This is a genomic window from Cupriavidus sp. USMAHM13 (assembly GCF_001854285.1).
Classification (GTDB): domain Bacteria; phylum Pseudomonadota; class Gammaproteobacteria; order Burkholderiales; family Burkholderiaceae; genus Cupriavidus; species Cupriavidus malaysiensis.
In genome coordinates, this window is record NZ_CP017751.1 from 396,208 (window position 1) to 453,878 (window position 57,671).

At 67.8% G+C, this 57,671-nt stretch carries 48 protein-coding genes (1 of these 48 running past the window's edge); 17 read left to right on the forward strand and 31 right to left on the reverse strand.

From position 1 onward, the window contains the following. Positions 1-827, reverse strand: partial view of a MerR family transcriptional regulator gene (locus tag BKK81_RS01820; protein ID WP_071010505.1) — the 5' portion only. 40 nt of this gene lie to the left of the window's left edge; only the first 827 of its 867 coding nucleotides appear in the window; it begins with the start codon at positions 825-827; the stop codon falls past the left edge of the window. Between the two features lie 102 nt (positions 828-929). On the opposite strand from BKK81_RS01820, the gene BKK81_RS01825 reads away from it, so the two are divergent. The 3 genes from BKK81_RS01825 (at position 930) to BKK81_RS01835 (ending at position 4,441) form a co-directional block, all read left to right on the forward strand. After that, positions 930-1,859 (forward strand): LysR family transcriptional regulator, encoded by a 930-nt coding sequence (locus BKK81_RS01825; protein WP_071010506.1) that lies wholly within the window; start codon positions 930-932, stop codon positions 1,857-1,859. A 130-nt stretch (positions 1,860-1,989) separates the two neighbouring features. Then, positions 1,990-2,970 carry a Bug family tripartite tricarboxylate transporter substrate binding protein gene (locus BKK81_RS01830; protein ID WP_071010507.1) on the forward strand — a complete coding sequence of 327 codons (981 nt, stop codon included), beginning with the start codon at positions 1,990-1,992 and terminating at the stop codon, positions 2,968-2,970. Positions 2,971-3,460: 490 nt separating this feature from the next. Beyond that, complete coding sequence (locus BKK81_RS01835; protein ID WP_071010508.1) at positions 3,461-4,441, forward strand: M14 family metallopeptidase; 981 nt, start codon at positions 3,461-3,463, stop codon at positions 4,439-4,441. A gap of 43 nt (positions 4,442-4,484) precedes the next feature. Here BKK81_RS01835 and BKK81_RS01840 read toward each other — a convergent pair whose 3' ends face one another. The 3 genes from BKK81_RS01840 to BKK81_RS01850 all read right to left on the reverse strand — a co-directional run bounded on the left by BKK81_RS01840 (position 4,485) and on the right by BKK81_RS01850 (position 8,601). After that, positions 4,485-5,009, reverse strand: coding sequence for an Sbal_3080 family lipoprotein (locus tag BKK81_RS01840; RefSeq protein WP_071010509.1), 525 nt, complete (start codon positions 5,007-5,009; stop codon positions 4,485-4,487). A gap of 207 nt (positions 5,010-5,216) precedes the next feature. Next, complete coding sequence (locus BKK81_RS01845) at positions 5,217-5,786, reverse strand: OB-fold putative lipoprotein (protein WP_071010510.1); 570 nt, start codon at positions 5,784-5,786, stop codon at positions 5,217-5,219. A 493-nt stretch (positions 5,787-6,279) separates the two neighbouring features. Then, a complete protein-coding gene (locus BKK81_RS01850) occupies positions 6,280-8,601 on the reverse strand; it encodes an NADP-dependent malic enzyme (protein ID WP_071010511.1) in 2,322 nt (773 codons plus the stop codon). Positions 8,602-8,813: 212 nt separating this feature from the next. Between BKK81_RS01850 and BKK81_RS01855 the strand changes: the two genes are divergently transcribed. Next, the gene (locus BKK81_RS01855; RefSeq protein WP_071010512.1) at positions 8,814-9,833 is read left to right on the forward strand and encodes a LysR substrate-binding domain-containing protein; all 1,020 of its coding nucleotides are present in this window, start codon (positions 8,814-8,816) and stop codon (positions 9,831-9,833) included. Positions 9,834-9,876: 43 nt separating this feature from the next. Here BKK81_RS01855 and BKK81_RS01860 read toward each other — a convergent pair whose 3' ends face one another. From BKK81_RS01860 to BKK81_RS01885, 6 genes are all read right to left on the reverse strand, one after another. After that, on the reverse strand, positions 9,877-10,536 hold the full coding sequence (locus BKK81_RS01860) for a methyltransferase family protein (RefSeq protein WP_197523958.1): 660 nt from the start codon (positions 10,534-10,536) through the stop codon (positions 9,877-9,879). A gap of 190 nt (positions 10,537-10,726) precedes the next feature. Next, positions 10,727-11,719 carry a tripartite tricarboxylate transporter substrate binding protein gene (locus tag BKK81_RS01865; RefSeq protein ID WP_083383868.1) on the reverse strand — a complete coding sequence of 331 codons (993 nt, stop codon included), beginning with the start codon at positions 11,717-11,719 and terminating at the stop codon, positions 10,727-10,729. Positions 11,720-11,745: 26 nt separating this feature from the next. After that, positions 11,746-14,142, reverse strand: a complete 2,397-nt coding sequence (locus BKK81_RS01870; RefSeq protein WP_071010514.1) for an acyl-CoA dehydrogenase family protein — start codon at positions 14,140-14,142, stop codon at positions 11,746-11,748. Positions 14,143-14,318: 176 nt separating this feature from the next. Next, a complete protein-coding gene (locus BKK81_RS01875; RefSeq protein WP_071010515.1) occupies positions 14,319-15,089 on the reverse strand; it encodes an enoyl-CoA hydratase/isomerase family protein in 771 nt (256 codons plus the stop codon). A 15-nt stretch (positions 15,090-15,104) separates the two neighbouring features. Continuing rightward, positions 15,105-16,427 (reverse strand): CaiB/BaiF CoA transferase family protein, encoded by a 1,323-nt coding sequence (locus BKK81_RS01880; protein WP_083383869.1) that lies wholly within the window; start codon positions 16,425-16,427, stop codon positions 15,105-15,107. Between the two features lie 47 nt (positions 16,428-16,474). Continuing rightward, a complete protein-coding gene (locus BKK81_RS01885) occupies positions 16,475-17,449 on the reverse strand; it encodes a Bug family tripartite tricarboxylate transporter substrate binding protein (RefSeq protein WP_071010516.1) in 975 nt (324 codons plus the stop codon). 211 nt (positions 17,450-17,660) lie between these two features. Between BKK81_RS01885 and BKK81_RS01890 the strand changes: the two genes are divergently transcribed. Continuing rightward, a complete protein-coding gene (locus tag BKK81_RS01890; RefSeq protein ID WP_071010517.1) occupies positions 17,661-18,659 on the forward strand; it encodes a LysR family transcriptional regulator in 999 nt (332 codons plus the stop codon). A 69-nt stretch (positions 18,660-18,728) separates the two neighbouring features. On the opposite strand, the gene BKK81_RS01895 is transcribed toward BKK81_RS01890, so the two are convergent. The 13 genes from BKK81_RS01895 to gspG all read right to left on the reverse strand — a co-directional run bounded on the left by BKK81_RS01895 (position 18,729) and on the right by gspG (position 31,980). Beyond that, positions 18,729-20,798 carry an esterase/lipase family protein gene (locus BKK81_RS01895; protein ID WP_157903133.1) on the reverse strand — a complete coding sequence of 690 codons (2,070 nt, stop codon included), beginning with the start codon at positions 20,796-20,798 and terminating at the stop codon, positions 18,729-18,731. Between the two features lie 11 nt (positions 20,799-20,809). Further along, on the reverse strand, positions 20,810-21,814 hold the full coding sequence (locus tag BKK81_RS01900) for an Lnb N-terminal periplasmic domain-containing protein (RefSeq protein WP_442873395.1): 1,005 nt from the start codon (positions 21,812-21,814) through the stop codon (positions 20,810-20,812). Positions 21,815-22,039: 225 nt separating this feature from the next. Beyond that, positions 22,040-22,495: a hypothetical protein gene (locus BKK81_RS01905; protein ID WP_083383870.1), complete on the reverse strand. Its 456-nt coding sequence runs from the start codon at positions 22,493-22,495 to the stop codon at positions 22,040-22,042. A 32-nt stretch (positions 22,496-22,527) separates the two neighbouring features. Next, entirely contained in the window at positions 22,528-22,908 is a 381-nt protein-coding gene (locus BKK81_RS01910; protein WP_335582953.1) for a type II secretion system protein, read from the reverse strand. A gap of 50 nt (positions 22,909-22,958) precedes the next feature. After that, positions 22,959-23,438 carry a type II secretion system protein gene (locus BKK81_RS01915; RefSeq protein WP_071010519.1) on the reverse strand — a complete coding sequence of 160 codons (480 nt, stop codon included), beginning with the start codon at positions 23,436-23,438 and terminating at the stop codon, positions 22,959-22,961. 3 nt (positions 23,439-23,441) lie between these two features. After that, a complete protein-coding gene (locus BKK81_RS01920; protein WP_071010520.1) occupies positions 23,442-25,766 on the reverse strand; it encodes a tetratricopeptide repeat protein in 2,325 nt (774 codons plus the stop codon). A gap of 92 nt (positions 25,767-25,858) precedes the next feature. Next, the gene (locus tag BKK81_RS01925) at positions 25,859-26,494 is read right to left on the reverse strand and encodes a hypothetical protein (protein WP_071010521.1); all 636 of its coding nucleotides are present in this window, start codon (positions 26,492-26,494) and stop codon (positions 25,859-25,861) included. 10 nt (positions 26,495-26,504) lie between these two features. Beyond that, positions 26,505-27,077 carry a hypothetical protein gene (locus tag BKK81_RS01930; protein WP_156811076.1) on the reverse strand — a complete coding sequence of 191 codons (573 nt, stop codon included), beginning with the start codon at positions 27,075-27,077 and terminating at the stop codon, positions 26,505-26,507. Next, positions 27,074-27,643, reverse strand: a complete 570-nt coding sequence (locus BKK81_RS01935) for a PilN domain-containing protein (protein WP_071068467.1) — start codon at positions 27,641-27,643, stop codon at positions 27,074-27,076. The genes BKK81_RS01930 and BKK81_RS01935 overlap by 4 nt, the downstream gene beginning before the upstream one ends. Next, positions 27,644-28,516, reverse strand: a complete 873-nt coding sequence (locus tag BKK81_RS01940) for a hypothetical protein (protein ID WP_156811078.1) — start codon at positions 28,514-28,516, stop codon at positions 27,644-27,646. Then, positions 28,497-30,245, reverse strand: coding sequence for a GspE/PulE family protein (locus BKK81_RS01945; protein WP_231907959.1), 1,749 nt, complete (start codon positions 30,243-30,245; stop codon positions 28,497-28,499). The genes BKK81_RS01940 and BKK81_RS01945 overlap by 20 nt, the downstream gene beginning before the upstream one ends. Further along, positions 30,242-31,456, reverse strand: a complete 1,215-nt coding sequence (locus tag BKK81_RS01950; RefSeq protein WP_156811080.1) for a type II secretion system F family protein — start codon at positions 31,454-31,456, stop codon at positions 30,242-30,244. The genes BKK81_RS01945 and BKK81_RS01950 overlap by 4 nt, the downstream gene beginning before the upstream one ends. Positions 31,457-31,545: 89 nt before the next feature. Beyond that, complete coding sequence (gene gspG / locus BKK81_RS01955) at positions 31,546-31,980, reverse strand: type II secretion system major pseudopilin GspG (protein WP_231908012.1); 435 nt, start codon at positions 31,978-31,980, stop codon at positions 31,546-31,548. A gap of 414 nt (positions 31,981-32,394) precedes the next feature. Between gspG and BKK81_RS01960 the strand changes: the two genes are divergently transcribed. From BKK81_RS01960 to BKK81_RS35075, 5 genes are all read left to right on the forward strand, one after another. Next, the gene (locus tag BKK81_RS01960; RefSeq protein WP_197523941.1) at positions 32,395-32,691 is read left to right on the forward strand and encodes an RHS repeat domain-containing protein; all 297 of its coding nucleotides are present in this window, start codon (positions 32,395-32,397) and stop codon (positions 32,689-32,691) included. A 207-nt stretch (positions 32,692-32,898) separates the two neighbouring features. Next, positions 32,899-39,156 carry an RHS repeat-associated core domain-containing protein gene (locus BKK81_RS01965; RefSeq protein ID WP_083383873.1) on the forward strand — a complete coding sequence of 2,086 codons (6,258 nt, stop codon included), beginning with the start codon at positions 32,899-32,901 and terminating at the stop codon, positions 39,154-39,156. Continuing rightward, complete coding sequence (locus tag BKK81_RS35070) at positions 39,153-39,500, forward strand: hypothetical protein (protein ID WP_156811082.1); 348 nt, start codon at positions 39,153-39,155, stop codon at positions 39,498-39,500. Before BKK81_RS01965 ends, BKK81_RS35070 begins: the two co-directional genes overlap by 4 nt. A 42-nt stretch (positions 39,501-39,542) precedes the next feature. After that, the gene (locus BKK81_RS33995) at positions 39,543-40,196 is read left to right on the forward strand and encodes an RHS repeat-associated core domain-containing protein (RefSeq protein WP_156811084.1); all 654 of its coding nucleotides are present in this window, start codon (positions 39,543-39,545) and stop codon (positions 40,194-40,196) included. Positions 40,197-40,299: 103 nt separating this feature from the next. Further along, positions 40,300-40,593: a hypothetical protein gene (locus BKK81_RS35075; RefSeq protein ID WP_156811086.1), complete on the forward strand. Its 294-nt coding sequence runs from the start codon at positions 40,300-40,302 to the stop codon at positions 40,591-40,593. A gap of 66 nt (positions 40,594-40,659) precedes the next feature. On the opposite strand, the gene BKK81_RS01975 is transcribed toward BKK81_RS35075, so the two are convergent. The 3 genes from BKK81_RS01975 to BKK81_RS01985 all read right to left on the reverse strand — a co-directional run bounded on the left by BKK81_RS01975 (position 40,660) and on the right by BKK81_RS01985 (position 43,610). Then, the gene (locus tag BKK81_RS01975; RefSeq protein ID WP_071010531.1) at positions 40,660-41,061 is read right to left on the reverse strand and encodes a hypothetical protein; all 402 of its coding nucleotides are present in this window, start codon (positions 41,059-41,061) and stop codon (positions 40,660-40,662) included. 264 nt (positions 41,062-41,325) lie between these two features. Beyond that, entirely contained in the window at positions 41,326-42,756 is a 1,431-nt protein-coding gene (gene mnmE / locus BKK81_RS01980) for a tRNA uridine-5-carboxymethylaminomethyl(34) synthesis GTPase MnmE (protein ID WP_071010532.1), read from the reverse strand. Positions 42,757-42,851: 95 nt separating this feature from the next. After that, the gene (locus BKK81_RS01985) at positions 42,852-43,610 is read right to left on the reverse strand and encodes a CHAD domain-containing protein (RefSeq protein WP_231907960.1); all 759 of its coding nucleotides are present in this window, start codon (positions 43,608-43,610) and stop codon (positions 42,852-42,854) included. 287 nt (positions 43,611-43,897) lie between these two features. Between BKK81_RS01985 and BKK81_RS01990 the strand changes: the two genes are divergently transcribed. Further along, the gene (locus BKK81_RS01990) at positions 43,898-44,284 is read left to right on the forward strand and encodes a VOC family protein (RefSeq protein ID WP_071015911.1); all 387 of its coding nucleotides are present in this window, start codon (positions 43,898-43,900) and stop codon (positions 44,282-44,284) included. Positions 44,285-44,357: 73 nt separating this feature from the next. Here the strand turns inward: BKK81_RS01990 and tam are convergent, their stop codons facing one another. Further along, entirely contained in the window at positions 44,358-45,128 is a 771-nt protein-coding gene (gene tam / locus BKK81_RS01995; RefSeq protein WP_071010534.1) for a trans-aconitate 2-methyltransferase, read from the reverse strand. 228 nt (positions 45,129-45,356) lie between these two features. Between tam and BKK81_RS02000 the strand changes: the two genes are divergently transcribed. The 3 genes from BKK81_RS02000 to BKK81_RS02010 all read left to right on the forward strand — a co-directional run bounded on the left by BKK81_RS02000 (position 45,357) and on the right by BKK81_RS02010 (position 47,497). Further along, entirely contained in the window at positions 45,357-46,292 is a 936-nt protein-coding gene (locus tag BKK81_RS02000) for a LysR family transcriptional regulator (RefSeq protein ID WP_071010535.1), read from the forward strand. A gap of 76 nt (positions 46,293-46,368) precedes the next feature. After that, positions 46,369-46,842, forward strand: a complete 474-nt coding sequence (locus BKK81_RS02005; RefSeq protein WP_071010536.1) for a MarR family winged helix-turn-helix transcriptional regulator — start codon at positions 46,369-46,371, stop codon at positions 46,840-46,842. A gap of 229 nt (positions 46,843-47,071) precedes the next feature. Continuing rightward, a complete protein-coding gene (locus BKK81_RS02010; RefSeq protein WP_071010537.1) occupies positions 47,072-47,497 on the forward strand; it encodes an organic hydroperoxide resistance protein in 426 nt (141 codons plus the stop codon). A gap of 147 nt (positions 47,498-47,644) precedes the next feature. Here BKK81_RS02010 and yidC read toward each other — a convergent pair whose 3' ends face one another. The 4 genes from yidC to rpmH form a co-directional block, all read right to left on the reverse strand. Beyond that, on the reverse strand, positions 47,645-49,309 hold the full coding sequence (yidC, locus tag BKK81_RS02015) for a membrane protein insertase YidC (protein WP_071010538.1): 1,665 nt from the start codon (positions 49,307-49,309) through the stop codon (positions 47,645-47,647). A gap of 22 nt (positions 49,310-49,331) precedes the next feature. After that, the gene (gene yidD, locus BKK81_RS02020; RefSeq protein ID WP_071010539.1) at positions 49,332-49,607 is read right to left on the reverse strand and encodes a membrane protein insertion efficiency factor YidD; all 276 of its coding nucleotides are present in this window, start codon (positions 49,605-49,607) and stop codon (positions 49,332-49,334) included. A 24-nt stretch (positions 49,608-49,631) separates the two neighbouring features. Beyond that, on the reverse strand, positions 49,632-50,063 hold the full coding sequence (gene rnpA, locus BKK81_RS02025; protein WP_156811334.1) for a ribonuclease P protein component: 432 nt from the start codon (positions 50,061-50,063) through the stop codon (positions 49,632-49,634). A 115-nt stretch (positions 50,064-50,178) separates the two neighbouring features. Continuing rightward, complete coding sequence (gene rpmH, locus BKK81_RS34000) at positions 50,179-50,313, reverse strand: 50S ribosomal protein L34 (protein WP_006578231.1); 135 nt, start codon at positions 50,311-50,313, stop codon at positions 50,179-50,181. 891 nt (positions 50,314-51,204) lie between these two features. On the opposite strand from rpmH, the gene dnaA reads away from it, so the two are divergent. The 3 genes from dnaA (at position 51,205) to gyrB (ending at position 57,346) form a co-directional block, all read left to right on the forward strand. Further along, entirely contained in the window at positions 51,205-52,956 is a 1,752-nt protein-coding gene (gene dnaA / locus BKK81_RS02030) for a chromosomal replication initiator protein DnaA (RefSeq protein ID WP_071010541.1), read from the forward strand. Between the two features lie 503 nt (positions 52,957-53,459). Next, a complete protein-coding gene (gene dnaN, locus BKK81_RS02035) occupies positions 53,460-54,575 on the forward strand; it encodes a DNA polymerase III subunit beta (protein ID WP_071010542.1) in 1,116 nt (371 codons plus the stop codon). Positions 54,576-54,820: 245 nt separating this feature from the next. Then, positions 54,821-57,346, forward strand: a complete 2,526-nt coding sequence (gene gyrB, locus BKK81_RS02040; RefSeq protein ID WP_071010543.1) for a DNA topoisomerase (ATP-hydrolyzing) subunit B — start codon at positions 54,821-54,823, stop codon at positions 57,344-57,346. The last annotated feature ends 325 nt before the right edge of the window (positions 57,347-57,671 follow it).

Below are 57,671 nucleotides of genomic sequence, written 5' to 3' on the forward strand. Positions count from 1 at the left end.
CCCCCCTCCCCATCATGCAAATGCTCAATAATCGCCGCCACCCGATCCCCCAGGTACTTATTGGCCGACTGCTCCAGCGCCCGCATCATCTCCGCCTCCACCGCTGCCATCGCCAGCGGCCGGATGCGCCATAGGATGTCGACCAGCCGCGGCACATCCTGCGGCGGCGGCAGCTTGCCTTCGCCGAAGCGGTCGAGTTCGCCTACCACCATGGCGACGAGGCGGTCCGATACCGCTTCGAAGTGGCTGCGTGCGTGTTCGATGATGCCCAGCACTTCTTCCAGCGGGAAGCCCGCGCGCGCGATCTCGGCGCCGGCCTGCAGCACGCGCGGGCTGCGCGCGAGGTAGCCGAGGCCGTCGGGTTCGAGCAGGCCGAGGGCGATGGCCTTGGCCAGCGCCGGGCGCGAGACCGAGCGGCCGAACAGCCGCGCCAGCGCCAGGGGCGAGTAGTGCCGTGGCGTTTCGTTGGACCAGGGACTGGCGATGGCCGATTCGAGGCCGAGGATGGAGCGCAGGTCGTGGCCTTCGACGATGGCCTTGAGCAGCTCCATGATGTTGGCCAGCGTGTAGCCGCGTGCCAGCAGATGGTTGATCAGCTTGAGCCGGCCCAGGTGGGCCTGGGTGTAGATGCCGACGCGGCCGCGCCGTTCGGGCGGGTCGATCAGGCCGCGGTCCTGGTAGGAGCGCACATTGCGCACGGTGGTGCCGGCGGCGCGCGCCAGTTCGTCGATGGTGTACTCGGCTGCCGGCGGGCCGCCGGCCTTGCCGTCTTGCGCGGCGGCCGGGCTGGCGGGCGGTTGCGGGGAGCTGCGCTTGAAGAGGGCCATGTGGAAAATTCTACCGCGAGCGCCGTGGCGGCGCCGCTACAATGGACCGGCCCGTTCTCCCATGCCAGCCCACAACCCGCGCCGCGGCGCGGGGCGCGTCTCATGCACATCCATTGGCTCGAAGACTTCGTCTGCCTCGCCCAGGCCGGCAGCCTCGCGCGCGCCGCCGAGCTGCGCAACGTCACGCCGCCGGCCTTCGGCCGCCGCATCCAGGCGCTGGAGGTGTGGGCGGGCGCGCCGTTGATCGACCGCGGCGCCTTCCCGGTGCGGCTCACCGCCGAGGGGCGGCAGTTCCTCGAAGCGGCGCAGGAGGCCCTGGCCACGCTGGAGCAGGCGCGCGTGGCGCTGCGCGCCAGCCACCATGCCGATGCCGCCACGCTGACCATCGCCACCGGCAAGACGCTGGCGCGTTCGCTGGTGCCGGGCTGGCTGGCGGGCTTGCGCCAGGTCCTGCGGCAGGACCCGGAGGCGGCCGGGTTCCGCACGCGGCTGTCGACGTTCCCGATGCATGACGCGCTGGCCATGTTCGTCGAGGGCGATGCCGACTTCCTGCTGTGCTACAGCCCGCCCGACCTGCCCGTGACGCTGGACGATGCGCGCTACCGCTTCCACGCGGTCGGCGTCGAGCGGCTGGTGTGCGTGAGCGCGGCGGATGCCGGCGGCGGGCCCTTGTTCCGGCTGCAGGCGCGCGGCAAGGGCGCGGCGGTGCCGATGATCGCCTATGCCGAGACCTTGACGCTGGGCCGCATCGTCAACCAGGAGATCGCGCGGCGCAAGCTGGCGCCGCGCCTGGAGGTGATCGCCGTCAGCGATTTCGCCGAATCGGTGCACGAGATGGTGCGCCAGCGCATGGGCCTGGCCTGGCTGCCCGCCCGCCTGATCGCCGACGACCTGCACGCGGGCCGGCTGGTGCGCGCGGGTGCCGAGGCCGGCGGCGAGGCCGACCTGGCGCTCGACATCCGCCTCTACCGTCCGCGCGCGCCGATGCGCCCGCTTGCCGAGGCCTTCTGGCGCGCCGCCTCGGCCGGCTGAGCCGCGCATCACACCTTTGCGCGGGCCATTGCCGGATCGGCAAGGCGGCTTGCCAAAGCGGCATGGCCGGCTGCCCCGTGCTCACTAAGATCGGCGCTGAGCCAATTCCAAGAGCCGAGGAGCATCCCACATGAGCCGACTGCTGCGCGCCACCGGCGCCGCCACCCTGACCGTCCTTGCCATTGCCGCCAGCGCCAGCGCCCAGGCCGGCACCTGGCCGTCCAAGCCGATCAACCTGGTGGTGGGCTACACCGCCGGCGGCAGCGTCGACCTGGTCGCGCGCACCATCGCGCCAGAGCTGGGCAAGCGCCTCGGCCAGAGCGTGGTGATCGAGAACCTGGGCGGCGCCGGCGGCACCATCGGCGCGGCCCGCGTGATCAAGGCCGAGCCCGACGGCTATACCCTGCTGATGGGCTCGGGCAGCGAGGTGTCGATCGCCCGCCTGACCAATCCCGCGGTGCGCTACGACGGCGAGAAGGACCTCGCGCCGATCACCTTCGTCGGCACGCAGCCGATGGTGCTGGTGGGCAAGAACGGGCTGCCGGCCAGGAATGCCGACGAGCTGATCGCGCTGGCCAGGTCCCAGCCCGGCAAGCTGTCCTATGCCTCCTCCGGCGTGGGCACGCCGCTGAACCTGGCCGGCGAACTGATCAAGCAGCAGGGCAAGGTCAACATCACGCACGTGCCGTACAAGGGCGCCTCGGCCATGGCGACCGACCTGCTCGGCGGCCAGATCGACCTGGCGGTGATGGTGCTGTCCTCGGCGCTGCCGCATATCCAGGCGGGGCGCGTCCACGCCTACGGCGTGACCGAGGCCAAGCGCTCGACGGCCGCGCCCAACGTGCCGGCACTGGCCGAGAGCCAGGCGCTCAAGGGCGTGAACATGGGCGTCTGGTTCGGCCTGATGGCGCCGGCCGGCACGCCGCGTCCGGTGATCGACCGGCTCAACGGCGAGATGCAGGCCGTGCTGGCCCTGCCCGAGGTGAAGAAGAAGCTGGCCGAAGCCGGCGTCGAAGTGGCGCCGCGCGCGCCCGCCCAGTTCGCCGCCTTCGTCAAGAGCGAGACGGCGCGCTACCGCACCATCGTGCAGGCAGCGGGGATCCACGAGTAAGGTAAGTGGCGGGTGGCTTCGTCCAGTGCCATGAGCATCGCACTGCGCCGGTGTGCTCCCCTCTCCCGCCTGCGGGAGAGGGGCCGGGGGTGAGGGCCGGCGCTGGCCGGCCGCAGTGGTTTGGATCACACTGTCGGCTTCGCCCTAGTGCTCGCGTGCTGGACAACGCTGTCGGCTTCGTCCTGAGGCTCGCGTGCTGGACCACACCGGCGGCTTCGTCATGCGTGGCGCCTTGCTAGACCACCCCTCTCCCCCACCCTCTCCCCATGCGGGGAGAGGGAGCCAAGACCTTGTGCTTGGCGCGCGGTGTTGGTGCATCTCGCCGGCTTCGTCCAGCGTGATGGGATCCCCGCCCGCGATGGAACGCGCTATAGCTCGCTATAACCCGCTATAACCCGCTATAACCCTCTACACACCGCAGCAATCCGCATCCAGGCCGCCAGCGAGCGGCCGGTAACCCCTCCCGGCACTTCCGAACCCGATTCCTACCATGAGCCAAGACCAGGTCCGTCCCGCCTTCGATGCCTATCCCGTCGAGGTCGAGTTCCCCGATATCCAGCCCTATGCCGCGGGCAACACCGGCATCCCTTTCGTCTATACCTTCGACAGCGGCGTGGCCGGCCCGCATGTAATGGTCAACGCGCTCACGCACGGCAATGAAGTGTGCGGCGCCATCGCCGTCAAGGGCCTGCTCGATGCCGGCCTGCGCCCGCGCCGCGGCCGCCTGACGCTGTCATTCGCCAACGTCGAGGCCTACGGCCGATTCGATCCGGCCAGGCCGGATGCCTCGCGCTTCGTCGACCAGGACTTCAACCGCGTCTGGAGCGCGGCCATCCTCGATGACGCCGGCCGCGACTCGTCCGAGCTGCGCCGCGCGCGCGCCATGCGCCCGGTGGTCGACACGGCCGACCTGCTGCTGGACCTGCATTCGATGCACGAGAAGAGCCGCCCGCTGATCGTCTCGGGGCCGCTCGACAAGGGTGTGGCGCTGGCGCGCGCGCTGGGCACGCCGGCCGATGTCATCGTCGACGAGGGCCATCCCGAGGGCCGGCGCATGCGTGACTATGCCGATTTCGGCGATGCCGCCAGCGCGCGCAACGCCCTGCTGATCGAGTGCGGCCAGCACTGGGAAACGGCGGCGGTGGAGGTGGCGCGCGACAGCACGGCGCGCTTCCTGCTGCTGGCCGGCGTGGTCGACGAGGCCGACCTGCCGGCCGGCTGGCTGCGCCCGCTGCCGGCCGCGCAGCGCGTGGTGCGCGTGACCGAGCCGGTGGTCGCCACCAGCATGGATTTCCGTTTCGCCGGTCCCTACACCGGCCTGGAGACCTTCGCCGAGGCCGGGACCGTGATCGGCTGGAGCAACGGCGAACCGGTGCGCACGCCCTACCCCAACTGCGTGCTGGTGATGCCTTCGCTGCGCCAGCTGCGTCCCGGCGTGACCGTGGTGCGGCTGGGCCGGCTGGAGGCCTGAGCGGCCATGCCCGGCAGCCGCCGGGCATCGGGCCGCCGCGGAATCAGGACGGCTGCGCGGCCGCGGCCGAGGCGCCGGCCGGGTTCTGCTGCACGCGTGGCGAGTCGGGAAACAGCTGGCCGACCAGGTCGTCGATCTTGGACCCCGGCGGCACCAGGTTGCTGAGGTTGGTGCCGCCCGCGCTGCGGTTGGCGTTGTAGATGGCCTTGCCCGCCCGCAGGCCGTCGCGGTAGATCGTGATGTCGGCCGAGTCGAGGAAGTTGGTCCAGTAGTTCTGGCCGCTGGCCAGGTAGACCGCCGTCATCTGGCAGGATTCCAGCGGTGCGCCAGGCGACAGCATGCGCACGTCGAAGCCGCGCGCCTTCAGCGCGTCGCGGAACTCGGGCAGGTAGGCATTGCGGGCCGACGAGCCGCTGATGACGCAGATCAGGGTATTGTCGGCGGCCGGCTGCTGCATCGCCGCGATGGGATCGATGCGTGCCAGGCCTTCCACCGGGGTGACGGCCTGGTAGGTCGAGCAGCCGGCGAAGATCAGGCCGAGGCCGGCGGCAAGCAGTGCTTTTTGCATGGGATGTCCTGGGGTCGGTCGGCGGGCGTCCAGCCGGGCCCGGCCTCCTGCCGGGACGCCGCACGGTCGCCTCCAGCCTGCACTGTATGTCCGCGCCGGCGGCGCCAATGGGCGGAACAGAGGGCAAAAGCCGACGCAATCGCCAGGGTGGCCGCGGCATGTCCGCGGCATGTCCACTGCAAGCAGCGCCCGGCCCGCGCCCGGCCGTCAGTTGGCCCCGCCGCGCACCAGGCAATCGACCAGCAGCGGCGCCGCGTCCACCAGGCCGGCGCCATTGCACTCCACCGCCACCTTCTGTCCGCGCCGCACCATCGAGGCGCGCTGCTCCACCACGCAGGAGCGGGTGCCGGGGCCGCAGATCTGCCGCTCGCGCAGGCGCGCGCGCACCACCTGGTTGGGATCGCTGCTGCGGATCTCCAGGTAGACGGCGTCGTTCTCGTCGCGCCGCACGCCGCTGGCGACTCCCTCGACGATGAAGTAGCTGCCGCGGTAGCGGTCGTCGGCCGCGCCGCCATTGTCGCGGTAGTCGTTCAGGATGGTGTCGGCCTGGTACTCCGGCAAGCGGTCGGCGGGCCGCGCCGGGTCGATGCTGACCGGATCCAGCACGCCGTTGCGCGGCACGCCGCGCGGCTGGCTGGCCGGGGTCTGCTCGCTCGCCGCTTCGTCATTGAGCGGGTCGGTGGTGCCCTGGTCCTTGCCGTTGCCGGCAAACCACAACATGGCCAGCACCGCCGCGCCGACGGCGAGAATGAGGCGCTGCTGCGTACGATTCAACATCTGCGATTCCTGTCTCGTCTCGATTCCCGGCGTGCTTCATGCGGCGCGCCTTCTCCTTGTCTTCACGCGGCCGCTGCCGGCCGCCGTGCCACTGCCCGGGTCTCCCGCCTGCCCTGTTCCACCCGGTGCCGCCTGCAGGTCGCCGGCATGGCGCCGGCCGGTGCCGCGGCGGGTCAGCCCCGATACTAAAGCGCGCTGGCTTCAAATTCCTTTCGATGCGCGCCGGCTTGGCCACCGCCGGCATGTTCCGTGGCCGCAAGTGCTGCACGGGACGCACCTTGCGGACGCCGGAACGATGGCAAGTGTACAGAACGGCATAAGACAGGGGCCGGATGGCCTGCGCCGGCATGTTGCCGGTGGCCGCCGGCGGTCTGAAGCGCCGGCAACGGCGAAGAGAGGCGGAAAGCGGAGAGCCGGAACAAGCGAAAAAAGGCTGCGTCGCCGCAGCCCCCGGAACGCGTCGGCGGGTGCGGCCGAGGCCGCACCGCCCGTCTCAGCGCGCCTGTGCCGGCACGCCGCCGCGGTTGGCCTTGATCACCGTCAGCGCCGCCATATTGACGATGCGGCGCACCGTGGCGCTGTTGGTCAGGATGTTGACCGGCGCGTTGGCGCCCAGCAGGAAGGGGCCGACGGCGACATTGTTGCCGGCGGCGGTCTTCAGCAGGTTGTAGGCGATGTTGCCGGCGTCCACGTTGGGGCAGACCAGCAGGTTGGCCGCGCCCTTGAGCGAGGACATCGGCAGCACGCGCGCGCGCAGCGCCTCGTCGAGCGCGCAGTCGCCGTGCATCTCGCCGTCCACTTCCAGCTCCGGCGCCTGCGCCCGGATCAGCTCCAGCGCCTGCTGCATCTTCGAGCCGGAAGCCGAGCTGCCCGAACCGAAGTTGGAGCGCGACAGCAGCGCCGCCTTGGGCGCCAGGTTCATGCGCGCCATCTCCTGCGCGGCGGCGACCGTGAACTCGGCGATCTGCTCCGCGTTCGGGTCGTCGTTGACGTGGGTGTCGACCAGCGCCAGCGTGCGGTCGTCCAGCAGCAGGATGTTCATCGCCGCGTAGGTGCGCGCGCCCGGCTGGTGGCCGATGACCTGGTCGATGAAGCGCAGGTGGTCGTGGTAGGCGCCCACGGTGCCGCAGATCATGCCGTCGGCGTCGCCCAGGTGCACCATCATCGCGCCGATCAGCGTCAGCCGGCGGCGCATTTCCACGCGCGCCATCTCCTTGGTCACGCCCTTGCGGCACATCAGTTCCCAGTAGGTGGTCCAGTACTGGTGGAAGCGCTCGTCGTACTCGGGGTTGGTGACTTCCACGTCCTGGCCCAGGCGCAGGCGCAGGCCGTACTTCTCGATGCGCGACAGCAGCACCTCGGGGCGGCCCACCAGGATGGGGCGCGCCAGCTTTTCGTCCACCAGCACCTGCACCGCGCGCAGCACGCGCTCGTCCTCGCCTTCGGTGAAGACGATGCGGGCGCGGCCGCCCTCGCGCACGATCTGCTTGGCGGCGGCGAACAGCGGCTTCATGAAGGCGCCGGAACGGTAGACGAACTGCTGCAGCTGCTCGGTGTAGGCGTCCAGGTCGGCGATCGGGCGCGTGGCCACGCCGCTCTCCATGGCCGCCTTGGCCACCGCCGGCGCGATGCGCACGATCAGGCGCGGATCGAACGGCTTCGGGATCAGGTACTCGGGGCCGAAGGCCACGCCGTAGCCGCCGTAGGCCGCGGCCACCACCTCGTTCTGCTCTTCCTCGGCCAGCGCGGCGATGGCGTACACCGCGGCGTGTTCCATCTCCGGCGTGATGCTGGTCGCGCCCACGTCGAGCGCGCCGCGGAAGATGTAGGGGAAGCACAGCACGTTGTTGACCTGGTTGGGGAAGTCCGAACGCCCCGTGGCCACCACCGCGTCGTCGCGCACCGCGTGCACCTCGGCGGGCAGGATCTCGGGATTCGGGTTGGCCAGCGCCAGGATCAGCGGGCGCGCCGCCATCTTCACCACCATGTCCTGCTTGAGCACGCCGCCGGCCGACAGGCCGAGGAAGACGTCGGCGCCTTCGATCACTTCGGACAGCCGGCGTGCCTCGGTCTTCTGCGCGTAGCGGGCCTTGTGCGGGTCCATCAGCTCGGTGCGGCCCTCGTAGACCACGCCGGCCAGGTCGGTCACCCAGATGTTCTCGCGCGGCAGGCCCAGGTCCACCATCAGGTCCAGGCAGGCCAGCGCCGCCGCGCCCGCGCCCGAGGTGACCACCTTGATCTCGCGGATGTCCTTGCCCACCACCTTCAGGCCGTTGATGAAGGCGGCCGAGACGGTGATGGCGGTGCCGTGCTGGTCATCGTGGAAGACGGGGATCTTCATGCGCTCGCGCAGCTTCTGCTCGACGTAGAAGCACTCGGGCGCCTTGATGTCTTCCAGGTTGATGCCGCCGAAGGTGGCTTCCAGGCCGGCGATGATGTCGACCAGCTTGTCCGGGTCGGTCTCGTTGATCTCGATGTCGAAGACGTCGATGCCGGCGAATTTCTTGAACAGCACCGCCTTGCCTTCCATCACCGGCTTGGAGGCCAGCGCGCCGATATTGCCCAGGCCCAGCACCGCGGTGCCGTTGCTGATCACGCCCACCAGGTTGCCGCGCCCGGTGTAGCGGAAGGCGTTCATCGGATCGGCGACGATTTCCTCGCAGGGTGCGGCCACGCCAGGCGAATAGGCCAGGGCCAGGTCGGTCTGGGTCACCAGCGGCTTGCTGGCGACCACCGTGGTCTTGCCCGGCACGGGGTACTGGTGATAGTCGAGCGCGGCCTGGCGGAAAGTGGTCTGGCGATCCGTATCGGACATGGTCTGGTCTCCTGTCGGGGGGGCGCCGGGGTGGCGGCGCGGGTCGGTCCCGCCGGCGCGGCGCAGGCGGAAAAGTGGTGCAGCCGGCTTTTCTTGGGATTTTCCGTGGGGTCGGCTGCACGGATTGCCATCATTCTAGGCAGCAGGCATAAGAACAACATTTTGATTTGCTATGCTTCCATCATCTTTACCTGATGGCTGGGTGGCGGGCGATGGAAGTTTTGGAGCATTTCGATGCGGATGAGGTGGGCAGGCGCCTGGGCGGGCGCCTCAAGATGCGCCATCTCAAGCTGCTGTTGGCCATCGAGCGGCACGGCTCGCTGACGCGCGCGGCCGAGGCCATGGCCAGCAGCCAGCCGGCGGTGACCAATGCCCTGGCCGAGCTGGAGTCCATGTTCGGCGCGCCGCTGTTCGCGCGTGGCGCGCGCGGCATGTCGCCCACCGAGCTGGGCCGCGTGGTGCTGGACCGGGCCCGCGCCATGACGCAGGACCTGGACCACCTGGTGCGCGACATGCAGGCGGTGGTGGCCGGCCATGCCGCCCACCTGCACATCGGCGTGATTCCCTTCGTCTCCGGGCAGATGCTGTCGGCCGCCATCCGCCGCACCCGCCCCGAGGGCGGGCGCCGCCTCACCGTGACCCTGCACGAAGGCACCAGCGACCAGCTGCTGCCCATGCTGCGCGACCACGTGCTCGACATCGTGGTGGCGCGCGCGTCCTCGGCGGTGCCGCGCGACGAGGCCAGTTTCGAAGTGCTGTACCACCAGCAGCCGCGCCTGATCGCCAACCGGCGGCTGGCGGCGCGGCTGGCGCGCACGGCGCTGGACTGGGGCAGGCTGGCCGAGCTGGACTGGATCCTGGGCGCGCCCAATACCCCCATGCGCGAGCAGGTCGCCGACCTGTTCCTCGGCGCCGGCGTGGCGCCGCCCACGCCCATCGTCGAGAGCTACTCGTCCAAGCTGATCGCCGAGATGATCGCCGCCAGCGAGACGGCGGTGACCATCGTGCCGGCCGATATCGCCGAGGAACTGGTGCGCATTGCCGGCGTCGCCATCGTGCCCTACTCCTTCGGCTGGACCCTGCCGCCGGTGGCCATGTTCGTGCGCGCCGACCGGCCCGGGCGCCCGGTCGACCTGCTGTTCGCCGAGTCGCTGCGGCAGGTGTGCCGCGAGGGGCCGCTGCGCGTGGCGGCGCCGCCACTGACGCCGACGCCGGCGGGCGGCCCGCTATGAGCGCGGCCAGCGCGCGGGCGCCCGTGCCGCCCTGCCGCGCCCGTCAGTACACCCAGGGAATCAGGCGCCAGGTGCGCGCCCGGTAGACGGCGTATTCGTCGCCGAAGTGCGTGCCCAGCAGGGCTTCCTCCGCATGCATGCGCGCCACCAGCGGCGGCACCATCAGCAGCGCCAGCGCCACGCCGGCCAGCGAGCGGAACACCAGCGCCCAGCCCAGCGCATTGACCAGCAGGCCGAGATAGCTGGGATTGCGGATGGTGCCGTAGAGGCCCTCGGTCACCAGCGTGTGGCCGGGCTGGATCGCCACCAGCCCGCTGAAGCGCCGGCCCAGCACGAACACCGGCCACAAGCGCAGCACACCGCCGGCGACGAACAGCGCCAGGCCGAGCCAGCGCACGCCGTCGCCGCCGAAGACCCAGCGCTCGTGGTGGTCGCACCAGGCAGGCAGCCAGGCGGACAGCAGGCCGAGCACGCCGAACACCGGCAGCACCCAGCGGTTGGCGCGGTCCTCGCGCTCGCCCGCGCTGACATTGCCCTCGCTGAACAGCGCGGTGACGGCGAGCGCCAGCAGGAAGGCCGCCGCGCCCACCACCGCGGGATGCGACAGGAAGGCCGCGAGTCCGCCGGCGCCCAGCACGGCCAGGCCGAGATAGGCCAGCGTGCCGGCCGCGTTGAACAGGGCGAGCCTGGGGGTGGTGTGCAGGGCGAGATGCATGGTCGTCAGCGCGAAACCGGCAGGATCCAGGCGCTGCGGCGCCGCCGGCCGCGCGCAGCGGCCTGAGACACCTGAGGCACCTGAAGCACCTGAAGCACCTGAAGCACCGGCCGCACCCTTCATCGTAGTACGCGCGCCCACCCGCGGCGAGGGCCGGGCGCGACCGCCGCTCCCGCCGTCAATCCAGGCTCAGGTGCGCATTGCGGATGACCGCGGCCCAGCGTTCGCGCTCGGCGGCAACGAAGGCGGCGAAGTTCTCGGGCGACTGGCCGCCGGGAAGTCCCCCCAGCTTGCGGATCTGTGCCTGCAGATCGGGATCCTGCATCGTCCCGGTCAGCAGCGTCTTCCATTGCGAGACGATGGCCGGCGGCGTATTGGCGGCGACGAAGATCCCGACCCAGGCGGTCGACAGGAAATCGTCGAAGCCGGCCTGCGCCATGGTGGGTACCTCAGGCAAGGCGGGCACGCGCTGCGCGGCCGTGACGGCCAGCGCGCGCAGCTTGCCGGCGCGGATATGCGGCAGCGCCTGCGTCAGGTTGTCGAACTGGAAGGTGGTCTCTCCTGCCAGCAAGGCCGTGGTGGCCGGCGTCGAACCCTTGTAGGGCACGTGGATGGGATCGGTGCCCGTGCGCATCTTGAGCAGCTCGCCCGCCAGGTGGCTGGTCTGGCCGATGCCGGCCGAGCCGAAGGAGAGCCGCCCGGGCTGCTGCTTCAGCTGCGCGACCAGCTCGGCGACGCTGCGCACGGGCGATTGCGCATTGACCACCAGCACATTGGGAAAGGCGATCACGTCGGTGATCGGCAGCAGGTCGGACGGACGGTAGGCGAGGCGTTGGTAGGCGCTGTAGTTGATGGCCTGCGGACCGACATTGCCGGCCAGCAGCGTATAGCCGTCGGCCGGAGCGTGCAGGAAGACCTGCGTGCCGATGATGCCGCCGCTGCCGGGACGGTTGTCGATGACGACGGGTTGGCCGATGCGCGCGCCGAGCTTCTGCGCCAGCATGCGGATGGGGATATCGATGGTGCCGCCAGCCGCACCGGGAACGATGATGGTGACCGGCCGCGCCGGCCAGGCGGGTTCGGCGGCACCGGTGGCGGCCAGCGGGGCCAGCGGGGCGAGGGCGCACCACAGCGCCAGGGTGGCGCGCTTCGCGCGATGGACTGTCTGCATGTTGCTGTCTCCTCCAGGGGGCTCGTTCAACGCGTGCCGGCTCGGTCCGGCTTGCCGTGGACGGTGTCCGTGGCCGCCACGAAGCGGCCCAGGTGGGTCGACGCGTTGCCCAGCAGCAGGTCGTTGCCGACCAGCCGCTTGCTGTAGTGGCTGATCGGCGTTTCGTCCTGCAGCCCGATGGCGCCGTGCAATTGCAGGACATCGAGCGCGATCGCGCGGCCGGCCGTGCCGCACAGATGCTTGGCGGCACTGACGCCGCGCGCGCGTTCGGCGCCGCAGGCGGTGTGCCAGCCGGACAGCACGTGCCCCAGCAGATGGCGCGCGCCGTTCCATGCGCGATAGTGGTCGACCACGCGGTGCCGCAGGACCTGCTGCTCGGCCAGGGCGCGATCGAACTGCCGGCGTGTGCGCAGGTAGTCGACCGTGATGCCGAGCGCGCGGCGGGCGGCGCCGATGCTGTCCGCGCACAGGGCCAGGGTGGCGATGGCCAGGGCCTCCTCGAGGATGGCGGTGGCGTATTCCGGGCCGCACAGCAGGGCGGAGGCGGGCAGGCGGACGTCATCGAGGCGGATCTCGGCGGCGCTGCGTCCATCGTGGAGCGGATAGGCGCGCGTGACGACACCCGCGCAAGCGGCCGGCACGGCGAACAGGCCGAGGCCGCCGTGTTCGAGCCCGGCCGCGACCAGCAGGTGGTCGGCCTGGGCGCCGCCCATCACCAGCGGGCACGCGCCGTCGAGCCGCCACGCCTCGCCGGCACGCCGCGCGGTGTAGGCCGGGCGAGGCGAACGCGCGAAGTCGGTGCCGGCGTCGCAGGCAAGCGCGCAGCGTGCTTCGCCGCTCGCCAGCGCGGCCAGCAGCGCGTCGCGCGCGGCTCCCTGCGGTACCGCAAGGAGGGCGTGGGTCGCCAGCGCCGCGCTCCAGACCAGGGGTTCCAGGACCAGCGCTTCGCCCGCCGTTTCGAGCAGCGGCAGCAGGTCTGCCACCGCGTGGCCCAGGCCGCCTGCCGCCTCCGGCACCAGCAGGCCGGTGAGGCCGAGCGCCGCGAAGCCGGCCCAGACCGAGGGGTCGAAGCCGCCGCGCGCGCCGAGGATTTCCTGCCGGCGCTCGAAGCGGTAGTGCTTGTCCAGCCAGCGGCGCATGGCATCGACCATCATGGCCTGCTGCGCGCCGAGGTGGCCGTGGCGCGCAACCTCCAGTTCCGTCCTGCCGCCGAAGATGGCCTTGGCGATGATCTCGCGCTGGATCTCCGTCGAGCCGCCGGCCAGCGAGCTGCCGCGATAGCGCCACAGATGGAGGGCATGGTTGCCGGCCGCGCCGTCGGCGCCGGAGGGCCCGTCGGGCCGGCCCTCCACCGCGGCGGCATCGAAGGGCAGGGCGGCGGCCCCGTGCGCGTCCATGCGGAACAGGTGCAGGTCCTGCAACAGCTGGATGCCCTCGATCTTCAGCAGGGAGGCTTCCAGTTCCGGGTTGCCGCCCTCGGCGGCCTGCCGCACGGCCGGCCACCAGGCGGCTTCGAGCGCGCGCATGCGGATGTCCAGTTCGCCGTGCCGGCGCGCCAGCACGTCGGCCTCGGCGCGGCTGTCCGGCTCCGCTTCCCGGCGCCGCAGGTGGACCAGCTCGGCGGTGTGGGCAAGCTCCGCCTTGCATTCGGCGACCCGCGCGACGAAGAGGCGCTCGATCACCAGCAGGCCCTTGGCGACGGCCCAGCCCTGGTCGACCTCGCCGACCACGTCGCCGGCCGGCACGCGCACATCGTCGAAGAACATCTGCACGTGAAAGTGCGCCCCGTTCATGTAGCGGATCGGCCGTACCGTCACGCCGGGCAGGCCCAGGTCGACCAGCAGCACCGAGATGCCGTCCTGCTTGCGCCGCGCGCCGGGATCGGTGCGGGCCAGCACCAGGGCCCGGTTCGCCCAGTGGCCCAGGCTTTGCCAGATCTTGCTGCCGTTGAGGATCCAGGCATCGCCGTCACGGCGGGCCGTGGTGCGCATCGAGGCCAGGTCGGAGCCGGCATCCGGCTCGGAGTATCCCTGCGCCCAGAAGTCGTCGAAGGACAGCATGCCGGGCAGGAAGCGACGGCACTGGTCCGGCGTGCCATGGCGGATCAGCGTCGGCCCGATGGTGTCGATGCCGAGGTTCTCGACGTTGGGCGCATCGCTGGCGGCCAGCTCCTCGCGGAAGATGGCCTGCTGCACCAGCGACCAGCCCGGGCCGCCATGCTCGCGCGGCCAGCCGGGCGCGGCCCAGCCGCGCGCGTGCAGGATGCGGTGCCAGCGCGCGGCCTGCTCGCGGGTGATCAGGCAATGCGCGCGCTTGGCGGCACGGATGTCGGGCGGCACCGCCTTCTGCAGAAAACGACGGACTTCCTGGCGGAACACGTGGTCGGCGCAGCCGACGGCGTCATGGTCCACGGCAATCGGCATGACTTGTCTCCTCATCGATGCGTTGGTTTCGGCGGGGCCATCGTGGCCCCTCAGCGCAAGTTGGCGGGCGTGTCGTGATGCAGGCTGCGACGCGGCGCCGCGCGCGGCGGGCGTCTTCCGGCCGGCCCTGCGCGCGGGGCTCGGTCCTGTCCTCAGTCCGGCCCTCAGTCTTGCCCTCAGTCTTGCCAGTAAGGCTTGCGCTTCTCGACGAAAGCAGCGATGCCTTCGCGCGCGTCATCGGTGGCCGCGACGTTGCCGAAGCTCTCGACGGCGCCGGCCACGCCGCGCCGGTAGTCGGCGTCGTTGGCCCGGTGGAAGGCCATGCGTCCCATGCGCATCACCACCGGCGACTTGGCGCACAGCGTGCGCGCCAGCGCGCGCGCCTGCTCCATGACGTCGGCGTCGGGCACCACCCGGCTGACCAGGCCGAGCGACATCGCTTCGGTGGCGCCGAAGGTGCGTCCGGTGAAGAGCAGGTCGAAGGCACGGTGCCGGCCGACGATGCGCGGCAGGTGCGTGTAGTGGATGGCGGGCGTCAGCCCCACGTCGATCTCCGGATAGCCGAAGGTGGCGCTCTCGGCGGCAACGATCAGGTCGCAGTGGATGGCCAGCGTCATGCCGCCGCCGCGCGCGGTGCCGCCGACCGCGGCGATGGACGGCTTGCCCAGGTGGAACTGCGCCTCGCACAGCCCGTTGTACAGCTTGTCGACCAGCGCATAGGCGCGCGCCGGCGGCGCGCCGTGCAGCGCGTCGAGCTGCAGCCCGGCGCAGAAGCGGCGCGGCACCGCGCTGCCGAGGATGACCGCGCGCACGTCGTCGTCCTGCGCGGCGCGGCGCAGGGCCTGCAGCAGGGCATCGATCATGCCTTCATTGAGTGCGTTGACGGGCGGGCTGTCGAGCAGGATCTCGGCGACCCGGTCGCGGACTTCGTAGGTGACGGTGGACATGGAGGCTTCCTCGTGTCAGGCGGCGGCAGGCCGTGCGGCCGGCGCCATGGCGGTATCGATATGGGTGTCGATGCTGGGACCGATGTCGGGATCGGCAGGGTCGGGAACGGAGCGGCCGGCATCGTCGCCGTCGCCGTCGCCGCAGCAGCCGGCCGAGGCCACCACGCCGCCGGCCTTCAGGCTGGCGATCGCCGCGGCGCCGTAGCCGGCCTGGCGCAAGATCTCGTCGGTGTGCTCGCCGAGCAGCGGCGGCGCGCGGTGCGCCTGGCGCGCCTCGCCGCGGAAGCGCACCGGCAGGCCGATGTTGCGGACCTTGCCCAGCAGCGGATGCTCGGACTCCACCACCAGCCCGCGCGCGGCGAGTTGCGGGTGGGCCAGCGCCTGGTCCAGCGTGTGGATGGGCGCGCAGGCCACGCCGGCGCGCCGCAGCGCCTCCAGCCAGTAGGCGACCGGCTGCGTGGCGATGCGGGCCTGCACCAGGGCCACGGTCTCGTCGAAATGCGCGACGCGCGCCGCATTGGTGGCGAAGCGCGGCGAGTCGGCCACCTCCTGCAGGCCGGCCACCGGGCAGAAGCGCTGCCACTGGGCATCGTTGCCGACGCCGATCATGACCGGGCCGTCGGCCGCCTCGAAGACCTGGTACGGCGCCATGGCGGGATGCGCGGTGCCCATCGGGCGCGGCGGCTTGCCGCTGCACCAGTAGTTCTGCGCGAGATAGCCCATGAAGCCCATCGCCGTGTCGAGCAGCGAGACCTCCAGGTGCATGCCGCGCCCGCTCCGCTGGCGTTCCAGCAGCGCGGCCAGGATGCCGCTGAAGGCATGCATGCCGGTGCCGAGATCGACCGGCGAGAAGCTGGCGCGCGCCAGCCTGCCGCCCGGCTCGCCCATGCTGCTGATCATGCCGCTGAAGGCTTGCAGCATGACGTCGTAGCCGGGCTCCTGGCCGAGCGGGCCGCTGCGTCCATAGCCGGAGATCTCGCAGTAGATCAGGCCCGGGTTGGTGGCAGAGAGCGTCTCGTAGTCCACCCCCAGCCGCCTGGCGGCGCCACTGCCGAAGCCCTGCAGCACCACGTCGGCCTTGGCCGCCAGCGCCTGCACGACCTGCCGGCCCTCGGCGGTCTTGAGGTCGACGGCGAGGCTGCGCTTGTTGTGGTTGACGGCCAGGAAGGTGGCGGACTGGCCACGGTCCTGCGGCAGCCAGGCGCGCGTGTCGTCGCCGCGGCCGACCGGTTCGACCTTGATGACCTCGGCGCCCAGTTCGCCGAGGTACTGGCCGCACAGCGGGCCGGCCAGCACCTTGCTCAGGTCGAGCACGCGGATTCCTTGCAATGCAATCATGTCTGTCGAGGGAAAAGAGGGAGGGGGCGGAGACGGGGCCGGAAGGCCTACTCGGGCTTGATGTCGATCGAGCGCGCCAGCGCGGTCCAGCGCGCGGCGTCGCGGTTCACATAGGTCTGCACCTCGGCCGGGGCGAGGTGGAAGGGCTCGGCGCCGCGCGCCACCAGCGACTGGCCGTAGCCGGCGTCGCGCGTGCACGCCGCCACCGCCTGCCGCAGGGCCTCGACGATGGCCGGCGGGGTCTTGGCCGACACCTGCAGCGACAGCCAGAACTTCAGGTCGAGCGCGGGATAGCCGGCCTCCTTCAGCGTCGGCACCTCGGGCAGCAGCGGCGAGCGCGCGGCCGAGGTGATGGCCAGCCCCTTGAGCTTGCCGCCGCGGATCTGGCCGATGCAGGTGGTCATGCTGTCGAAGAGGAAATCCACATTGCCCGCCATCACATCGCTGCTGGCCGGCGCGCTGCCCTTGTACGGCACCGCCACCGCGGTGAAGCCCGCGGCCTTCTGCAGCAGCGCGCCGTAGATATGCGGCGAGCTGCCCGCGCCGTAGGTGGCGTAGCTGAGGTAGTTCGGGCGCTGGCGGCCGAGCCGCACCAGCTCGGCCAGGCTGTGCACGCCGAGCTTGCTCGGATGCACCACCAGCACGTTCGGCACCGCCGCCACCACGCCGATGGCGGTGAGGTCGCGCTGCGGCTGGAAGCGCAGGTCGGGGAACATCAGCGGGTTGACCGCATGCATGCCGACCGTGTTCAGCAGGAGGGTATAGCCGTCGGCATTGGCATCGAGCACGCTCTGCGTGCCCAGGTTGCCGCCGGCGCCCGGCTTGTTCTCCACCACCACCGCCTGCCCGAGGCGCTGCGCCAGCGGGATCGCGATCAGGCGCGCGACGAAATCGCCCGGCCCGCCCGCGGCGAACGGCACCACCAGCCGGATCGGCCGCGCGGGCCACTGATCGGCCAGCAGCGGTGGCGTGAGCAAGGCGGCGCCTGCGCCAGCCAGGAAGGTACGGCGGTTGAGTCCCATCTTGTCTCCTGCGAGGGTCTGTGCCCGGCTCCGCGTGCATGGCGCGGGGCTGCCGCCACTATCGCGTGCGCTGGCATATATGTCCAAGATAGGTTATTGATGCAGGGTATCGTGGATTGATATACCCACATCCGGCCGCAGCGGCCCGCACGGTGCGCGCGGCGAAGGTGCGCGGACGGGATCACGGAGACACAAGGAGACGACGATGGGAATGCCCGTGGACGTGCGCGGCCTGCGCTGCTTTCTTGCCGTGGCCGCGTCCGGCTCGATCTCGCGCGCGGCCGAGGTGCTGCACCTGGCGCAGCCGGCGCTGAGCCTGCAGATCAAGCACCTGGAAGAGGCCCTGGGCGTGGCGCTGTTCACGCGCAGCCACAAGGGCGTGGTGCCGACCGCCGCCGGCCAGCGCTTCGAGAGCCATGCCAGGGAGATCCTGAAGCGGCTCGACCTGGCCTGCGAGGACGTGCGCGATCTGGTCACCGATCCCGAGGGCCGCGTCGCCATCGGCCTGCCGCAGTCGATGGCCAAGATCCTGACCGTGCCGCTGGTGCGCGAAACCATCCGGCGCTGGCCCAAGGTGCGGCTGCAGGTGATCGAACTGAGCACCGGCTATATCCCCAGCCACCTGCTGAGCGGGCATATCGACATCGGCCTGACCTTCCAGGCCGGCAGCGGCTCCGGCCTGCTGTTCGACCACGTGGTCGACGAGGACCTGGTGCTGGTGGCGGCGCCGGGCCGCCTCGGCGCCGGCCGCGGGCGTGCAGCACCCGGTGCGCATGGTGCGCACGGTGCATCCGGCGAACCCCTGGCGGGCACCGTGCGCCTGCGCGACCTGCGGCGTTACCCGATGATCCTGCCGGCCGGCGAGCATGGCCTGCGCGCGCTGATCGACGGCTACCTGCGCACCCACGAGGTGGAACTGGACGTGCTGGCGGAAGTGAATGCCATCCCCGAACTGATCGCGCTGGCGGCGGCGGGCGTCGGCTGCACCATCCTGTCCTATGCCTCGGTCCACGCCGAGGTGCGCAACGGCTGGCTGTCGGCCGCCCGCATCAGCCACCCGGCCGTGTCGCGGCCGGTCTACCTGTGCCGCTCGGCCACCATGCCGCTGTCGATCGCGGCCTCGGCGGTGCTGGACCTGCTGGGCGAGATCGTGGCCGCGCAGATCGCCGACGGCAGCTGGCCGGCGCGCGTCGGCAGCGCGGCGCGCTGACGCCGCACGGGGGCGGGGAAGAAGACGGCGCCGCCACCCGCCCCCCGCACGGCGACGCGCGGGCCGCGCTCAGCGCGCGGCGGGCGCGCTCCGCGCCGCGGTCTTTCCCGCAGCCTCACCCGCCGCGCAGCCCCAGTCCAGGTCCTCGTGCAGGATGCGCCGGATCTCCAGGATGGCCGCGGCGGTCTCCTGCACGCTGTGCCCCGAGGGGATGATCTTTTCCGACGCCGCACCGTCCAGGTGGGCGCTGCGGTAGGGCACCACCCCGTCGTCGGAATCGGCCAGGGGCACCTTGGGGTCGCGCCGGGCGATGATGGAGTGGTAGCAGACGCGCGGCGAGATCGGCAGCGTGGCGGCGGTCTTGACGAAGGGATCGCCGGCGTTGAGGTTGTCGATGCTGCTGGGGATGCGCGGCATCTCGCCGTCGGGCCGGCCGGGGCGCGCGCCGGCCAGCGCGCGGGCCACGTCGTCGAAGCCTTCCAGCACAGTCAGCGGCAGCCGGATCAGGCTGGAGAACCAGCGCGCGATGCGGTTGCCGGCGATGTCGGTGCCGCGGTGCGGGGCGGCGATGAAGATGGCGCGCTCCACGCCCGGCAGCGGCGTGAAGCTCAACGCCGGCTCGATGCGGTCGCGGATCGCCGCCATCTTGTCGCTGTCGGCGTCGATCTCGTACTGGGTCGAGAACCAGTCCCACAGCTGCCCGCCCGACGACGACACCAGCAGCCGCGACAGCACGCCGCCCATGCTGTGGCCGATCAGCACGATGTCGTGCGAGGCCGCGGCGCGGCCCTGCGGATCGAAGTGCGCCAGCGTTTCGGTGATGGCGTGGCGGATGGTGGCCTGATTGATGGCCAGCGGCAGGTTGGTCGGGTAGTAGACCTGCCAGACCTGGAAGCGCTGGCGCAGCGTCTCGTCGCCCAGCACTTCGTTGGCCACGTTGACCCAGGCCTCGGGGCTGCTGGCCAGGCCGTGCAGCATCACGATGACACGGCGGTCCGGATCGTAGGGCTGCATCATGTACAGGTGCGGGCGGTCGATGCCGCGCCGCAGGCCCAGCAGCGTGCGCAGCGATTGCCCGGCGAAGTCCGAGCGCGCCAGCCACAGGCCGTAGCCCGCGGTGTAGTTGGCCGCCAGCGGCACCTGCTGGCCGTGCAGGGCGAAGAAGGCGTCCTTGTAGGGGTCATGCGCGCTGATGAGCACGTCGCGCGTGGTGAGCACGTCCTCGAGGTCGTCGCCGGGAAAGCGCAGCAGCAGCGTCAGCGACGGCGACGGCATCTCGCTGAAATCGCGCGTGCGGTCGCGGTGCCAGCGCGCGCCGCGCGCCGCCGTGCCGTCCTCGCTCGCGGTGTCGGGCGCCTCGCCGCGGCTGGCCGACGAGGCCACCGGGTCGTCCTCCAGCACCGCCACCAGCTCCGCGCCGAAGCCGTCGCGCCGGTAGGTGCTGCGCAGGCCCGCAAAGGACAGCGAGGCAGCCGGGATCAGCTCGCGCGGCACGGTCACCCCCTCGGGCAGGCGCAGGCCGGTGATGTCCTTGTGGATGGTCCAGGCGCCGTGGCGCATCGGCGCCGTGGATTCGGCCGTGCCCTGCGTCGTGCTGGCGCGGAACAGCGCGATGGCGGCCTCCTGTGCCGCATAGTTGTAGTAGTCGCGCACCTGGGTCTGGCGTTCCTCGAAGGCACGCTCGCCCGGTCCGCGCGCGGTGAAGAACAGGTAGGCGTAGGCGAAGCGCGCGGTCTCCAGCCAGGCGTCGATGGCAGCCGCCTGCGTGGTGCCGGCGGCGTCCGGCGCGGCCTTCGCCAGCGTCATGGCCTGCTGCAGCCACAGCTCCGACAAGGTCGCCAGGCGGCGTTCGTCGCCGAGGACGGTGGTGCGCGCCAGTGCGTCGATGCAAGCGGTCGACGGCTTGCTGCACGGCCCCTGCTCGAGCCCCGCCACCCGCAGCGTCTCCTCGCTGGCGTCGCTGAGCCGCCCGCGCGTGAGGATGTCGCCGCGCTTCTGCGCGATGAACTGGCTGGCGCTGACCGACTTCACCTCGACCATCGCGCAGCCGTCGAGCAGCGCGGCGGCGGCCACCAGCAACACCAGCAGGACACCGCGCCAGCCGGGACGGCGCAGCCGGCCCCGGGCCGGGAACGTCATGGCGGCGCCCCTCACAGCCCGGCCTCCGCCGGCGCGATGCCCGGCACGCCGCGCCGGATCGCCTGCGAGAACGGCAGCGCGGGATGCGCATCGGCCTGCAGCGCGCGCGCATTGATATGGCCCAGCGCGTGCAGGGTGGCGTAATCGAAGCCGGGTGCGAGGCCGCCCTGGTCGTAGGCATACTCGGCGAAATAGCCGGACAGCAGCAAGCGGTAGTCGAGCGGCAGCCCCGGCACGATCTGGCGGGCGAGATCGAACACGATGGTGGTGCAGTTACTGGTGAGGGTGTTGTAGAAGGCCGGCGCGCGGCGCAAGGCCTCGGCGCGCGCCATGTAGCCGAGGAAGAGCTGGCGCAGTGCCTGCGGCGAGGCCGCCAGCCGGTACAGGTAGACGTCCTCGCCGCGCGCATTGCTGCGCGTGCGCACGATGTCGCGCTCGTCGGCGGCGATGATCACCGACTCGAAGCGGCGGAAGAAACCGCCGATGGCCGAGAAACTCTCGTGCCGCTCCTTGCGGATCTCCAGCGACAGCACCACGCGCCCGCCCGCGCCGAAGTCGAAGGAAACCAGCGTGTGCGCGATCGCCGGCCCCATCCAGTACGACAGGATCAGGTCGGCCGAGCGCAGTTGCGACAGGTCATACTCGCGGGTCTCCCAGCGCGGCGTGTAGTCGGTCTCGCTGCGCCAGTCGAAGTTGCGCACATTGCGCAGCACCACGCGGTCGCCCTCGACCCGCGCCTCCAGCAGGCGCGCCACGTCGTCGGCCCAGACGCGCTCGTGCGAAGGCTTGATGGTGTGCCACCAGCCCAGCAATGCCAGCAGCGCGGCGCCGAAGGCGGCCAGCCACAAGCGCCGGGCGCGCGCACTGCGGCCCAGGCAGAGCGTGCCCAGGCAGGCCAGGCCCAGCAGCGTCCACGCGGCCACGGGCGGAACGCGCAACGCGCCGGCAGCGGGAAGCTGGAACCACAACGCCAGCGCGCCCCAGGCGGTGGCGGCGGCGACGGCTGCGGCCAGCAGCGTGCGCAGCGGCCAGGGGAGGCGGCTGTGCGGTGAGGTGTCGGGCAGGGATGGCTGAAACGGCTGGAACGGGGATCGGCTCACGAGGGTGGTTGGGATGGCGGATGGCGCATAGTGTAAAGGTTGGCCGGGAGGCACGCTGCCGTGGTGTCCGCCGCCAGCGCCGTTGCGCTGTGGGGGACGGGGAATCCCGCCTGGAGCGGAGCGCGCTGTCGGGCTGTTCTTCTACTTGACCGGCAATCTTGCTTCCTTCGGCACATAGCTGAATTCCCATTGCCGATAGGTCGACGCGGTGGCGAAGGCTGCCTGATCGTCCCGGAAGCCCGCCAGTTTGAGCGGCCGTTTCGATGACGTGCTGCGAACACCCATGATGCCGCCCCCGGGAGCGGAAACGGGCTCGAACGCGCGGCCCGTGAACGGATCCGGATAAGGCCGGCGCAGGTACCGGCGCACGACCGGGTAACGCGGGTCGCGCAGCAGATCGTCAAGTCTATCGGGGTAGGGCCGGGCGCCGGCGGGCGTACTCTCCGAGTACTGCCGGATGGCGTCACGATAGAGATTGCCCACGTACAACAGCTCGCCTTCGCGCGCGCGCTGATCCGATATCGCGGCATTGTCCAGCAGTTTGCCGAGCCCGAGCGTGATGCACAGCACCATCAGCAGCGCCCAGAAATAGGCCACGCCGCGTTGACGACGAGGGCGCGAGAGGTGGCCTACCATGCGCGGTAAGCGCTGCCATCCAGCGCGGTACCGGCCGCGCCGCTCTTCACGTCGACGATGCACTTGTCGTCCTCGCCGTCACCCATCACCGGTATCCAGCTGTCGGGGCGATTGGTGACCGGGTCGAGCGGCAGGGCGCGCAGGTAGCGGTGTTCGGTCAGCGCGCCCAATGTCTCCGGGTACCTGCCGGTGTCGCTGTAGTACTCGTCCAGCGCCCGCCGCATCACGGACAGGTTCTGCTTCAATGCGGCCTCTTTTGCGCGGTCACTCTGATGGACATAGCGTGGTGCGACGATCGACAGCAAGGTCGCGATGATGGCCAGCACGACCAGCAGCTCGATCAGTGTGAATCCGCGCAGGCGCTTCGCAGGCAATTTTCCGCTCCTCTTCCCGCTCCTCTTCCCGCTCATCTTCGCGCGCACCATTACCACTCCCGGTACGGAATGCCATTGCTCCCGGTCCTGCCGCTCAAGGAGAACACGTCGTACACGTCGGCGCCGGGTTGCGGATCGTCGGCTTCGCTGGCGTAACTGCGCGTGCCCCAGCTGTCCGCGGCGGTCACGGCGGGGGACCGGGTCATCGGATCGCGCGGAACGCGCCGCAGGAAATAGATCTTGCGGCCCTTCGGATCGCGCTGGTCGACGGCTCCGCTGACCAGCTGGTCGAGCGAGGCCGGATAGCCGGTCGAATCGAGCGAGCGTGCGATCCGTCCCTCGTCGCCCGCCCGTTTGTAGGCGTCGATCGCGGCACGGATGTCACGCAACGCCGTCTTGAGCTCGCGTTCCTTCTCGCGCTGCTGCTGCATCTTGAAGAGCGGAGTCGCGACCGACGCAATGATGGCGACCAGGGCGACCGTCACGATCATCTCGATCAGCGTGAAGCCGGAATGGTGGGATCGCTTCATCTCTCAGTCGGATATCGTCAGCGGTTTGGGCAGGGCGACGGTCCCGGCCAGTTGCGCGTTGTCGCGCTGGACTCTCAGGTTCTGCAGCGACAGGTTGACCGGGTCCTTCGAGGCCTGCCTGGCCTGGAACGTCAGCATGCCGAGCGAGCCGTCGGGCGTGGCCGCGCCGACCGTAATGTGGATGACGCCGTGCTCCTGGCGCGCATCCAGCGTCACCCCGGCGCGCGGTTCGACCTTCAGCAGCTGGATGCCCGGCTGGTCCGGCACGAGGTCGACCTGTGCGGTGTCGAAACCCGGTCCCATGGCGAGCAGGTTGATCGTGAAGGGGGTGTCCGGCGCGACTTGCGACGGCATGGCCAGATCGAAGCGGACGCCGTCGGGCTGCCCGGCGCGGGATGGGCCGCCCGCCTGCCGCGCACCGAGCGCCAGTGCAGCCGGGGACGAGGCGACGGCCGCGCCCGTCCCCGCCCCGGTCCCAGCCCCGGTCCCCGCCCCGGTCCCAGCCCCCGATGCGGAAGGCGAGGGCGCGGAGTCGACGGCAGCTTCGACCGGGCCGGGCGCGGGCAGACTGTCCGAATCGCTGTACCGCGCCGCCGGCGTCAAGCGTAGCGGACGGGTCGACACCTGCTCGGCCGTGCCGCTCGGGAACGCCTGCGCGTGGGCGTTCGGCATCGCCAGCGAGCGGGCGATATGCGGCGTGATGAGCAGCACGATCTCCGTGCGCGTGGTGGTGTCGTTGCTGTTCGAGAACAGCCGCCCCAGCAGCGGGATCTTCCCCAGCCCGGGAATGTGCGTGCCGGATTCCTGCGTGCTGTTCTGGATCAGGCCGGCCAGCACCTGGGTTTCCCCTTCGTGCAGCCGCAGCACAGTGTTCGCATTGCGCGTGCCGATCTGGTAAGCCAGCAGGCCCGTGGCCGACGAGCGGACCTCCTTGACGATATTGCTGACTTCCAGTGCCACCTTGATCGTCACGTCGTTGTCGACGTGGATTTCCGGCTCGACATCGAGCTTCAGGCCGACATCCAGGTAGTTGACCGACTCGGTGATGGCGCTGGAGGTCTGGTTGACGGTCGAGGTGATGACCGGCACCTTGTCGCCGATCATCACGCTGGCCTTCTCGCGACTGATGACGCGGATGCGCGGATTGGCCAGCGTCCGCGTGCTGCCGCTGGTCTGGCGCAGGTTCAGCACCGCCAGCGGATCCGGGAACGTCAACGGGAAACTATCCCGGTTCAGATGCCTCAGGTCGCCGATGGTCATGCTGCCGGGCACGCCTGCCGGCCCGACCATGCTTGCGCTGACGCGGTCCGGAAACTGGATGCCGAGATTGAGCAGATCGTTGGCGTTGATCTCCAGCACCTCGACATCGAGAATGACCTCCGGACTGGCGATGTCGTACAGGTTCAGCAAGCGGGCGACGGTGTCCTGCACGGTCTCGCTGTCGCGCACCACCAGCATCTTCAGGCGGCCGTCCACGTACATCGACTTCGGCGCCACGATGGTGCGCAGCATTTCCTGGACCTTCTGCGGGTCGGCGCTGTTCAGGTAATAGGAGCGGACCACCAGGTCGTCGTAGCGCTTGCGCTTCTCGTCGGTCGCCGGATAGATCAACAGCGTGGTGTCGTTCAACACCTTCTTGTCGAGCTGCGAGGTCTGCAGGACCAGGTTCAGCGCGTCGATCACCGATGTGTCGCGCGCATAGATCGTGGTGCGCAGGTCAGGACTGACGTCCTTGTCCAGCACGAAGCCGATGCCGGAGGTATGGGTCAGGATCGCCAGCACCGAGCGGATGTCGACATCCTTCAGTTCTAGCGTGACCGGCTTCTGCAGCGATTGATTGAGCGCGGGCAGCACCATCGCGGCGCGCACGGATTGCGCCTCGATCTGCTGCAGCATCGCGCCGGCCTGCCGATGCCCAGGGTTTTCCGCCAGAATGGTGCCCAGCAACTGCCGGGCGGTGGCAGCATCGCCTTTGCCGAGTGCGGTACGGGCTTCGTCCAGCTCGATGCGTTCGCGCTGTTCGCGCGCGATCAGGCGGATGCCGCGCAGTGCCTCGCTATGCTGGGGATCGTAGCGAAGCACCTGCTGATACGTGGCGAGCGCCTCGTCGATGCGGTCGTTCGCGCGCGCCGTGGTGGCCTTCTGGATCAGCTGACGCACCTGGCGGTCGCGCTCGGCGATGAATTTCATCCGGTAGCGCTGCGGATTCTCCTTGGAGGCCTGCTGCATCTGCTCCAGCCCCTGGCCGATCCGGCCATCGTCGAGCAGCTTGTTGCCCTGGCGCCAGTCGGTATAGCCGGCACAGCCGCCGAGACAGGCCACCAGCATGGCGAGACCCCACCGCCGCGGCGATCGTCGAAGCGCGCCGCGGACGGGAGCCGCTCGGAACTCAAAACGCAGCAGGATCATGCTTGTGCCTGTCAATGGACGGGTTGAATGTGGATGTCTGCCGGACTGCTGCCAAGAAAGCGTTGGCCGACTTGACCAGATGCGCCGCCGTGCGGGCTGCCGGATGGAGCGCCGCTTGCGTTGCCTCCCATCGCGATCACCTGGGTTTCGCCGGAATGCACATGCTTGAGCGTGATGTGCGCGGACGAAATCGCCTGGATCGCCCAACTGCCATGCAGCAGGTCACCGGCCTTCAGCACGAGCGGTTCGCCGCCGCCGGACGCAAGAAAGACCTGTGTCTTGCCGTCCCGGATGATGCGGCCGAGATACACGATGTCCGGCGCAGCGGGTTCGGATGCAAGCGGAGCCGCTGGCAGCGGCGGCGCATCGTCCGGACCGGCCGGAGCCAACGGCGGCGGTGCGGATGGCCCGGATTCGGCTGGCGGCGCCGGAGGCGCGACGGGCTCGGGCAGTTGGGGTCGAAGCCAGGGCGGGTCGGATTGGGCTGGCTGTACCGGCGTGGGCAGGCGGATGCCGCCGGCCGGGCTGCCGGTCCATGCTGTCAGGATCGGGAGTTCGACCGGGGGCGGCCGCAGCAGGGCGACGGCCGTGCCGACCAGTGTGATGGCCAGCGCAAGCTGCACGGGTCTGGAGATGGTCAGCTTCATGCGGCCACCCTCACTCCGCCTGCCAGCGGTAGTACAGGTGGATCTCCAGCGCTTGATCGACCTTCAGCGATCCATCCGTGGCTTTTGCATAGGCGAGGCGGGCGATCGACAGATTCGGAAACGCGTTGAGCATGGCCTGCAGGAAGCTGCGCAGTGGCAGGTCTTGCCCTTGGGCGTCCATGCGCAGGACGAGGCGCTGGATCGGCAAGCCCGTCAACGGCTCATAGCGGTAATCGACACGGGCGACGACCACGCCGTGCTGGTCCGCGAGGAGGTTCAATGCGCGCAACTGGCCCGGGTACGCGTCGAATGCCGGCAAGGTGGCTGCATATTCCTTGGCGATCTGGCGCGGTCCGGCCTGCGCGGCCTTCGCGGTGCTCGGCCGTTCCCGTCCGGGTTCTGGCACCGAAGCCAGTTGCTTTGCCAACTGTCTTGTTTCACGGAGCAAGGGATAGTCGATCGCGAGGATCAATGACACCCAAAGCGTCAGCAGGCCCGCGATGACCAGATGGTGCGGCCCGATCCGGCCCCACACCCAGTTACCGCGCCAGGACACCACGTGCAGCACGTGTCGACGGTTCACAGCCCCCTCCATTCCGCAAGCAGCGAAAAAGACAGGGTCGGCGGCAGCGCACCGGACGATCCCGGCCCGCCCGGCAGGGGCGCAATGGAATGCTGGCCGGGCGGCGGGCTCGCATCGCCGTTCCGGGCCTGGCTGACCAACTGCACCGAAGACCAGGCGGGATCCTGATGCAAGGCCGTGACCAGCTCGAACACGCTTTGCGTCTGATCGGCGACGCCGCGGATATGCACACGGCGGATCGCACCGCTATCTGGCTCCAGCGTGAGCAGATCGACGCCCGCCGGCGTGGCGGCACGCAGGCTGTCCAGCATGTCCATCCACGGGTAGTGCATCTCGGCAAAGACGGTTTCGAGCGCCGCCGGGACGGCGGGTGCCGCCGGGCGCTGCTGCATTGCGGCGCGGCGTGCCAGGCGGGCGGCGCGTTCGACCATGTCTTGGCGCTGCGTGAGCAAGGCGTCGCGCCACCATAGCGCGTGGAGGCAGCCAGCGAGCGCGATGACGCCCACGGCAAGCCATGGCCCGCTCCAGCGCGATCGATCGGCGAAATTCCAGTGCAGACGCCCCATTCACACCCCGCAGAGCGCGTAGGCCAGGCGCGGATCGTCGTCCGGCGCGAAGCCGTCGAGCACCAGCACGTCGCCGCCGGGGGCGGCCGGGTGGCGCGCCGGGAATACCCAGGTCGTCTCCTCCGGCGTTGCCGGTGGCCGCGTGTCGGAACAGGGCTGAAGCGAGAAGCTTGTGATGTGGCCGTGCGCGAAGCCGATGCGCAGCAGGCGCGGTCCCTCGACGAGCGCGAGTACGCCTGTGTCGTGTTTCCAGCGCGCACGGAAGCGGTTCCACACGACACTCAGGGCGGGCTCGATCCGCGTGGTCCGGCAACCCCGGCGCCGGGCAAAGGCAGTCAGCTCGCGGATGATGTCGTTGGTCAGCAGCGCGGCGAGGCAAGGCTGCCCGAACGCGAGGGGCGAATAGCGGAGCTGGTAGCCGGCAAACGGCGTGCCGCCGGCACCCTGCTGGGCAAAGAGCGCACCGGCCAGCGATCGGCAGAACGCATCGCTCGCCAGCCGCGGGTCCCAGGGCAGGAGCAGGTAGCGCACGTGCTCGATGCCGATGATCCAGTCGATGTCCGCGCGTGCCGGATGCGCTTCCAGCCAGCTTTCCAGCGCTGCCAGCTGGTTCGGCAGATCGGACACGCCGGTGCCCCCGCTCAGGATCGCCTTGTCCTGCACCGACGAATGGAAGCGGCCCGCGCTCCGGCACACGGCCAGCGCGCCGTGTCCGAGATAGACGCGCAAACGCTGCGGCCGCGCCGCGCTGGCCGCCTGGTTGCCAATCGCGTGGCCGATCGAATAGCCGATCGAATGGCCGATCGAATGGCCGATCGAATGGCCGAGCCGGGCGATCCGCCGTGCCGCCGGCTTAATCGGCAAACGTGACACGATTGATCTCTTCCAAGGTGGTCTGCCCCTGCTTCACGGCTTCGATGGCCTGCTCGCGCATCGCGCGCAGGCCGCGCCGGCGCGCCATCTCCTTCAGCTGGCCGGTCGGCGCCTGCTGCAGGATGGCTTCGCGCAGATCGTCATCGAGCACCAGCACTTCGGCCAGCGCGCGGCGGCCACGATAGCCGCTGCCGCGGCAATTCGCACAGCCGGACCCCTTCAGCAGCTGGCCGTCCGCCAGTTGTTCGCGCGTGACGCGCGAATCGTGCAACGATGCCTCGTCCGGCACGAAGGGCGCCGCGCAGTGCGTGCAGATCAAGCGGACCAGGCGCTGGGCAACGATCCCGTTCAGGGCCGTCACGAAGCTGTACGGATCGATCTGCATATGCCGGAAGCGGCTCAGCACGTCGAACACGTTGTTGGCATGGACGGTGGTGTAGACCACGTGCCCGGTCAGCGCCGCCTGAATGGCGATCTCCGCCGTTTCGCGGTCACGGATCTCGCCGACCAGGATCCGGTCCGGGTCGTGCCGCAGGATAGAGCGCAGTCCGCGCGCGAACGTCAGGCCCTTCTTTTCGTTGACCGGAATCTGCAGGATGTCGTCGAGCTGGTACTCGACGGGATCCTCGATCGTGATGATCTTGTCGTCGCCACGCTTGATCTCGGAGAGCGTGGCATACAGCGTGGTCGTCTTGCCGGAGCCGGTGGGGCCGGTGACGAGCAACATCCCGTATGGATGATTGGCGAGGCGGCGCATCACCTCGCGCGTGGGCGTGTCGATCCCGAGCAGGTCCAGATTCAACTGCGCCATATCCGTCGTCAGCGATTGGCGGTCGAGAATGCGCAAGACCGCGTCTTCGCCGAACAGGCCTGGCATGATCGAGACGCGGAAATCGACCTCGCGCGAGTGGATCGACACGGAAAACCGGCCGTCCTGCGGAATGCGCTGCTCGCCGATGTCCAGTTCGGCCATGACCTTCAGGCGCGAGATGACCTGTTCGGCCATGTCGGCATCGCTCAGCACGCGAGCGGTCGAGATGACGCCATCGATGCGATAGCGGATCGACAGCCCGCGCAGCGAGTTCTCGAAATGAATATCGGACACCCGGTTGCGGTGCGCGTCGTACAGCGTCGAGTTCACCAGGCGCACGACCTGGCTGTCGTCGCTGGCGATCGAGGCAAGGGAAATCTCCTGCGCGCCGTTCGCGCCGTCGGCGGCATGGTCCAGCCGGATCAACTGGGAGAGCGTCTCCTGGTCGCTGCCGAAACGGGCCAGCAATGCCTTCAGCTCGAGCGGATGCGCAAAGGCCAGATCGAAATAGCCGGACAGCCGGTAGCTTGCCAGCGAGACCAGGGCGGTATTCCACGGATCGTCGCAGACCAGGATGCGATGGCTTTCGCCATTACCATCATCAGCAGCAGCAGCACGATCGCCATCGTGCAGCACCGCGCAATTCTGCTGAAGGCACTCGGCGTAACTGAAGCCGGAAAAGTCCGGCGTCATGGCTTCCATCTGCGCGAGCCGCAGCACGGCCATGCGGCTTTCGCCGGCGACCAGCGCCAGCATGTCGTCGGCCGGCAGGCCGCCGACCTTCTCGAGCGCGCACAGCAAAGGCTCGCCCTCCGTGCGGGCCAGCGACCGGGCCTGGGCGAGCAGGGCGGCGGTTGGTGTCGGGGGCGTTGGCGTCATTGGCGTCATTGGCGTCGCTGGCCTTCGCGCGCGGCTCATTGCAGGTTCCCCGCCAGGTCGAACACCGGCAGATAGAGCAGCACGACGATCGTGCCGATTCCCAACCCCATCACCAGCATCAGGAGCGGCTCCACCAGCCGGGCGAATCGCTCGATCCACTGCGTGATCTCCCGTTCATGGAACATCGCGGCCTGTTCGAGCATGCCGGCGATCTGGCCGTTGCGCTCACCTGCGCGCAGCAGGCGCAGCGCAACAGTGGTCATCAGCTGCTCCTGCGCCAGGCTCTCGCTCACCTTCCTGCCCTGCGCGATGCGGGCCATCGCGCGCGTCAATCCATCCTGAAGCGGCAGCGGCAGCAGTTCCCGGGTCATGTCGAGCGACGGCAGCAGGGCGACACCGCCCTGCAGCAGCATGCCGAGCGAACGATAGAAGCGGGCGAGCTGCATGAGCGTCAGCGTCTCGCCGATCCAGCCGATCCGCGCGAACAGCGCCAGGCATCGTTGTTGCACGGCGGGGCGTACCAGCAGGGTGGCCGCTGCCACGAGCAGGCCGAGCAGGCAGCCGAGGGAGGCGAGCGTATGGTCGCTGACAAAGAGCCCGATCTTCAGCAGCCACGCGGAGAGCACAGGCAGATCGGCCGGCGTCATCCCTTCGTAGACATGGGCGAAGCGCGGCGCGAGAAACCAGACCAGGAAGAAGGCGACGATGGTGCCTGTCAGCATCAGCAGCGCGGGATAGAGCGAGGCGGAAATCAGCTTCTGCCGGACGACGCTGACCTGCGCGTGGTACTGCAGGTAGCGCTCCAGCGCCTCCGCCATGCTGCCCGTCTGCTCGCTGGCGGCCATCATGGCAATGAACAGCGGGGAAAAGCACGCCGGATGCATGGCCAGGGCGGTCGAAAAAGACTTGCCCTCCTGCATCAGGCGCACGAGGTCGGGCAGCACATAGTGGCCCTGTTCTTCCGCGGCCGAGGCGTGCTGGTGGCGCCAGCGTTCATCCAGCGTCTCCAGCGCTTCGGTCAGGGACAGCCCCGCGCGCAGCAGCGCCAGCAGTTCATGGACGAACAGAGACAGGTCGAAGCGCTTGCCGCGCAAGAGGTCACGCAGGGAGGTGCGCGAGAGCGCGGCGCCCGCTTCACCGGACCGCGCGGCGCTGACGTCGACAATCTGCACGCCGGCCTGACCGGCGCGGCGCACGGCCTCCTGTTGCGCGTCGTGTCGATTGGCAGCCTGCAGATCGAACTGCTGCAATCGGCCACGTGCGTTCAAACCAAGCAATACGAATTTCGGCACAGTGCAGGGCGCCCCGTCGAGACAAGCGTCTGGAGAAAACGGCGGACTCAGTTGCGGATCCGCGGCGAGGCCGGTGCGTTCCGGCCCGGACCGTCCGACACGATGTCGTAATCACCACCGTGTGCCCCAGGGAAGGTGTAGCGGTACGGCTTGCCCCAGGGATCATCCGGGACGGCCTTCTTCAGGTAGGGACCGCTCCAGCCGGGCGTGCCGTCGGCCGGCGGCGTGGTCAGCAAGGCGAGCCCTTCCTGGGTGGTCGGGTAACGGCCGATGTCGAGCCTGAGCTGGTCCACGGCCTTGCTCAGCACATCGATCTGCGCCTTCGCCGTTGTTTCCTTGGATTTATCGACATTGGCAAAGAGCCGCGGACCGACGATGCCCGCGAGCAGGCCGATGATGACCAGTACCACCAGAAGCTCGAGCAAGGTAAAGCCGGCATGGCGCCCGATCGGCACGGCTTTGTCTTTCGGGAAGCGTTGGATGGCTGACAGGGGGCCGACAGTCGTCGCCAAGGTTCGACAGGCTTGTTCATGTATCGCACGGCGCATCATGTAAAGCCCTTTTGGCGATTTCTATGGTGTTCGAGACGCATGCATGATGTCTCGCCAGAAAAAATGTCGGCACACTCGACATGTCGGCAAGCATGGTTCCACGAATTGTGCGGTAACTAGAATCAGCAAATTCCCAAGGGTGGCGCGGAAAAATAAGATTAAAGACAAACCATTGAACTGCCGCCGATTTCTGGATTGAAAGACAGGTGATCGTTTGATAGCCTCCGCGCAGCGTCGCAATGTATGGATCACAACAGTCATCGTAGGTGACAGCAGGCAATCGAAGGTAATTGCAGGCTGAGCAGCAATCCAACGCAAGAAGTAAAAGAAAAAGGACGTATTGCCATGCAGGGATTTGTCGAATCATCGAGGGGCCAATCGATCAAGCAGTCCGGTGCGGTTCAGGCCGGCACTACACGGGCTAGACGCCTCAATCTGCGGTTTGCTTTGCATTTCGCATTGGGCGCCGCCATTTTCGCCTTGTCGCCTTTGGCCCATTCGGCGAACTCGGTCGAATACACGTACGACCCGCTAGGGCGCCTGGCCAAGGTTGTCTACAACGTCGGAAACAAAAAGACGACCATCACCTACAGCTACGACGCGGCGGGCAACCGGACCAGCGTCGTCAGCACCAGCCCGTAACTGACGTTTTCCGCATTCGCCGCGCACGGAAACGCTTCGCAGCACGCGTGACGGCCCATCCTCATTGACGGGCGGGCTCGCGCACCCAGTCTGAACGAGCGGTCCTTGTCGACCAACGCCCTTGTCGTATCGCAACAGGGGCGGGGCAGCGTGCGCGCCGGATTTTCACATCGCTTAAGACCCATCCCTATCTCCGAGGAACCTTCGATGGTTGACGATGTACTCCGAGGCAAGCAGGCCGTGCAACGAGGCGGCGCCGATCGCGTATCCCGATCCGGTTGTGCAAAGGTGCTGACGGCGCTCGCCGGTGCGCTGACGCTGTATCTCGGCGCTGCCGAAGCCGGCAACGTCCAATTTTCTACAAAGGCCCCCGCGGCAGCGGAGCGGGCGCCTGCGACCAGCGCGACAGCCGCCCAGGGAGCGCCGATTCGCCGTGGTCGCGAGGCTGACCCGCAGGGCAAGGCGAGCAGGCTGACGCCAGGAGAGGAGTTCGCGCCGCAGCCGAACGTGCTCTGGGCACGGATGTCACTGGTGACGGCCGAGGCGGCCATGGCGCACGATGCCAAGGCCGCGGCCATGTTGCCGGCAAACCTCAATGCGGGCGGCGCGATCGAAACGTTGCCGAAGCTCAACCTGAAGCGCAGCAGAGCCGCTGCAAGCGGTGTCGAAAGCGTCAACCTGCCGAACTCCCCGGAGCCGAAGGAAACCGAGCGCAGCATGCGGTCGGGCGGCACCCGCGCGGCCGGCGACGACAATGTCGTGGCCCACATCGCGCCAGCCGGGCCGGCATCGCTCGATGAACTCGCGCGTGCGCTCCGCCATCATCCGGATCTGATCTACCAGTACGTTCGCAACAATATCGAACTCGATCCGGTGCGCGGCATCCACAAGGGTGCACAGGGCGCGGTACTCGACAACTACGGCAGCCCAGCCGACCAGGCGCAGTTGATGGCGTCGCTGCTGCGCATCTCGGGCTACGACACGCGCATCGTGCGCGGCGCGATCAAGCTCAACGCCCAGCAGTTCGCGGACTGGTTCGGGGTGCCGACCGGCGATGTCTGCGCGGTCCGGAACCTGATGGCGCAGACCCAGATTCCAGTCCACGAAATCAACGCCACGCAAGCGGTCAGTTGCCCCAAGACGAGTGCGCCACTGGCCAACATTTCGATCGAGCACGTCTGGCTCAAGGCCAATATCGGTGGCACGTGGTACACGTTCGATCCGAGCTACAAGCCGCACACTATCAAGCCAGGTATCGACCTGAGCGCGGCGGCGGGTTACAACGCCGCGACCTTCCTGCAAAACGCCAAGTCCGGCGCCACCGTGACGCCGGACCAGGTCCGTGGCCTGAATCGCAACAACATCCGAGCGGATCTCTCGAGCGTGTCGATGAACCTGGCCGACTGGATCCGCAAGAACAAGCCGACGGCGACGCTGAGCGACATTATTGGCGGCAAGTCCATCGTTCCCTTCTATGCGGGCGCGCTGCGGCAGACCCGGAACCCGCTGGCCGATACGAGCCGGAGCCAGGACGAATGGACCGAGATTCCGGCGGAGTTCAAGCCGACGGTACGCGTGCAGTATCAGGGCATCGACCAGACCTTCACCTCCGATGCGATCTACGGCAAACGGCTGACGATCACTTATAACACCGCAAATCAACCGGTGCTCAGGCTCGATGGTCAGGCCATCGGCGCCCCCGGGACTGCAGTGGCGCCCGGCGCGAACAGTGTCGTGAGATTCGTCGTCACGCATCACGCCTATCGCAACGAATTCGCGAACCATGCGTTCGAGCAGCGCATCACGGGCGGCGGCACGTATCTGATCGTGAACGGCTGGGGTCCGGCCGGGCGGGGATTGTCCCAGTACTACCTGAAGAATCTGGAGGAGCTTCGGGCGGCAGGCCATGCCGATACGAGCGAGGCAATACTCGGTGCGAGCCTGGGCGTGATGGGTTCGCAGTGGGTATCGCAGACGATGCTCAGCGCGTCGATCACGGACCGCCTGGCCAATGTCTATACGGTACAGCAGCACCAGGTCGGGATCGCGGGCTATACCGATGGCCCCTATGTCGATCTGCCGAGCAATGTGAGTTCGCCGGCACAGATGGCACGTGATATGAGTCTTGAGCAGGCGGCATTCGACAGCTACGCGATGCATCAGTCGATTCTCGAATCGACTGCGGTCAACCAGACCTCGGGCGTTTCGGCCGTCTCGACCGTGAAGCTGCTGGACCTGGCCATGAGCGAGGGACAGACGATCTACAAGGCCACCAAGGGGAACTACGCGAGCGTTCAGCGTTCACTGTCAAATTGCCAGCGACATCTTGGCAATTTCCAGGATTACGTGAACAAGGGTAACGAGTTGCTACTTCCCGCGAACTGCGAGTTGGTCGAGAACCAATGGAAGGGCGCGGGTTACTTCGTACGCGGGCATGGGGAGCAGTATGAGCTCGGGTCGATCATCTCCGGCGGGTACTCGGGCGGGTACTTCACCAAGCCGGTGCCGGCGCCGACCTACAACCTCAACACGATCAGCAATTCAAAGGCGCCATTCAACCAGATCGGGCATTTCGGGCCTGGGACGTTGTTCGGCGATCCTATCGATATGGTGCACGGCAATTTCCTGTACGAGCATCAGGATATCAAGACAGGCTATGGCGAGGGCGCGGGGGCGCTGAGATTCCGGCGCTTCTACAGCAGCGGCATGAGTGGGCAGACGGGGCCGCTCGGCAGGGGCTGGACGCACAACTATGACATGAGCATTCGCACGGCGTCCGATGGTTTCCTCGGCCTGGGCGACCGGCTCGCACTCGACGCGGTCGGTACGATCATGGAGCACCGGGCCTCGCTGGATCTGCTGAATGATCCTGCGATGCCGGCGGACAAATTCCTCATCGCTGTGATGGCGAAACGCTGGTTTGGCGATGGGCTGACGAACAACACGAAGATCGTCAAGCGAGGCTTGAATAGTGACGTGTTCGTGCGTTTGCCATCTCAACTCAGCAGAGCGTTCTTTAGTTCCCCGCCTGGAAAGGCAGCCTACTTGTTCGAGGGAAACAACGGCTGGACCTACAGAACGTACGCCAAGGAAGGCGCTGGAACCCACGTATTTCCTTGGTATGACGGAAAGGTCAAGCAATTTATCGATATCAGCGGCGAGACCATCGATTTCACCTGGGATGGCGACCAGTTGACGCGCGTGGAGAACAGCGCCGGCCGGCGCTTGGCCTTCTCCTATGCGAATGGGCGCCTCCAGAGCGTCAGCAGTCCGCAGAAGACGGTGCGGTATGCGTACGACGGCAACGCCAACCTGATCAGCGCGGTGGATCCGGATGGTCTCCCGACGCGTTTCGAATATGACAAACCGGGCCGGATGACAAAGTTCTTCGAGCCGAGCTTTCCGACGGTACCGGTCGTGACCAATACCTACGACACGCTCGGGCGGGTGCGTACCCAGACCAGCGCGGCGGGCAATCTGTTCCAGTATTACTTTGCCGGATCGCGCACGGAGGAACTTGGCCCGGGCGGGACCGCGCGTACCAACTATATCGACGGAGAAGGAAATCTGCTGCGGATCGGAGACCCGGTCGGCAACTGGACGGTGAGGGACTACGACGGTCAAAACCGCCTGGTACGCGAAACAAAGCCGGAAGGAAACCGCACGGAGCATACGTACGACGACCGGAGTTGTACGCTTTTGGAGGCCAGGTGCACACACAACGTGGCAACGGTTTCCCGCGTTCCGCGCGCGGGTTCGGCCGAACCAGTTCTGACGCAAAGGTTCACATATGAACCTAGCCATGGTTTGCCATTGACTTCGGTCGATGCACGAGGCTTGACGACTTCATATGAATACCACACGTCGTATGACTACCGCGTGCCAAAGTACGTCATCCAATTGACGAAAGTCATACGTCCTGCCGTAGGCGGTGTGGCTCCCGTTACGGAAACGACTTACGAAGAAGTCACGCCAGCCGGAAAGGGAAGCTATCTGCGCCCGATTCGCGTGACGGAGAAGATCGATGGCAAACGCAGTGTCTCCACTGCCATCAGCTACGCGGCGGATGGCACGCCTGCAGTTACGACTCAAGATGCGTTCGGACAGAAGATCAGGACCGTCACGGCCTATGACAGCGAAGGCCGGCTGACTTCAAGTCAGCGCGATGGCGCGCCGCGGATCGAGTACTTCTATGACAAGCGGGACAACGTCATCCGCACGAATGCGAATCTGCTTGGCGCATACGAGACGATCGAGTATGACCACAACAATCGTGAGGTACGTCGTAGTGCATACGTTGACAACAATCGGATGGTTACGTGCAAGCGCTACAACGCGATGGGCGACGTGGTGCGCTCTTGGGGGCCTGCGTTGCAGCTTTCCGGTGCGGTGTCTTGTCCCTCCGAGGCTGCACCGACGCCGATCACCGACACGGCTTATGACGACCACCACCGACCGGTGCGGGTCACGCAGTTCCTGCCTGCAGCCGATGGCGGCAATCGGGTCACGGAGACCGTCTACAACGCCGACGACAGCGTCAAGAGCGTGCGCAAGGCCGTGGGCACGGGTCTGCAGCAGAACTATGTGAGCTACGTCTACAACCCGAACGGCACGGTCGCGCTGACGACCGATGCGAAGGGCAATACGACCGTCAACCTGTACGACGGACACGATCGCCTCTATCGCACGCACTATCCGCTGGAGGGCTCGCCGGGTCAGGGCGACTTGAACAACTACGAGCAGTACACGTGGGATGCTAACAGCAACCTGATCGCACTGCGCAAACGTGATGGCCAGACCGTAACGCAGACCTTCGACGCCTTGAACCGTCTGAGCGCACGCGCCTTCCCAGGGGGCGTGGGCAACGTGCAGTACAGCTACGACCTGCGTGGCCTGAAAACCGCGTCGCAGTTCAGCAACGGCAGCCACACGATCACCAACGTCTACGACGCGCTGGGGCAATTGACGCAGACCAGTGCTGGCGGCCGGACGCTGCGTTACAGCTATGACGCCGCTGGCAACGTGACCGACGTTGCCTGGCCGGACGGTTTCCATGTGTCGACCACGTATGACAAGGCTGGCCGCCCGTTGGAGTTGCTGGAAAACGGCACGGTGAGCCTGGCGAAGTACAGCTATGACGCGCTCAACCGTCGAGCGGAGGTGAACTTTGGCAATGGCACGTTCAGCGAGTTCTTCTACGACAGCCTGGGGCGGATGTGGCGCAAGGACCACTGGTTCACGAACCGCGTCGAGGACTGGATCGCCATCTTCATGCGCAACCAGCTGGGAGAGATCACGTATGTGAACGTAACGAACGACCGCTATGTCTGGAAGCCATCGACGGGAACCAGCACCTATACAGCCAACGGACTGAACCAGTACCGCACGGCCGGCGGCAAGGCGATGACGTATGACCGCAACGGCAATCTGACCGGCGACGGCACCTGGACGTACGCGTACGACCTGGACAACCGCCTGCGGACAGCCACGCGCGCGGGCACGAGCGCCACGCTGGACTACGACCCGGAAGGCCGGATGCTCCGGACCACGATCAACGGCACGGCGACGACGCTGCTGTACAACGGGCGGGAACTGGCCGCGGAATACGACGCCGCCGGCGCGCTGGCCCGCCGCTATGTGTTCGGCCCGGGCATCGACGAGCCGCTGGTGCAGTACGAAGGCCCGGGCACGGCCTCCAAGAGCTGGCTGTACGCCGACCACCAGGGCAGCATCGTCGCGCAGACGAACCGCAGCGGCGCGACGACGAGCAGCCAGGCGTACGGGCCGTTCGGGGAGACCGAGGGCACGCCGGCGTCCCGCTTTGGCTATACGGGGCAGCAGTACCTGGCGCCGCTCGGGTTGTACTATTACAAGGCGCGGATGTATTCGCCGGTGCTGGGGCGCTTCCTGCAGACGGATCCGATCGGGTACAAGGATGACCTGAATTGGTATGCGTATGTGGGGAACAACCCGATCAACTTTGCCGATCCGATGGGGCTGGCGGCAACGACGGGGGATTTCTCGCAGGGGTTGTCGTTCAAGCCGGTCGCTGACGGTCCTCGTACGCTGGTTGCTGCTCTGCCACTGGCGCCGCTTCTCGCTGTGGGGTTGATCGCGACTGATATAGCGACAAGCGACGTGCCGATGATTGGCGGGGGGATCGGCAAGGGGATTGGGGCTACGGCAAACGTACTCAAGCTCAACGCTGCGCAGGCTAAGAACGTTGACCGCTTTACAAGTAAGCTGCCTTCTAATGCTAAGGATAGCGTTGCATTGAAGGCGCTCCCAAATGACGGCGTAGCTGCTCAAGCGATGTCACCGGGGCGAGTGCCGGGATCTTCAGCGGTATATGAGAAGCAGATCGATGCTGCTGGCGTGACTACACAGTACACCAAAACTACTTACGACCCAGCAGGGAAAATTGTCCATGTGAAGGATAAAATCACAGGAGGCGTGTACCCATGAACAAGAATCGTTTGGATACGGTCAGAGCATTGGTTGAGCTTTCATTTCCATTGGATGAGATTGAATCCCGCCTTCGAGAATTTGATTGGGATTTTGAAGGGGAGGCAATCGAATTGAGTCGTGCACATTTGATTGATGTGCTCAGGCGGTACCTAAGTCGAGAGTTGTCGGTGAGTGATGTGGAGCGATGGGCTAATTTAATTGAGGGGCGGGAAGATATTGCCCTTGAAAAGAGATCGGAGGAGAAGCTTGATGAGGTTTTGTATGAACTTGCTAATCCAGCTTTAATGGTTCCACTGGATGAATCTCATGCCAGTGCCATCATTGAGGCTCTGTCCAAGTAGTTAGATACGCCATGACAGCAGGGCAGTATCGTTGCGCTGACGATTAGCCAGGCGTATGGGCCGTTCGGGGAGACGGAGGGCACGCCGGCGTCCCGCTTTGGCTATACGGGGCAGCAGTACCTGGCGCCGCTCGGGTTGTACTATTACAAGGTGCGGATGTATTCGCCGGTGCTGGGGCGCTTCCTGCAGACGGATCCGATTGGGTACAAGGATGACCTGAATTGGTATGCATATGTGGGGAACAACCCCATCAACGTCACCGATCCGAGCGGGTTGGCGGCGCTGTGCTCGACGAACAACCTGATGGGTGTGGAGTCGAAGATCCAGCCCATTCCGACGCCGGCTGCGATAACGAACAGCTGGTCGCATCAGCAGTCAGCCAACTTGTCAGATGCCTTGTCTCAGGGGGTGGTCGGGCCGGGTATTGGGGCAGGGATTGTCAAGGGGATTGGGGCTGCGGCAAAAGCTGCCGGGAAAGAGACTACGACCCTCTATCGAGCAGTAACGCAAGGTGAATTGAGGCAAATTCAGGCGACCGGCAAGTTTGAGGCTGGTCCGAATTCTCTGGGTGGTAAGTGGTTTGCTGAAAGTTCAGAGCATGCGGAGCAATGGGGCAATGTGATGAACGGCCCCGTAACTCGACGGTTGTGCGTGCACAAATGCCAACGATTCAAGCCAACCAGCTCATACGGGTAGAACGGCTAGACGGCATTGGCGCAGCGCGTTAGGGCGAGCTAGATCAGTTGAAAGGAGTGACCATCAAATGGTAGCTCTTGATCGTTGTCGAGGAGCTTGTGCGATGGGTGAGTCTGTTAAGGTGCATGTGCAGTGGTTGCCGGAAAAGATGGTAAATCTGCCTTCGTCCAATACTTATTCGACCGTGGCGAAATTTCCTGAAGATGCTGCGACTTGGCCAAACGAGGCGTGGAGTGTCGTATTGGAGTTCGATTCCCCGGAAATTGCGCATGCTGTGTCGTTCAATGCAACAGCCCGATTTCTCATGCCAACAGATCCGATTGAGAGGTTGAAACCCGGGTGTGTTTTTGAACTGTATGAAGGCTTCAAGCGTACGGCCATCGTTAGGGTGTTGTAAGCATTGAAATACCCTAGGAGGAGGCATTGGGCCCCCCCAATTCTGGAGGACGAAGCGGACCATGTCCTAGCGGCCGTCCTCAACCAATCCATTCTCCTCCGTCCAGGCGGCGACAACCCCGATGTCCCGCGCCAGCAATTCCGCGGCCGTCTGCCCCAAATCGAACAGCACATCCATGGTGGCCGGACTGAGCGGGCCGAGCGCCCTATTGCCATCGTCGGCTTGTTCATCCTCATGCTGTTCGACGGCGTTGTTGCGCGCAAGCGTGAAGAGCATGTCCAAGCCTCTGGCGACCCGCACAGCGCGGTTCAGGCATTCGACGAGTGGGCCGGTGTTCGACAGTTGGCCCAGATAGGCGGCACGCTCAATGTGTTCGGCGAACGCATTGTCGCGATGCTCGAAGAGGCTTCGCCTGCGCGAAGACAATCCGGTGTCTGGGTGCTCAGGATGTGCGTGGGTCTTGCGCATGGCGGCCTCCAACGTTGGCACAGGAAGACGGAAGATGCCGCACCGATGCGGCTGTCCGCCAACGTTGTTCAGGTCGCCAAACCTGGCCCCTGTTGTTTCAGGGGCGAATGGAGAATAGCACGCTGCGCCGCGCCGGCAACGGCGCCAGGTGCACGGAACGCAAAGTGTTTCATCGCTGGAGAGCGATGGTCCGGTGCATCGTCAAATGCGATGCACCGCTTCCATACCTGTGGTGCGCGGGCCGCGCACACGGCCCGCCACCCCTCACTTGCCGATACAGAACCGCGTAAAAATCGTCCCCAGCAGGTCATCGCTGGTGAATTCCCCGGTGATGCTGTTCAGGTGGTCCTGCGCCAGCCGCAGTTCCTCGGCGAAGAGGTCGAGTGCCTGGGCCTGCTGGTCGGCCTGTTCGGCGGCCATGTCGAGGTGGGACTGGGCGTTGCGCAGCGCGGTCAGGTGGCGTTCGCGGGCGAGGAAGGTGCCTTCGTTGCCGGACGATTGCCAGCCGACCAGGCGCAGCAGGTGGGCGCGCAGCAGTTCGATGCCGGCGCCGCTGCGCGCGGAGATCCAGACTTCGCTGGGATTGGGGCCGTTGGCGGCGACCACGTGCGGGCGGTTGCTGCTGAAGTGCGCGTCGCCGGCGGCGGGGGCGAGGTCGATCTTGTTGACCACGCGCAGGATGGGCGAGCCCGGCGGCAGCACGCCGCTGAGGCGGTCGTCGATCTGGTCGTCGATGGGGGACAGGCCGTTGCGCACGTAGTCGGTGGCGTCGACCAGGTGCAGCACGATGTCGGCGCGGCCGACGGCGTCCCAGGTGCGTTGGATGCCGATGCGCTCGACTTCGTCGTCGGTGTCGTCGCGCAGGCCGGCGGTGTCGATGATATGCAGCGGGATGCCTTCGATCTGGATGGTCTCGCGCACGCGGTCGCGCGTGGTGCCGGGGATGGGCGTGACGATGGCCAGCTCGGCGCCGGCCAGCGCGTTGAGCAGCGAGGACTTGCCGACGTTGGGCTGGCCGGCCAGCACCACCGACAGGCCTTCGCGCAGCAGCGCGCCCTGGCGCGCTTGTGCCAGCACGCCGGCGAGGTTGGCGCGGATCACGGCGAGCTGGCCGCGCGCGTCGGAGGCTTCGAGGAAGTCGAGTTCTTCCTCGGGGAAGTCGAGCGTGGCTTCCACCAGCATGCGCAGGTGGATGACCTTGTCGACCAGTTCGTGGATGGCCTTGGAGAAGACGCCTTCCATCGAGCGCGCGGCCGAGCGCGCGGCGGCTTCGGTGCTGGCTTCGATCAGGTCGGCCACGGCTTCGGCCTGGGCCAGGTCGAGCTTGTCGTTGAGGAAGGCGCGGCGCGTGAACTCGCCGGGCTCGGCCAGGCGCAGGCCGATGCCGCGGCCGGCTTCCAGGCAGCGCGCCAGCAGCATCTGCATCACCACCGGGCCGCCGTGGCCCTGCAGTTCGAGCACGTCTTCGCCGGTGTAGGAGTTCGGCGCGGGGAAGTACAGCGCGATGCCGTGGTCGATGACGTCGCCGGTGGCGTCGAGGAAGGGCAGGTAGGTGGCGTGGCGCGGCTTGAGCGTCTGGCCGCAGAGGGCGCGCGCGATGGGGGCCACGTCGGGGCCCGAGACGCGCACCACGCCGATGCCGCCGCGTCCGGGCGCGGTGGCGATGGCGGCGATGGGAGGCTGGGAGGCAGTCATGGGCGTATTGTCGCAGAAGGTGTGGCGGGCGGCGCCTGGCCGCCGGTGCGCCGGTGGCGGCGGGCAGGGCGGGGCAGGGCGTGGGCCTGGTGCTGTCAGGCCGGCTGGCCCGGCGCGGGCGCCTGGCCCAGGCATTCGCACAGCAGGCGGCGCGCCACGGCTGCGTCGATGACGCGGCCGAGCCGGGTCTGGCGCTTGACCAGCTTCGCGTGGAGGGCTGCGGTGCGGCGCGCCGGCAGCACCTCGGCCAGCGCTTCCAGGGTGTAGCGCAGCAGCTTGCCGCGGATGCGCAGCTTGTGCAGCCTGGCGGTGTCGTTCTCATGTGCGGCGCGCTTCAGCTGGCGCAGCCGCTTGCGCGTGCTCGCCACGCGCTGGCGGGCGAAGGGGCCCAGCGCGGGCGCCGCCGGCAGGTGCGGTCCCACGCCGCCGCGCAGGTGGACCAGGTCGCGCTGCAGTGCCGGCAGCGGCCAGTGGCGGCATTGGGCCAGCCGTGCCCGCATCTCCCCGTGCGCCTCGGCGCGGCGCGCGGCGGCGGTGTCCAGTACCGCCAGCAGCACCGGGTCGCCGGGCTGGCGGTCGAGCGCGGGTTTGAGCGTTTCCAGCGCGAACACGTCCCAGTCGCGTACGGGGCCGGCGGCATCGGCCAGCTCGCCGACCAGCTGGCGCCAGCGCCGCGCCATGCCGGCCGGCAGCGCGGGCGCGAAGGTCCAGGCCAGCGCGCGCAGGTGGCGGGTGGCCACGCGCAGCGCGTGCACGTCTTCCACCGCGTTGCGGCTGGCAAGCACCTCCAGGCACTCGCCGATGGCGGCGAGGTCCGCCTCGGCCAGGTCGGCGAAGGCGGCGTGCGGGCGCATCTTGCGGTCAAGCCGGAGCGGATCGGAGCGGGTGCGCATGGGTGGCGGAGATACGGCGGCTGATTGCGGCGGCGGAGTGCGGCGCTGGAAGGCACCAATGGGTACCAACGTTATCCAGTGTAGACGATGGGGCACAGCCGGCAGTGTGGGGTGCGGCACCCTGGACGGCGGCGGCGCTGCCAGGCGGCGGTGGCGCGCCGATTGACGGCGATTGACGGCGATTGACAGCGCGCCCGCGCGCGGTTGCAATGGCCGCCATCGCCCCGGAAGGCAAGGAGACAGCGAAGATGATCGACCATACCGGCGTGCTCGTCGGCGATTTCGCCCGCAGCCGCGCGTTCTACACTGAGGCGCTGGGCGCCATCGGCTTCCTCAAGAACATGGAGTTGCCGGCCAGCGTCACCGGCCATACCGACATGGCGGGTTTCGGGCCGCCGGACAAGCCCGAGTTCTGGATCAGCGCCGGCACGCCCAACCGGCCGCCGGTGCATGTGGCCTTCCGCGTCGACAGCCGGGCGGCGGTCGATGCCTTCTATCGCGCGGCGCTGGCCGCCGGTGGCCGCGACAACGGCGCGCCGGGCATCCGCGCGCACTACCACCCAGACTACTACGGCGCCTTCGTGCTGGACCCGGACGGCCACAATATCGAGGCGGTCTGCCACCTGCCGGCCTGAGGCGCGGGCCTGTGGCGCCGGCCATCGCGCGCGCATCAACGGGTACGGCGGCCGGGGCGAGGCCGGGCGCCGCTCAGCGGGTCGCGACGATGAACAGGCGCGGGAAGGGCAGCAGCACCGAGCCGTCGGGCAGCGTCGGGTAGGCCTGCGCCACGGCGTCCTGGTAGCGCGCCAGGTAGTCGGCGCGCTCGGCCTCGTCGAGGGCCTGCACGAAGGGGCGCAGGCCGCTGCCCTTGAACCATTCCACGATGGCCGCAGGCCCCGCCGCCAGCGGGTGGTGGTAGACCGTCAGCCACACGTCCACGCGCGCCGCATGTGGACGCAGCATGGCGTAGTACTCGGTCGGCGTGAACAGGCCGGTGCGGGCATTGGCGGCATCCGCCAGCTTGGCCGCCCAGGGGCCGGCGGCGGCCACCTCGCGCATCAGCCGGTGGGCGGGTTCGTCGAGCGAGTCGGGCATCTGCACCGCCAGGCTGCCGCCGGGGGCGAGCTTGCCGATCAGTTCCGGCAGCACCTTGCGATGGTCCGGCACCCACTGCAGCACGGCGTTGGCCAGGATCACGTCGACCGGCGCAGCCGGCTGCCAGTCCTCGATGCCGGCCAGGGTGAACGGTACCTGGGGCAGGCGCTGGCGCGCCGCCGCGATCATGTCGTCGGAGTTATCCACACCGGCGACCTCCGCGCCGGGAAAGCGCTGCATCAGCACCTCGGTGGAATTGCCGGGGCCGCAGCCCAGGTCGACGGCGCGCCGCACGTCCTGCGTCGGCACTGCCGCCAGCAGATCCCGTACCGGGCGGGTGCGTTCATCCTCGAACGCCACGTATTGTCTGGCAGACCAGCTCATCTTGCTTCCTCTTCTAGCGGATTTCCTGCGGAGGCTGCCGCCCGGCAATGGCTTTGGGGGGCGTTGCGGGCGCTGCGGGCCTTGCCGGCCGTGTCAGGCCCCGGCAAGGGATGGCGCAAGCATAGGCGCGCTCATCTATGATTTCCAGCTCATCCCGAGCACAATATCCATACCCTGATGGTATGGATAAAGCAGGATGGTGAACCAGGTCCTGCGGGAGATGGCTGGATGATCGATCTGCGCCGCCTGCGCGCCTTCGTGGCGCTGGCCGAAGAAGGCAATATCACGCGTGCCGCCGAGCGGCTGGACATGCAGCAGCCGCCGCTGACGCGGCTGCTGCGCGGGCTGGAGGCCGAGCTGGGCACGCGCCTGATGCAGCGCTTGCCGCGCGGCGTGCGGCCGACCGAGGCCGGCCAGGCGCTGCTGGAGGAGGCGCGCGTGCTGCTGGCGCGCGCCGAGGCCCTGCCCGGCGTGGTGCAGCGCGCCGCGCGCGGCGAACTGGGGCGGCTGGCGCTGGGCTTCACCAGCTCGGCCAGCTTCCACCCCTTCGTGCCGGCGGTGCTGCGCGCCTTCCGCGCGCGCATGCCGGGCGTGGCGGTGGCGCTGGAGGAGGCCGGCACCGTCGAGCTGGCCGACGCGGTGCTGCACGAGCGGCTCGATGCCGCCTTCGTGCGCTCCCCGGCGGGCGGCCTGCCCGACCTGCTGCTCGATCCGGTGCTCGACGAGCCCATGCTGGCTGCCTTGCCCGCCCATCACCCGCTGGCGGCCGATGCCGGTAGCGCGGCCGCGCCGCTGCCGCTGACCGCGCTGGAGCGCGAGCCCTTCATCCTGTACCGGCGCCCGACCGGCCCCGGCCTCTACGACAGCATCCTCGCCGCCTGCCGCGCGGCCGGCTTCAGCCCGCTGGTGGCGCAGGAAGCGCCGCGCCTGCCGGCCACGCTCAGCCTGGTGGCCGCCGGGCTCGGGGTGTCGGTGGTGCCGGCTTCGATGCGCCGGCTGGGCGGGGAGGACATCGTCTACCGCGACCTGGACTGCCCCGCGCTGTCCGCCCCGCTGCACCTGGCGCTGCGGCGGGGCAATCCGTCGCCTGCGCTGGCGCGGCTGCGGGAGCTGGTGCGGGAGTTGGCGACGGCACAAGCGGGCACGGTCCAGACGCCCCGCTGAGTCGTGTCGCCCCCCGCGTGGCGGGCTGGTCAACACGTTGCTTGCAAGTAGATCGCGCGCGACCTATATTTTGCCCATGGATACGCAAGACACCCCGCTCAAGCTGCCGGCGACGGCGCAACTGCTGGACCACCAGTTCTGCTTCTCGGTGTACGCCACCTCGCTCGCCTTGAACAAGCTGTATCGCAAGCTGCTGCGTCCGTTAGGACTGACTTACCCGCAATACCTTGTGATGCTGGTGTTGTGGGAGCAGGACGAGGTGACGGTCTCCGATATCGGCGCCCGCCTGAACCTCGATTCGGCCACCCTGACGCCCCTGCTCAAGCGGCTCGAAGCGCAGGGCTTGCTGAAACGGGCACGCGCCGCGGCCGACGAACGGCAGGTGATCGTCAGCCTGACCGAAGCGGGCCGGGCGATGAAGGCGCCGGCGCGGCAGGTACCGGAATCGCTGCTGTGCGCCTCGGCCTGCAGCATCGATGAGCTGGTCACGCTGAAGCGGGAGCTGGACACGCTGCGTGAACGCTTCGCCAAGGAGGCGATGCAACCTTAGGCGCGGCAAGGCCGGCGGCGGCCCAGGCTGCCGTTGGCTGGCAGATCATATGTAGTGCGCGATTCAATCGCTAGCAATTCAAAGCGGGTGCGGTGCCTCCCCGGCGATGGCGGCGACTCCCGTGACCTCGGCAGCAATCAGCAGCAATCAGCAATCAGCAATCAGCAATCAGCAATCAGCAATCAGCAACAAAAACCCAGACCCACTCTAGCCAACCAAGGAGTCCACCATGTCGATCGAAAAAGTCCTCTACCGCGCCCAGGCCCAGGCAACCGGCGGCCGCGATGGCCGCGCCGTCTCGTCCGACGGCGTGCTTGACGTCAAGCTGACCACCCCGCGCGAACTCGGCGGCGCCGGCGGCGACGGCACCAATCCCGAGCAGCTGTTCGCCGCGGGTTACTCGGCCTGCTTCATCGGCGCGCTGAAGTACGTGGCCGCGCAGCAGAAGATCGCCTTGCCGGCCGAGACGTCGATCACCGGCAAGGTCGGCATCGGTGCCATCTCCAGCGGCTTCGGCATCGAGGTGGAACTGCAGATCTCGCTGCCGGGCATCGACCGCGCGGTGGCCCAGGGCCTGGTCGACAAGGCGCACACCGTGTGCCCCTACTCCAACGCCACGCGCGGCAATATCGACGTGACGCTGACCCTGGCCTGAGGCGACCGACGCGATCGGCGTGATGGCGTGATGGCGTGATGGCGTGATGGCGGTGCCGCCCGGCGCGGCACGCAACGCCCGCCGCCCGGCGCGCAAAGAAAAAGCCCGGCACGAGCCGGGCTTTTTTGCACGTCAGGGGAGGCGCGCTCAGCTCTTGGCTGCCGCCGCGGCCCTGCCCTTGCCGAGCATGCGGTTGATCTGCCACTGCTGGGCGATCGACAGCACGTTGTTCACCACCCAGTACAGCACCAGGCCGGCCGGGAAGAAGAAGAACATGAAGGAGAACACCAGCGGCATGACCATCATGACCTTGGCCTGCACGGGGTCCGGCGGGGTCGGGTTCAGCTTGGTCTGCACGAACATCGACACGGCCATCACGATCGGCAGGATGTAGAACGGATCCGGCACCGACAGGTCATGGATCCAGCCCAGCCACGGCGCGCCGCGCATTTCCACCGACGACAGCAGCACCCAGTACAGCGCGATGAACACCGGGATCTGGATCACGATGGGCAGGCAGCCGCCCAGCGGGTTGACCTTCTCGGTGCGGTACAGCGCCATCATCTCCTGGTTCATCTTCTGCGGATCGCCCTTGTGGCGCTCGCGGATGGCCGTCATGCGCGGCTGCAGGTCCTTCATCTTGCCCATCGAGCGGTAGCTCGCGGCCGACAGCGGGAAGAACACCAGCTTGATCAGCACCGTCAGCAGGATGATCGACCAGCCCCAGTTGCCGAGGAAGCCATGCAGCTTCTCCAGCAGCCAGAAGATCGGCTTGGCCAGCACGGTCAGCCAGCCATAGTCCTTCACCAGCTCCAGGCCCGGGGTGATCTTCTCCAGCATGCGCTCTTCCTGCGGGCCGGCGAACAGGCGCGCATCGGTGGTCACCGTGGCGCCCGGCGCGATCTGGCCCAGCGGCTGCTGGATGCCCACGCGGAACAGGTTGGCGTCGATCGCTTCCACGTAGAAGCTGTGCTGCTTGCCGGTCTGCGGGATCCAGGCCGAGGCGAAGTAGTGCTGCACCATCGCCACCCAGCCGTTGTCGGCCGCGGCCGGCACGTCGGCCTTGCCCTTGGCGATGTCCTCGAACTTGATCTTGTGGTACTTGTTCGCGTCGCTGTAGACCGCCGGACCGGTGAAGGTGCTGTAGAACTGCGACTGCTCGATCTTGCTGCCGTCGCGCACCAGTTCCAGGTACAGCGTCGGCGAGATCGCCTGGGTGCCGTCGTTGGTCACCGCGAAGCGCGTGTCGACGACGTAGCTGCCCTTGCGGAAGATGTACGTCTTGACCAGCTTGATGCCGCCCTTGTCGGCCGTCAGCGCCACTTCCAGCGTGTCCGCGCTGCCGAGGGTGCGCGGGCCGGGAGCGGCCGTGAACACCGTGGTGTGGTTCGGCAGGTCGCCGCCGATCAGGCCCGAGCGGGCCACGTAGGTGCGCGCGCTGTCGCGTTCGAACAGCACCACCGGCTTGCCGTCCTTCTCATGCTGGTTCAGCAGTTCCAGGCGCGACAGGATGCCGCCCGCGGTGTCGATGGTGGCACGCACCTCATCGGTGGTCACCACGATCTGCTCGCCGGCGGGCTGGGCCGCGGCCTGCGGCGCGGCAGCGGGCGCGGCCGCCGCGGAGGCGCCGGCGGCCTTGGGCACGTCGCCCTGGGTGGCCGCGTTGGCGGCCTGGCCCGAAGCGGCTGCCTGCTGCTGGTTGGCGCTCGGGAAGAACATCGACGGATGACCCGTGGCGCGCTGCCAGTTGTCGTAGAGCAGCACGAGGGACATCGCGAAGATGACCCACAGTATGGTGCGTTTGATATCCATGTCTCGCAGTGGTCAGGGGGATTCAGGGTCGGGGCAGCCGGACGGTGATGCGCGCCGCCGGCTCGGAGGCGCTCGCTTCGGGCATGACGCCAGGCACGGGATCATACCCGCCCTGTGCGAACGGATGACAACGGCAGAGCCGGCGGGCAGCCATCCAGCTGCCGCGGCCAGCGCCGTGGCGTTCGATCGCCTCGCGGGCGTAGTCGGAACAGGTCGGCAGGAAGCGGCACTGCGAGCCGAAAAACGGGCTCAGGGCGATCTTGTAGACGCGCAGCAGGGCTAGCAGGAGTCGCTTCATGATGACGGCTCGTTCGGGCGGCGGCTAGGCGGTCGGCGCCGCGGCCGGCGGGTGCGCGCCCGCGGGGGCGGGCTGCACCGGTGGCGGCAGCGGCCGCGCGGCCACATCCAGCAGCGCGCCGATCTCAGCCAGGCAGGCCCGGCGGATGGCGGCGCGGCTGGAAAAGTCCGCGCGTGGGAACTTGGCCTGCAGGCGCAGCAGTACGTCGCGGCCGGCAAGTTGGTCCTGCCGCAGGCGGAACAGTTCCCTCGCCATGCGCTTGACCAGGTTGCGCTCGGCCGCGCGCGGGGCGAATTTCTTGCCCGTCACCAGCCCCAGTCGTGCCTGCGGGAGCCCGTTGGGGCGCACGTAGAGCACGAAGTGCTGGCTGCGGCGACGGGGCCGCAAAGCAAAAACGGATGAAAACTCATCCGTCTTTGTCAGCCTTACGGCTTTGGGAAAGGCATGGGCGGGCACGCTGGGCAAAGCTAGCGGATTGCTGCGCTTGGCTGCAGTGCTCCCGGCCGTCCTGCAGGCGAGGCGGCGGCCGGACGCGGCGCAGGCTGCGCCGCTCCGGCCGGTCGCCCGGCCCTTAGACTGCCAGGCGCTTGCGGCCCTTGGCGCGACGCGCGTTGATGACGGCACGGCCGCCACGGGTCTTCATGCGCACACGGAAACCATGGGTACGCTTGCGGCGGGTAACGGAAGGTTGGTAGGTACGTTTCATGTTGCACTCTCTGGTTGATCCGGGCTCGCCCGGGCACCGGCCGGTGGCCGGGGCGCCATGGCCGCCGCATATGGTTCGCTTGGGGCTGCCGCGTAGGCGGACTTGCCGACGTCTGCGGTTGTCTTTTGCTGCCGGCCGTGCGTCTTGCGACGCTGCTGACCTGTCGGGATCGAGCCGGCGTGCCGGCCTTGCTGTCTCTTCCTGGTCAGGCTGCTTCGGCCTGCTGTCCGTCCCGGCCATCCGGCCCGCGGGCGCGGACGGTACGGATCAGGTCAGACCCGGCGATGCGCATACGTGATCCCCTGCCGCATCGCAGAACCCGCCATTTAAACGATTTTTGCCGGAAGTGTCAAGGCGAGGAGCTGAGTATACGACGTATACGTCGCCTGGCGTGGCGTCAGGTAAACGCGTTGCGTGTGTCATTGTCCACAATGCCCGGTGGGTAAGTGAGCACGTCGCGGGCCGCGCTCCACAGGCCTGTCCACAGGAGAAAAAGCAGTCTTTCCATTTGTTTACGGGACCTTGCGCGCACCGCCAGGTCGCGTCAAATCAAGGGTTGTGCACAACGATCCACTGCTTCTACACAACTTGTCCACAGACTTATCCTTTGTGGATAACTTGGAGCGAGGGGTACAATCCGGGTCCAAACATCAGACGGGGTGGCGTGGCTCACGCGCAGCCCGGGTCCGCGCATGGCGCGCCAGCATTGGGAGAGGTGGCGAGGTGATCGCCCGTATACCCGTATACGAAGTTGTATACGTGTGGTTTACGGTCCGGTCGCCCCGCCATTTCCTATTTCCCATCTGCCGGCGGCGAAGGTCACCATGCAAAGTCCCGGACGGGAAGCGCAGGCGTGAGCCGCATCGGTCGTCGGGATCGCAAAACAAAACAATGCAAGATTTCTGGCAGGCGGCAGCCGCGCAACTCGAGCGCGAACTGACGCCGCAACAATTCAAGACCTGGATCAAGCCGCTGGCGCCGGTCGCCTTCGACGAGGAGGCGCACACGCTGCGCATCGCCGCGCCCAACCGCTTCAAGCTGGATTGGGTCAAGAGCCAGTTCGCCAGCCGCATCACGGCACTCGCCTGCGAGTACTGGGAGGCGGATGTGAGCGTGCACTTCGTGCTCGACCCCACGGCCTCGGGGCGGGCGGCGGCGTACGCGCAGGCGAACGGCCTGGCCGGCACGCACCTGGTACCGCCGGCGGGCGTGCCGGGCGGTGGCTATCCGGGCGCGGCGCCGGTCCAGCCCGGCCAGATGCAGGCGGGCATGCCGGGCGGCCAGTACCCGGCAGGCGGCCCCGGCTTCGCCCAGGGCGCGCAGCCGTTCGGCCAGGGCGGCCAGGGTGGCCATCCGGCCGGCGCAGCCGGCTTCGGCGGCGGCGCCTACCCCGCCGGCATGGGCGGGGCGGTCGGCCATGGCGCCATGAACCCGATGGGCGGCATGGGCGGCATGGGCGGTGCGGCCATGGCCGATATCGACGTGGCCCAGATGGACCCGGCGGAGGCCGCCGCGCGTTCCTACCGCGTGCCGGCCCAGCCGGGCGGCGCGGGCATGGGCGGCATGGGGCCCGGTGGCGCCGGCATGGGCGGCGCCCAGCAGCCGTCGGACACCGTGCACGAGCGCTCGCGCCTGAATCCCATCCTGACCTTCGACAACTTCGTCACCGGTAAGGCCAACCAGCTCGCGCGCGCCGCTGCCATCCAGGTGGCCAACAACCCGGGCAAGTCCTACAACCCGCTGTATCTCTATGGCGGCGTGGGCCTGGGCAAGACCCACCTGATCCACGCCATCGGCAACTTCATGCTGATGGAGAACCCGCGCGCGCGCATCCGCTACATCCATGCCGAGCAGTACGTCTCCGACGTGGTCAAGGCCTACCAGCGCAAGGCCTTCGACGAGTTCAAGCGCTACTACCACTCGCTCGACCTGCTGCTGATCGACGATATCCAGTTCTTCTCGGGCAAGAACCGCACGCAGGAAGAGTTCTTCTACGCCTTCGAGGCCCTGATCGCCAACCGGGCGCAGGTGATCATCACCAGCGATACCTATCCCAAGGAGATCACCGGCATCGACGATCGCCTGATCTCGCGCTTCGACTCCGGGCTGACCGTGGCCATCGAGCCGCCCGAGCTGGAGATGCGCGTGGCGATCCTGATGAAGAAGGCCGCCGCCGAGAACGTCAGCGTGCCGGAGGAGGTCGCCTTCTTCGTCGCCAAGCACCTGCGCTCCAACGTGCGCGAGCTGGAAGGCGCGCTGCGCAAGATCCTGGCCTTCTCCAACTTCCATGGCAAGGACATCACCATCGAGGTCACGCGCGAGGCGCTCAAGGACCTGCTGACGGTGCAGAACCGCCAGATCTCGGTGGAGAACATCCAGAAGACCTGCGCGGACTTCTACAACATCAAGGTCGCGGACATGTACAGCAAGAAGCGGCCCGCCAATATCGCGCGGCCGCGCCAGATCGCCATGTACCTGGCCAAGGAACTGACGCAGAAGAGCCTGCCCGAGATCGGCGAGCTGTTCGGCGGGCGCGATCACACCACCGTGCTGCACGCGGTGCGCAAGATCGCCGACGAGCGCAGCAAGGACGCGCAGCTCAACCACGAGCTGCACGTGCTGGAGCAGACGCTGAAGGGCTGAGCACCGGGCACGGACCATGTGCATGGAATGTGCATGGGATGCAAAGAATCTGCACCCCCGGCTCCCCCCGGGAGCGAGGGTGCGAATTTGCCTGAACCGCCATGCGGGGCTGGCATACTGTAGGGTGCGCGCCGGCCTTGCGGGCCGGCTGCCCCGAATGGGATAGCAGTACGCGGAATCAACCAGAAGCACCGCCGGCACGGGTGCCATGGTCGCCAGAGCTAAGGCTTTGCGGTGAGTCGGGACGAACTGCCGGGAAATCCACCAATAAATGCCTCATGGGGCATTTTATTCGTGGAAAATCGTGATGTACGGAGCACATATCGCCTGCGGCATGTGCCCGGCGCACGGCCCGGCGAGCGTCGCCCCGCTTCACCGCAGCGGCTTATCCTTTGGTACAATGGCACATTAACTCCTTGATTCCAAAGTAAATTTGGATCGATGTGAATCACGGAGCCAATGGCCCTGCGGTCGCCGACGACAAACGACGAAGGATAAACTCAATGCAATTGGTCAAAACCTCGCGAGACAACCTGCTGCGACCGCTGCAAATCGTGAGCGGCATCGTGGAGCGCCGCCACACCCTCCCGATCCTGGCCAACCTGCTGATCCGCAAGTCGGGGGCCAACGTTTCCTTCCTCTCGACCGACATCGAGATCCAGATCACCACCCATGCCGAGTGCGGCGTGGGCAGTGACAGCGTGGCCACCACCGTGGCCGCGCGCAAGCTGCTCGACATCCTGCGCGCCATGCCCGACGGCGACGTCGCCCTGTCGCTCAACGACAAGCGCATGACCGTGCAGTCCGGCAAGAGCCGCTTCGCGCTGCAGACGCTGGCCGCCGAGGAATTTCCCACCGTGGCCGAGGCGAGCGAGTTCAACGCCACCGTCACGCTGCCGCAGAAGACCTTCAAGCACCTGCTCGCCATGGTCCACTTCGCCATGGCCCAGCAGGACATCCGCTACTACCTGAACGGCATGCTGCTGGTGGTGGACGGCAAGAAGGTCATGGCCGTGGCCACCGACGGCCATCGCCTGGCCTACTGCGGCGTGGAGCTGGATCAGGAAGCGGCGGGCGCCGGCGCGCGCCAGGAAGTCATCATCCCGCGCAAGACCATCCTGGAACTGCAGCGCCTGCTCGAGGACACCGACGATCCCGTGCAGGTCCAGCTCGCCGCCAACCAGATCAAGTTCACCTTCGCCAACGTGGAGCTGATCTCCAAGCTGGTGGAAGGCAAGTTCCCCGACTTCCAGCGCGTGATCCCGAAGGGCTACAAGAACGCCTTCGCGATCGACCGCGTGCAGCTGCAGCAGGCGCTGCAGCGCACCGCCATCCTGACCACCGACAAGTTCAAGGGTGTGCGCTGCATCCTCAGCACCCACACGCTGAAGATCAGCTCCACCAACGCGGACCAGGAAGAAGCCCAGGAAGAACTCGAACTCGACTATTCGGGCGACGCCCTGGATATCGGCTTCAACGTGACCTACCTGCTCGACGTGCTCGGCAACCTCAAGAGCGAGCAGGTGCAGGTCTCCCTCGGCGACTCGAATTCGAGCGCGCTGATCACCGTGCCGGATGACGACAACTTCAAGTACGTCGTCATGCCGATGCGCATCTGATGCGACGGCAGCAGTCGAGCCTGGACGACACAAGGAACGACGAGATTCGCCACACCGGAGCATCCAACGGCACGCCACGGCAGCCGGCCCGCAGGGCCGGACATGCCGCCGCAGCAGGGGCCGGATCCGCGGGATCCGCCCCTTTTGCCGTTTTTAAGTAACCCGCACGCGGACCGACCGACGCCCGCCCCGGCCCACGACGCCGGCGCCGGCCCGGTTCCCGCCATTGCCGTGAGTAGGAAAACATGACCGAACAGCAGAAACCGCAACAGGAAAACAGCTACGGAGCCTCCTCGATCCAGATCCTGGAAGGCCTGGAGGCGGTGCGCAAGCGTCCCGGCATGTACATCGGCGACACCTCCGACGGCACCGGCCTGCACCACCTCGTGTTCGAGGTGCTGGACAACTCCATTGACGAGGCGCTGGCCGGCTACTGCACCGAGATCCAGGTCACCATCCACACCGACAACTCGATCTCGATCGTCGACAACGGCCGCGGCATCCCGCCCGACGTCAAGTTCGACGACAAGCACGAGCCCAAGCGCAGCGCGGCCGAGATCGCCATGACCGAGCTGCATGCCGGCGGCAAGTTCAACCAGAACAGCTACAAGGTCTCCGGCGGCCTGCACGGCGTGGGCGTGTCCTGCGTCAACGCGCTGTCCAAGTGGCTGCGCCTGACCGTGCGCCGCGACGGCAAGGTCCACCTGCTCGAGTTCGCCCAGGGCGCGGTGCAGAACCGCCTGGTCGAGAGCGCCACCGGCACCGACGGCCAGCCGGTCGAAGTCTCGCCGATGAAGGTGACCGGCGCCACCGACAAGCGTGGCACCGAGGTGCACTTCCTCGCCGACGAGGCCATCTTCACCAACGTCGAGTTCCACTACGAGGTGCTGTCCAAGCGCATCCGCGAGCTCTCCTTCCTCAACAACGGTGTGCACATCCGGCTGACCGACCAGCGCACCGGCAAGGAAGAGGACTTCGCCTTCTCGGGCGGGGTCAAGGGCTTCGTCGAGTACATCAACCGCGCCAAGACCACGCTGCACCCGACCATCTTCTACGCCAATGCCGAGAAGGACGGCATCGCGGTGGAAGTGGCCATGCAGTGGAACGACGGCTACAACGAGCAGGTGCTCTGCTTCACCAACAACATTCCGCAGCGCGATGGCGGCACCCACCTGACCGGCCTGCGCGCGGCGATGACGCGCGTCATCAACAAGTACATCGAAGAGAACGAGATCGCCAAGAAGGCCAAGGTCGAGACCACCGGCGACGACATGCGCGAAGGCCTGGCCTGCGTGCTGTCGGTCAAGGTGCCCGAGCCCAAGTTCAGCTCGCAGACCAAGGACAAGCTGGTCTCGTCCGAAGTGCGCCTGCCGGTGGAAGAGCTGGTCTCCAAGGCGCTGACCGACTTCCTGCTGGAAACGCCGGCCGACGCCAAGATCATCTGCAGCAAGATCGTCGACTCGGCGCGCGCGCGCGAAGCCGCGCGCAAGGCGCGCGAGATGACGCGCCGCAAGGGCGTGCTGGACGGCATCGGCCTGCCCGGCAAGCTGGCCGACTGCCAGGAGAAGGACCCGGCCATGTCCGAACTGTTCCTGGTCGAGGGTGACTCCGCAGGCGGCTCCGCCAAGCAGGGCCGCGACCGGAAGTTCCAGGCCATCCTGCCGCTCAAGGGCAAGATCCTCAACGTCGAGCGCGCCCGCTTCGACAAGATGCTGTCGAGCCAGGAGGTGCTGACGCTGATCACCGCGCTCGGCACCGGCATCGGCAAGGACGACTACAACCTCGACAAGCTGCGCTACCACCGCATCATCATCATGACCGATGCGGACGTCGACGGCTCGCACATCCGCACGCTGCTGCTGACCTTCTTCTACCGCCAGATGCCCGACATCATCGAGCGCGGCTACGTCTACATCGCGCAGCCGCCGCTGTACAAGGTCAAGCACGGCAAGGAAGAGCGCTACATCAAGGACGACACCGAGCTCAACGCCTACATGCTGCGCCTGGCGCTGGAGAAGGCCGCCCTGGCGCGCCCCGACGGCAGCGAGATCAGCGGCGAAGCGCTGGGTGAACTGGCCCGCCAGTACCAGCTCGCCGAAGGCGTGATCGGCCGCCTGTCGCGCATCGTCGACAGCGACGCGCTGCGCGCCATCGCCGACGGCATCACGCTCGACCTCGACAGCGCCGCCGCCGCCGAGGCCTCCGCCGTGGCGCTCAAGGCCAAGCTCGCCGAGATGCACGCCAAGACGCTCAGCGGCGCCGCCGTCAACAACGATGGCACCGCCGACGTCTACGCCCAGTTCGACGAGAAGACCGACAAGCACCGCCTGATGATCGCGCGCCGCCAGCACGGCAACGTGCGCCTGTCGCACCTGGACGCCGACTTCGTCCACGGCGCCGACTACGCCGCGCTGGCCAAGGCCGCCCAGACCTTCCAGGGCCTGATCCCCGACGGCACCAAGGTGCGCCGCGGCGAGGGCGACAAGCAGCGCGACCAGACCGTGGGCGACTTCCACGCCGCCATGACCTGGCTGCTGTCCGAAGCCGAACGCGGCGTCTCGCGCCAGCGCTACAAGGGCCTGGGCGAGATGAACCCCGAGCAGCTCTACGAAACCACGCTGGACGTGACCCAGCGCCGCCTGCTCAAGGTGCAGATCGAAGACGCCATCGCGGCCGACCAGATCTTCACCACGCTGATGGGCGACGAGGTGGAACCGCGCCGCAACTTCATCGAGAGCAATGCGCTGGTGGCGCGGAATATCGACGTTTGATGTCGACCCGGCCTTAGGGTGCCAAAGCCATCGCAACTGGCGCCACAACGCTGCTACAGCCGGACCTTGGTCAGTGCTATTGGCCTGCAGAGGACAACAGGTCGACGGTTTCGGAAGCGGCAGGATCCGTAGTTGACCTGGAAGCGAGATGAGCCCAGCCAGAATTGGCTGGGCTTTTTTTCGGGCGCGGCGGCACTATGGGCGACTTTCCAGGCCGGTCTTTGGTGAACCGACCCCTTCAGCAGGGCCAGCAGGCTTCCAGCAACGTCCCGTTAAACCAGCTCCTGGAAAGCGGCAGGAGCATCCGCTGTTGCCCGTGTTTCGC

Excerpts from the sequence above, each read along its gene's own strand:
- BKK81_RS02000 (WP_071010535.1), top strand. The coding sequence starts at position 45,357 with ATGATCGATCTGCGCCGCCTGCGCGCCTTCGTGGCGCTGGCCGAAGAA.
- dnaA (WP_071010541.1), top strand. The coding sequence starts at position 51,205 with ATGCAAGATTTCTGGCAGGCGGCAGCCGCGCAACTCGAGCGCGAACTG.
- tam (WP_071010534.1), bottom strand. The coding sequence starts at position 45,128 with ATGAGCTGGTCTGCCAGACAATACGTGGCGTTCGAGGATGAACGCACC.
- BKK81_RS01965 (WP_083383873.1), top strand. The coding sequence starts at position 32,899 with ATGGTTGACGATGTACTCCGAGGCAAGCAGGCCGTGCAACGAGGCGGC.
- BKK81_RS01925 (WP_071010521.1), bottom strand. The coding sequence starts at position 26,494 with ATGAAGCTGACCATCTCCAGACCCGTGCAGCTTGCGCTGGCCATCACA.
- mnmE (WP_071010532.1), bottom strand. The coding sequence starts at position 42,756 with ATGACTGCCTCCCAGCCTCCCATCGCCGCCATCGCCACCGCGCCCGGA.
- BKK81_RS01990 (WP_071015911.1), top strand. The coding sequence starts at position 43,898 with ATGATCGACCATACCGGCGTGCTCGTCGGCGATTTCGCCCGCAGCCGC.
- BKK81_RS01855 (WP_071010512.1), top strand. The coding sequence starts at position 8,814 with ATGGAAGTTTTGGAGCATTTCGATGCGGATGAGGTGGGCAGGCGCCTG.
- BKK81_RS01890 (WP_071010517.1), top strand. The coding sequence starts at position 17,661 with ATGCCCGTGGACGTGCGCGGCCTGCGCTGCTTTCTTGCCGTGGCCGCG.
- BKK81_RS01865 (WP_083383868.1), bottom strand. The coding sequence starts at position 11,719 with ATGCAGACAGTCCATCGCGCGAAGCGCGCCACCCTGGCGCTGTGGTGC.
- rpmH (WP_006578231.1), bottom strand. The coding sequence starts at position 50,313 with ATGAAACGTACCTACCAACCTTCCGTTACCCGCCGCAAGCGTACCCAT.
- BKK81_RS01985 (WP_231907960.1), bottom strand. The coding sequence starts at position 43,610 with ATGCGCCCGCACGCCGCCTTCGCCGACCTGGCCGAGGCGGACCTCGCC.
- BKK81_RS35070 (WP_156811082.1), top strand. The coding sequence starts at position 39,153 with ATGAACAAGAATCGTTTGGATACGGTCAGAGCATTGGTTGAGCTTTCA.
- BKK81_RS01920 (WP_071010520.1), bottom strand. The coding sequence starts at position 25,766 with ATGCTGGTGGCCTGTCTCGGCGGCTGTGCCGGCTATACCGACTGGCGC.
- BKK81_RS01975 (WP_071010531.1), bottom strand. The coding sequence starts at position 41,061 with ATGCGCAAGACCCACGCACATCCTGAGCACCCAGACACCGGATTGTCT.
- yidC (WP_071010538.1), bottom strand. The coding sequence starts at position 49,309 with ATGGATATCAAACGCACCATACTGTGGGTCATCTTCGCGATGTCCCTC.
- BKK81_RS01895 (WP_157903133.1), bottom strand. The coding sequence starts at position 20,798 with ATGACGTTCCCGGCCCGGGGCCGGCTGCGCCGTCCCGGCTGGCGCGGT.
- BKK81_RS01935 (WP_071068467.1), bottom strand. The coding sequence starts at position 27,643 with ATGGGGCGTCTGCACTGGAATTTCGCCGATCGATCGCGCTGGAGCGGG.
- BKK81_RS01845 (WP_071010510.1), bottom strand. The coding sequence starts at position 5,786 with ATGTTGAATCGTACGCAGCAGCGCCTCATTCTCGCCGTCGGCGCGGCG.
- dnaN (WP_071010542.1), top strand. The coding sequence starts at position 53,460 with ATGCAATTGGTCAAAACCTCGCGAGACAACCTGCTGCGACCGCTGCAA.
- BKK81_RS01880 (WP_083383869.1), bottom strand. The coding sequence starts at position 16,427 with ATGATTGCATTGCAAGGAATCCGCGTGCTCGACCTGAGCAAGGTGCTG.
- BKK81_RS01850 (WP_071010511.1), bottom strand. The coding sequence starts at position 8,601 with ATGTCCGATACGGATCGCCAGACCACTTTCCGCCAGGCCGCGCTCGAC.
- yidD (WP_071010539.1), bottom strand. The coding sequence starts at position 49,607 with ATGAAGCGACTCCTGCTAGCCCTGCTGCGCGTCTACAAGATCGCCCTG.
- BKK81_RS01885 (WP_071010516.1), bottom strand. The coding sequence starts at position 17,449 with ATGGGACTCAACCGCCGTACCTTCCTGGCTGGCGCAGGCGCCGCCTTG.
- BKK81_RS01870 (WP_071010514.1), bottom strand. The coding sequence starts at position 14,142 with ATGCCGATTGCCGTGGACCATGACGCCGTCGGCTGCGCCGACCACGTG.
- BKK81_RS01945 (WP_231907959.1), bottom strand. The coding sequence starts at position 30,245 with ATGAGCCGCGCGCGAAGGCCAGCGACGCCAATGACGCCAATGACGCCA.
- BKK81_RS35075 (WP_156811086.1), top strand. The coding sequence starts at position 40,300 with ATGGGTGAGTCTGTTAAGGTGCATGTGCAGTGGTTGCCGGAAAAGATG.
- BKK81_RS01915 (WP_071010519.1), bottom strand. The coding sequence starts at position 23,438 with ATGAAGCGATCCCACCATTCCGGCTTCACGCTGATCGAGATGATCGTG.
- gyrB (WP_071010543.1), top strand. The coding sequence starts at position 54,821 with ATGACCGAACAGCAGAAACCGCAACAGGAAAACAGCTACGGAGCCTCC.
- BKK81_RS01960 (WP_197523941.1), top strand. The coding sequence starts at position 32,395 with ATGCAGGGATTTGTCGAATCATCGAGGGGCCAATCGATCAAGCAGTCC.
- BKK81_RS01830 (WP_071010507.1), top strand. The coding sequence starts at position 1,990 with ATGAGCCGACTGCTGCGCGCCACCGGCGCCGCCACCCTGACCGTCCTT.
- BKK81_RS01875 (WP_071010515.1), bottom strand. The coding sequence starts at position 15,089 with ATGTCCACCGTCACCTACGAAGTCCGCGACCGGGTCGCCGAGATCCTG.
- BKK81_RS02010 (WP_071010537.1), top strand. The coding sequence starts at position 47,072 with ATGTCGATCGAAAAAGTCCTCTACCGCGCCCAGGCCCAGGCAACCGGC.
- BKK81_RS01840 (WP_071010509.1), bottom strand. The coding sequence starts at position 5,009 with ATGCAAAAAGCACTGCTTGCCGCCGGCCTCGGCCTGATCTTCGCCGGC.
- BKK81_RS01825 (WP_071010506.1), top strand. The coding sequence starts at position 930 with ATGCACATCCATTGGCTCGAAGACTTCGTCTGCCTCGCCCAGGCCGGC.
- BKK81_RS01835 (WP_071010508.1), top strand. The coding sequence starts at position 3,461 with ATGAGCCAAGACCAGGTCCGTCCCGCCTTCGATGCCTATCCCGTCGAG.
- BKK81_RS02005 (WP_071010536.1), top strand. The coding sequence starts at position 46,369 with ATGGATACGCAAGACACCCCGCTCAAGCTGCCGGCGACGGCGCAACTG.